The following is a 57671-nucleotide window of genomic DNA, read 5'->3' on the forward strand; positions in this document are numbered from 1 at the left end:
GTACTTTAAATTCCGGTTCTTATGTACTTAACTCTACAAAGAACAGGAAAGAGCGTGTTGGACGTATCCTTCAGATGCATGCTAACAAGAGAGAAGATCTGGAGAAAGTATATTCAGGAGATATCGCTGCTGCAGTTGGTTTAAAGGGCACCACAACCGGTGACACTATCTGTGACGAGAAATTCCCTGTTATCCTTGAATCCATGGAATTCCCTGAACCTGTTATCGAGGTTTCTATCGAGCCTAAGACAAAAGCAGGACAGGATAAGATGGGTGAGTCTTTAGCGAAATTAGCAGAAGAGGATCCTACTTTCAGAACTTACACCAATGAAGAAACCGGTCAGACAATTATCGCCGGTATGGGTGAGCTCCATCTTGAAATTATCGTAGACAGACTTCTTCGTGAATTTAAGGTAGAGGCTAATGTTGGTGCACCTCAGGTTGCTTACAAAGAAACCTTTACAAAATCTGTTGAAGTTGACTCTAAATATGCAAAGCAGTCCGGTGGACGTGGACAGTACGGTCACTGTAAGGTTCGTTTCGAGCCTATGGATGCTAATGCAGAAAAGACTTTCGAATTCGTATCTACCGTTGTTGGTGGTGCTATTCCTAAAGAATACATCCCTGCAGTTGGTGCTGGTATAGAAGAAGCTTCCAAAGCTGGTATCCTTGGAGGATATCCTGTGCTTGGTATTAAGGCTACCGTTTATGACGGTTCCTACCATGAAGTAGACTCCAACGAAATGGCATTTAAGATTGCCGGATCTATGGCGTTTAAAGATGCGATGCACAAAGCAGGCGCTGTTTTATTAGAGCCTATCATGAGAGTTGAAGTAACAGTTCCCGATGAATATATGGGTGATGTTATCGGTGATATCAGTTCACGTCGTGGACGTATCGAAGGTTCTGAAGATATCAACGGTACAAAGCTTATCAGAGGATTCGTTCCCCTCTCAGAAATGTTTGGTTATTCCACTTCCCTTCGTTCCAGAACTCAGGGCCGTGGTGCTTACTCCATGTTCTTCTCCAACTATGAGCCCGTTCCTAAGAATGTTCAGGAAAAGGTTCTTGCAGCAAAAGGAAAGAACTAATCCACAAATATACGTGGAATCATTAATTATGCTTGAAAATATTTCTAAACTGAAATATAATAAAGCTATGAGCTCAAAATCAAATGCCCGCAGATAATGACTTTGAGTCTTTTCTGCAGGCGATAAAAAAAGTATGTGCACAAAGATGCATTTATTTAAAGGAGGACGTTACAAAAATGGCTAAAGCTAAATTTGAAAGAAACAAACCCCATTGTAATATCGGTACCATCGGACACGTTGACCATGGTAAAACTACTTTAACAGCAGCTATCACTAAAACTCTTCATGAGAGATTAGGTACTGGTCAGGCTGTAGCTTTCGATCAGATCGATAAAGCTCCCGAAGAAAGAGAAAGAGGTATCACAATCTCTACAGCTCACGTTGAGTATGAGTCAAAAGCTAGACATTACGCTCACGTTGACTGCCCTGGACATGCCGATTATGTAAAGAACATGATCACTGGTGCTGCTCAGATGGACGGCGCTATCCTTGTTGTTGCTGCTACTGATGGTGTTATGGCTCAGACTAAAGAGCACATCCTGTTATCCCGTCAGGTAGGTGTTCCTTACATCGTAGTATTTATGAACAAGTGTGATATGGTTGATGATCCTGAATTACTTGAATTAGTAGAGATGGAAATCAGAGACCTGTTAACAGAGTATGAGTTCCCCGGCGATGATACACCTATCATCCAGGGTTCTGCTTTAAAGGCTCTTGAAGATCCTTCTTGCCCTTGGGGAGATAAGATCCTTGAGTTATTTGATGCTGTTGATAGCTGGATTCCCGATCCTCAGAGAGAGACAGATAAGCCTTTCTTAATGCCTATCGAGGACGTTTTCTCCATCACAGGACGTGGTACAGTTGCTACAGGCCGTGTTGAGCGTGGTGTTCTTCACGTATCTGAAGAAGTTGAAATCGTTGGTATCAAAGAAGAGACACGTAAAGTTGTTGTTACTGGTATCGAAATGTTCAGAAAGCTTCTTGATGAGGCTCAGGCTGGAGATAACATCGGAGCACTTCTTCGTGGTGTTCAGAGAACTGAAATCGAAAGAGGACAGGTTCTTTGCAAACCCGGCTCAATCAAATGCCACAAGAAATTCACAGCTCAGGTTTACGTTTTAACAAAAGATGAAGGTGGACGCCATACTCCTTTCTTCAACAACTACAGACCTCAGTTCTACTTCAGAACAACTGACGTAACTGGTGTTTGCAACCTTCCTGATGGTGTTGAAATGTGTATGCCTGGCGACAATATCGAAATGAGCATCGAGTTAATCCATCCTATCGCTATGGAGCAAGGTTTAGGCTTCGCTATCCGTGAAGGTGGACGTACTGTAGGTTCTGGTAAAGTTGCTACTATCGTTCAGTAATTAAAATAAATATTACCCCAAGTCTTTATTTATAAGGACTTGGGGTTTTTTTATTACCATTAAATATAAACTATGAGCTAAGTCAGATACGTTTATGTAAGTAGCAAAAGTAATTTCTTTGATATGGAACTACAGTCCAAATCCCCTTCGGAATGCACTGGGTGTAATTTCGTGGACTGCTTTGAATGCTGCTGTGAACTTCGCCGGATTTTCATAACCGCAGAGCGTTGCAATATTTTTAATACTCAGCTCGTCATAGGCTAGCAGCTGCATAGCCCGCTTCATAACGGCTTCACGAATATAGGCATAGAGAGGTTTGCCATACAGACCTTTGAAGGCGATTCTCAATTTGCTTTCGCCCATTTCGGCAAGCTGGCAAAGTGTCTCCGTACTTGGTGTATTCAGTGGGTCTTTATCAATCAGCTCCCGTACACGATGGAGCTTCTGCTCGTTTTCCCAGGTGACATAGTGGCGGCGAGGTTTTATACGGTTTTCCTGGGAGAGCGCGTGTGCGAACAGGCATAGGAGTTCACCTGCTTTCCATAAATAAGCAGGCTGCGGAAGCCTGTTTCCCCGCACTCCCCAGCGAAGCTGCTCCATCACAAGCATTACAATAGGCGTATCCACATGCTGAGGCAGCCAATAACGGGCGTCTGAAACCCGGATCGGGTAGGTTATATTATTTGCCTGAAGAAAGGTCTCAATCCAGGAATCAAAGATTAGCAAACTGGTAAAGCAGACAGGCTCACCCGGTGTAATGTTGAGTCGAAGCGGCTTGCCATTGCAGATAATCAGCTGCGTAGATGGGGAAAGTTGCCGGGAGGGTACTCCCTGCCGTGTGAAGCTGAGGCTGCCATTATCAACACAAAAGACCCACAAGCAGGGCTTTTCCGTATGCATGGTATACTCAATCTGATCTTTGGCGGTGAACCAGGCGCTGGCGACATGCAGCCCCTCTACGGGAGTCACCTGGGTAATCCACCCGTTATCCCAAATATCCGGGATATCATAATAGGAATATATTCCGTTTTGGCTCGTTTTAAACCCAAGGTGCTCTGCCATTGCACCCCAGCCCAAAGCATAATCATTAGTGTGCTGCATTTATTCCCTCCTTTTTTAACCTATCTGATGCAATAGTATACTTCAAAGCTTAGTATTTTACAATCCAAAACTAATCCAAAATGTGATGTGTATAATCCGAAATAAATATGACAAGAGAGTATTTTACACACTGAAAGTCATATAATTCGGCCTTCTCCAAATTATTGTCTAAAGGGTAAGTTAACACTTCCCGTCTATCTTGTTCTTGACAGTTAATACTCCACACCGTAAAATAGCAATTGAGTTAGAAGAGTCTAACTTAACGGCAGCGCGCGCCTGATCAATATAATATACCTGTCAAGGAGAATTAACATGAGGATAATTATGAAAAAGATAATGCCAATTATTTTGTCTCTTGCCATTGTACTTACGTTTTCAGCCTGCACAAGTAGTAAGTCCGAGACACCAGCTGATTCTGAATTAACAGCAGAGTCTGAAGTAATATCGGAGCCTGAAGTAACATCGGAGTCTGAGATATCGGCAGAGTCTTCCGAAGAAAGTGGTACCCGCGTAGTTAATACAGTAATGGGCGATATTGAAATTCCTGCCAATCCACAGCGGGTTGTTGTTAACTGGTATATCGGAGATACGCTGGCGACAGGCCTCAATATAGTGGGATACTATGGCTGGATGCAAAAAACAATGCCTTTCTATGATCAGATGATGGCGTCAACAAAGATTGAGAATTGGGAACAGGAAGAGGTCATGGCACTGGAGCCGGATCTGATCATTACATATAGTAAAGAGGATTATGAAACCTTTAGCCAAGTGGCCCCTGTGCTTGTTATTGAGGAGAGTATTAAATCTCCTGAACGCACGAGAATCATTGGCGAAGCCACCGGAACCCTTGAGAGAGCAGAAAAAACGATTACTGCATTTGAAACAAAGCTAAAGAATGCAAAAGAAATATTTAATACCGAGGCGTTTAAAGGTAAAACCTTCAGTATTCTGGAGGACTGGGGTTCTTCCGGCGAGTGGGCCGGGCTCTCTTATGAAACCGGGTCAAGAGGCGGGACACTCTTATACACATACCTTGAACAGCAGTATCCGGATAAACTGAGGGAATTAATCGAGACCTCCGGCAACGGAAGAGGAACCATCAGCTACGAGGTTGCCCATGAATATTTTGGTGATTATATTATCTGGTGCCGTCAGGAAGGTACTGAATCAGAATATGCACAATCTGATATCTGGAAGAGTATTCCTGCTGTGGCGGATGGACATGTCTTGGAAATCCCCGGTGAATACCAAGGTTTGTTCTACTTTGATGATGTACTGAGCCTTGAAGCTCAGCTCGACTATTTGGTGGAAGCCCTCAATACCCTGGTGGATTAACCGGATTTCGTTCTGAGAGCTCCCAAATTGGTATTCTATATAGCATATATAAACACAACAGTGCTTGCCTGTGCACCTCAAATTACTTTTGATTTCAAAATATACCAGAAATAACAGCCTGATACCGGAGTTTGGGATACACACCTTTTTACGGAATAATAATTGACTGGAGCAGTATACAATAGGATATGTATACTGCTCCTTATGTCGTTAACTGTGTTAAAGCTGATATTAATTTACTGCATCCTTTTATCTCCTACCCTGCACATAAATACATTCTTACACAATTACACTTCGAGTTGAAATCCTTAGACCCTGTATTGACAAAAGTATATCTATAGTTCATTATGAGGCATTACCATAATGGAATTTAGTTTTAATGGAATTTAATTACTATCAGGAATTCTTTATTTCCTGATATAGTAATATTAACTGGCTGGAACTATTTACTTTCAGCTTGGTATAAATACTTTCTTTATGGCGTTTAACTGTATTTAAGCTTATTTTTAATATATCCGCTATTTCTTTGACCTTATTGCCCTGGCATAGCAATCCCGCTACTTCGCACTCCCGCTTTGTAAGTTCTCTTTCTTTGAGATAGGCAGTCCAGGAGGTTCTGCTATTACCGGCAGATAGATTCAGAAAGATTGCATAGCGAGTTACAAAACTGTCAGTTATATGCTCCTTTGCAATAATATTTTCCAGAAATACCTCAACTCCCTCTGCCAGACGCAGGCAGAATCTGTGAGTGGCTCCTTCCTGGTAAACGGGAAGGATGTAATCATTTAAGAGTAAACCTGCTCCATCTTTATTGGCAGGCAGGTCAATCAGATCCAGGATATGGAGGGCCTCCTGGTTAATCTCCTGTATAGAAAAATTACCGTCACATAATATCATTCCAATAGGGTGACGAGCAAACATCCTGTTGAAGAAGTTCAGGTTATTTTGCATAGAGAGATAATTCAGATGTAATCGTGTAGCTTTCTCCAGGATAATCCCTATTTCTTCAAGAAGGAGCTGCTCCCGAGGTGTAAATCCGGAGGAATTTTTTCCATGATATACGGCAACAGCACCTAGGGGTTTACTCTTATCATCTCTTAGCAGAACCAGAGCTTCATAATAAAATCCATTAAAGTATAAACACTGACTGTACAAAGAGGATGTTTCATAATCAATATAGGAAGTAAAATCTTCAATGGTATAAACAGATTTCTGCTTTGCTTCCTTTAAATTAGCTGGGGCAAAGAAATCATTTTTATAACAGTCTCGTTCGTAGGATTCAATCGAAACAGGTGTAAAATTCACATAGATAAGATGTTTATAGTATCCTTTTCCATCTACCAGAGGAAAGGCAGCACCATCAAAAGGAAAGTAATGAAGCAGATCCTCCATAGCTGTCTTACGGAAATTCATATCGCAGGGATTTAAGCCTTCGGAAAATAAAAGCAGCCTTTTGTAATCTTCTTGTGTTAAAGAATTAATTTCAGTCATAATAACTCCAATTAGTTGTGCAGGTAAACTTTGCATTCCTGTTTAACGGATGTGATTTGGGAAGTATCTCTAAAGCATATAAAAATTCATTGTACCATTCTGGCAGTTCAACTTAGGAGCATACTTCGTTGCGATTTAAAATACAGCACCATTAAACCCTAAAATCGTGTATTACTTCTAAGAAATGGAATGTTAGCCCTGCACTGGCATTTATCGACTCAATACTAGGGTATTTACCCTAGAAGAATAGGTGTTGTGGGTAATTGTTACTTTATTATATAGGTGCTATTATTAGATTGTCAAGATAATAACAAAGTATCAAAAATATACCAGACTAAAATTAAGTATGTATAAACACAGGAAAAGGAAGGGACATCAATGGCTGTATTAAAATTATTAAGAGCACCTTTAAAATACTTACAGGGAAAAGGAGCGCTACTGCATTTTTATCAGGAAACAAAGGAGTTAGGGACCTCCTATTTATTTGTCTGCAGTAACAGCGGTTATAAGAACTGCTCTGATAAAATAAAGAAAAGTTTTGAAGGAAGTAATTGTGAACTTCATTTTGAAATATTCAAAGGTATAAGTTCTGTAGGTGAAATCAGCAGGATGAGAGAAATCGTTCAGGATAAACAGATTCAGGTAGTAGTTGGCATCGGCGGCGGATCGGCAATTGATACTGCCAAAGCTACTGCTCATTATGAAAAACTTCCGGTTGTAATCGTGCCCACAGTAGTGGCCACAGATGCACCATGTACTGGATTATCAGTTATCTATCAGGATGATGGAGCTTTTGACAGCTATCTTTTCTATCCTAAGAATCCGGAAGCTGTTATCGTGGATAGTGAGATTATAGCCAATGCACCGGTCAAATTCCTGATTGCTGGAATGGGAGATGCTTTAGGAACTTATTTTGAAGCCAGAGCATGTGTCAGAACGGATTCCCCCAGCCTTGAGAATGGAGGAATCGCCCTTTCGGCAATGGCTCTATGCGAATTGTGTTATAAAACTCTATTAAAAAACGGATACCAGGCAAAGCTTGCCTGTGAGAATCATTTGGTAACTCCTGCCCTGGAAGCAATTATTGAAGCAAATACCTACTTAAGTGGTGTAGGAGCTGATAACGGTGGATTAGCAACAGCTCATTCTGTGTACAACGGTTTTACAGCCCTTCCTGAATGTGAAGAAACAATGCATGGCTCTGTAGTGGCATTTGGAACCATAACTCAGCTTCTGTTAGAGAGTGCTCCCTCAGAGGAAATCAAGGAAGTAATGGATTTCTGTCATAAGGTGGGATTGCCGGTTACCCTGAAGGAGTTAGGAGTAACAGATGTGACCAGAGTAAGGATAGCAGCTGAAAAAGCCTGTATACCAGGTGAGACCATACATAATATGGCGGGAGATGTAACTGCCGATCAGCTCTACGATGCACTTCTTGCAGCGGATTTATTAGGACAGGAATATTTCAATTAAAGTAATTGATTATTAAAATTAGTATTATTTATATACCGATCTATAGTCAGGGGCTTTTGAAACCCATTGGGTTTTTCTGTAATGCACTGCATGAAAGACATGCTGCCGGTTTTGTGTGTTAAAAGCGAAGAATCTATATTCGATTATACACAGGAATTGGGAATGTGTTTAAAATCCGGTGTGTGTGAAAAACCAATGGGATTTTTTCAGCCCATTGGTTAAAAAGCAACCGATCCTTTTTAGTGTAACCCTATGCAGGCAGAATCCAATAGTTGGTTATTTTATTATGTACTTGTTATCTTCAAAGCTGCTTTTGCACTTCCATGGCCTTGTGCAGCTGCCTGTTGCCATAGGGCAATTGCTTTTTCAGTATTTTGCGGAATGCCTATTCCTTGGTCATACAGAAATCCCAAATCATACTGAGCGTACTTTTGACCCTGATCTGCTGATTCTGTAAACAGATGTATGGCGGTTTCTATATTTTTCTTAACACCATGACCATCTCGATAATAACAAGCTAGATCATATTGAGCATCGGCATTACCCTGCTGTGCGGCTTTTTCATACCATTCGATTGAAAGCCTTCTGCTGACAGGCACACCATAACCATTTCCATATCGAAACCCAATCTCATATTGCGCCTGTGAATGTCCTTGCAGAGCTGCTTTCATGTACCACTCAAACGCCTTTTTATAACAGCCTCGTTTACCTACAAGGGCTTCTCTGGAGTAATGATTACCAAGTTGAAATTGTGCATTGACATCGTTTTCTTCAGCTTTTGTCGTAAGTTGTTCAATATTATCCACTTTAATCCTCCGTTCTGTTATTACTAATTCTTGTTTACCCTGATTATCTTAAAAATATTATCATCATACCATAACACCGGAAGCAACTCAATTAATTAACTTACTGTTTAAGTGATTAAATAGCTGTTTCATTAAGGAATCTATGCAGGCAACTGTAGTAATGAGCTTTCAAATCAGGTAAAACAGCATATTTCTTTAAGAAAATATTAATATTCCAATATTTCTAAAATTTCCTTTGAAAAAAACTATAAATATGTATATAATAAAAAAGAGTGTGTTTAATTGACAGGTTTATGGAAAAAATCGAAATGTTAAGTGTGTATCAGTATTTTGATAGCTTCCTGAAAAGTCGGCAATAATAGAAGTAACAAAGAATAATTCAGCAGTTTTAATCGTGCTTATCATAAAATGAATACAAGCATTTTTCGTTTATAACAAAGTAAATTGACAGTATAGGATAGATGCAGAACCGGCGGCGGTCTGAGGTTTGGCAGCAGCCAAAGAATAACCTTGAGAATCTGAAAGGAGATTAGATATGTTAGGTAGTGACATAGGGATTGATTTAGGAACAGCAAGTGTATTGGTTTATTTAAAGGGAAAAGGGGTTGTGCTGAAAGAGCCCTCTGTAGTTGCCTTTGACAGAGATACAAATAAGATCAGAGCCATAGGTGAAGAAGCAAGATTAATGCTTGGAAGAACTCCTGGTAATATCGTAGCGGTACGTCCCTTAAGACAGGGCGTTATTTCTGATTATACAGTAACAGAGAAAATGTTAAAATATTTTATACAGAAAGCTGTCGGTAAACATCGTTTCCGTAAGCCCATTATCAGTGTATGCGTACCAAGTGGTGTAACAGAGGTTGAGAAGAAGGCAGTTGAAGATGCAACCTATCAGGCAGGCGCCAGAGATGTCAAGATAATTGAAGAACCCATTGCAGCAGCTATCGGAGCTGGAATTGAGATATACAGACCTTGCGGTAATATGATAGTAGATATCGGAGGCGGAACAACAGATATTGCAGTTATTTCATTAGGAGGTACAGTTGTAAGTACTTCTATTAAGATTGCCGGTGATGATTTTGACGAAGCTATTGTTAGATATATGCGTAAAAAACATAATCTTTTAATCGGTGAGAGAACTGCGGAAGAAATCAAGATAAAAATCGGTTCAGCTTTTAAGAGGCCAGAGGTTGTTACTATGGATGTCAGAGGACGTAACCTGGTTACAGGTCTTCCAAAGACAATAACAGTATCCTCTGATGAGACAGAAGAAGCTTTAAAGGAAACTACATCACAGATAGTTGAAGCAGTACACAGTGTGCTGGAGAAGACTCCCCCGGAACTTGCAGCAGATATTGCAGACAGAGGAATTGTACTTACCGGAGGCGGATGCCTTTTATACGGACTGGAAGAATTAATTGAGAATAAGACAGGTATTAATACCATGACTGCAGAAGACCCCATGACTGCTGTTGCTATTGGTACCGGAAAATATATTGAATATTTAAGTGGCTCCAGGGATTAAGTATTTGAAGTAAACGTCCGATAATATATACATCGGTATGCCGTGTATAGGAATAATGCCGGATTGAGGTATTACACGGATTACATTAAACTAGAAATTACTTGTAATATCCCAAGGTGACTTGCGGATTATACAAAATAGAACTTCAACTACTGATCAGTGCTTTATTCGCTTATATATATGCAGTGTGGATATGGCAGAAAGGGGTTAGAATGGTAAAGGGATTATTTACTTCCTGGACCGGTATGGTAAATGAACAGAAGCGTCTTGATGTTATAACAAACAACCTGGCTAATGCTTCTACTGTAGGCTATAAGAAGGATGGTGTCACAAACCAATCTTTTAAAAATCTTTTAACCTATAAAATAAAAGATGTTTCAGAAAATTATTCTAATAAAAAGGTCGGGTCAATGAGCCTGGGAGTTAGAATCGGTGAGGTCTATACAGATTATAACCAGGGATCCCTGCGAAGCACAGGCAACACTTATGACTTTGCTATCCAAGGCTCCGGTTTCTTTAATGTAACCACCACTGACAGTGCAGGAAATCAAACAGTTAAATATACAAGAGATGGTTCTTTTACAGTGAATCAGGATGGTAAGCTCATGGATGCGAGCGGAAATGCACTGATGGGAGAAGGCGGAGAAATTACGATACCTTCCGAGGCTGCAGAAGTAAGAGCTGATGAGAGCGGAAATATTTATGCAGATGGTGTATTTATTGATAAGATAAAGCTTACGGATTTTACAGATTATAATTATCTGAAGAAACAGGGAGACAGCTTTTATCTGGCACTTGACGGCGCAACACAGTTAGACAGTACTGCAACCATTCAGCAGGGATATACAGAGCAGTCTAATGTTAATGTTGTAAGAGAAATGACAAACATGATTGCCATAACAAGAGCCTATGAAGCTAATCAAAAAGTTATACAGACCATTGACGGTTCACTTGAGCAGGCTGTGAGCTCCGTAGGTAAGGTATAATACGAGAAAGGATAAACTTCTATGATGCGTTCACTGTGGACAGCAGCTTCCGGTATGATATCTCAGCAGACAAATGTTGATACGATTTCAAATAATCTGGCTAATATTAACACAACCGGATTTAAGAAGGAAACTGCTCAATTTAAATCATTGTTATATCAGACAATTCAGAATAAATCAACAGACAGTACAGGCGAAGCAAAGCCTGTGGGAGCACAGACAGGTCTGGGAGTTAAAAATTCCGCTATCGTCTCCCAGTATACCCAGGGATCTTTAAAGCAGACAGAAGGAGATTATGACTTTGCTATACAGGGTAATGGTTTCTTTATGGTACAGACAGCCGATGGTGGTATTGGATACACCAGAAGCGGTACATTTGGTTTGTCGGTAGGAACTGATGGTATAACCCTTGCAACCACAGAAGGGTATCCCGTACTTGATACAGCAGGACAACCCCTGGTATTTGACAGCACCATAGATGCTTCTTTACTTGAGGTTGATGAATATGGAAACTTCCTTTATCCAGATGCATCAGGTAATCTGGTAACAACAGGTAAGCAGATTGGACTTGCTCAATTTAATAATCCGGCCGGTCTTGAGAAGACTTCCAACAGTATAATGTTAGAAACAGCAGCTTCCGGAACAGCCAGAGTGGAAGGTCAGGACGCAACTGTAAAAAGAAGCACTGTAAAAAGAGGATACCTGGAGAACTCCAATGTACAGGCAGCTAATGAGATGGTAGATCTTATTGTAGCCCAAAGAGCTTATGAGATGAACTCCAAGGCCATCAATGCAGCAGATGAAATGCTTCAGCAAGCGAATAGTCTTCGCAGATAAGGAGGCTACAAATGAGTATAGGAATTGGAAATAATTACTCAGTAGAATCAGCCCTTGCTCAGACACAGGCAAAGCAAAGTACTACAAAATTGCAGGAAACGCTGAACCAGGATCTCAGCAAAGCTACTGACGATGAGTTAATGTCAGTATGTAAAGACTTCGAATCCTATCTGGTTGAACAGATGTTTAAGGAAATGAAGAAAAGCGTTGGGTCAGAAGAAGACCAAGGGGAATATGTTTCCTACTTTGGTGATATGTTATATGAAAAATACGCAGATGATGTTGTTGAGACCGGTGGCATGGGAATTGCCCAGATGCTGTACGAATCCATGAAACGTAATGTATAATAAGATAAATATGATTTTTTATGCGCCTAGAGAATTTCTGTATTGCATTTCTGTTATGAAATGGGGTATAGTTGTTTTCTAGGCGTAATTTATAAATTAAACATTTCACTTTTCATCCAATAACTTTGCAGGTATGGGGTATGCATGATTTGCAGCAGTACCACATATGAAAGCAGATGTGGTATATAGGAGTGTATGAATAAAATTAAGTATAAAATAGTCGCAGTCTAAAGGCAGGTGAAATATTATTGGCTGAAGAATTAGAAGGGTATGTAGATCGGATCGTATTCCGCAATGCTGAAAATGGCTATACAGTATTAACCCTTACAAAAGAAAAGGAAGAAATAACCTGTGTGGGGACTTTTACCTTTATCAATGAGGGTGAATTTATACATTGCACCGGTAAATACACTGCACATCAGCTATACGGAGAACAATTCCTGGTGGAGACCTATGAATTTAAGGAGCCGGAGGATCTGGACTCTATGGAGAAGTATCTGGGCTCAGGTGCTATAAAAGGAGTAGGAAGTGCTCTTGCGGCACGTATAGTAAGAAGGTTTAAGGCAGATACTTTTCGTATTATGGAAGAGGAGCCTGAGCGATTGGCAGAAGTAAAAGGCATCAGTGACCATATGGCAAGAGAGATTGCTTCTCAATTTAATGATAAAAGAGATATGAGAGGAGCTATGATATTCCTTCAGCAATATGGGATTACCACAGCTCTGGCGGTTAAGATATATAAAGAATATGGAATGCGAATGTATCAGGTGATTAAAGAGAATCCATACCGTCTGGCAGAAGACATTAATGGTGTTGGTTTTAAGCTGGCAGATGAAATAGCTGCAAGAGTAGGCATCGGTACAGAGTCAGATTACCGTATCAAGGCAGCCATATTATATGTACTGCTGCAGGGAAGCACAAATGGACATGTCTACCTGCCGGAGGATATATTATACCGGAAAGTATGTGAGCTTCTAGGTATCTCCCCCAAGGGCTTTGAAGATCAGATAAGTAATCTTTCTATGGAGAGAAAGGTTATTATCAAGACAGAAGGTGAGCAGAAACTTATATATAGCGCAAGCCTTTATTACCTGGAATTAAACACTGCCAAAATGCTAAGTGATCTTAATATAAAATATGACTTGCCTCTCCTTGAGATTGAGCGCCGCTTAAAATCAGTGGAAAAGCAATTTCAGATAGAGCTGGATGAACTGCAGCGGACAGCTGTAATGGAGGCAGCAAAAAACGGTATACTGATAGTAACAGGAGGACCAGGTACCGGTAAAACCACCACCATTAACGCCATTATTCGTTTCTTTGAAGCGGAAGGAATGGATTTGTTATTAGCTGCACCTACGGGAAGAGCGGCTAAACGTATGACAGAAACAACAGGTTATGAAGCCAAGACAATTCATCGGCTTTTAGAAATCTCCAAAATGTCCGGTGATATGGAGAACAAGCTGGTATTTGAACGAAATGAAGGCAATCCTTTGGAAACCGATGTAATAATTATTGACGAAATGTCCATGGTTGATATCAGCCTGATGCATTCCCTCCTGCGTGCCATTACAGTAGGAACCAGACTGATACTGGTGGGTGATGTTAACCAGCTGCCCTCTGTGGGACCCGGAAATGTCCTTAAGGATATCATTAATTCCCATGTATTCAACGTAGTTAAGCTGACTAAGATTTTCCGTCAGGCAAAAGAAAGTGATATTATCGTCAATGCCCATAAGATAAACGATGGAGAACAGATTGAGCTTAACAATAAGTCCAAGGACTTCTTTTTATTAAAAAGAGCAGAAGTAAATGATGTAGTTGGTGTTACCATTGCTTTAGTAAGAGATAAGATGCCAAAGTACGTTAATGCTTCTCCTTATGATATTCAGGTATTAACGCCTATGCGTAAGGGTGAGCTGGGAGTAGAGAAATTAAATGGTGTGCTTCAGCAGTATTTAAATCCCCCGTCAGCCGATAAGAAAGAAAAGGAGTTCCATAATATAATCTTTCGAGAAGGTGATAAGGTCATGCAGATCAAGAATAATTATCAGCTGACCTGGGAGAGTAAGAGTAAATACGGTATTACAAATGAAAGCGGCACCGGAATTTATAATGGAGATACAGGTATTATTCGGGAAATCAATCACTTTGCGGAACAGCTGACCGTAGAATTTGACGAAGGCAGGCAGGTAGAGTATCCTTTCAGTCAATTGGAAGAATTAGAACTGGCATATGCAATTACCATTCATAAATCCCAGGGAAGCGAGTATCCGGCTGTTGTCCTTCCACTGTTAACCGGACCCAGGATGTTATTAAACCGCAATATCCTTTATACGGCCGTAACAAGAGCGAAAAATTGTGTTACCATTGTAGGCAATTCGGATACTATCCAGTTTATGATTGATAATGAAAGTGAGCAGAGAAGGTACTCTGGTCTTGCAAAACGCATCAATGAGCTGGAAGAAAAATAAAGTCAACTGAAATAATCAAAAATAGGAAATATATAGTAATTATTAAAAAAATTAGTGCGTATTCATCCGGTATAAGGTATAATTTAAGTATAATAATATAAGTAAGGGGCTTAAATAAGTCTTTAATATATATATGGGTGAAGGCAGAAATGGAGGAGATAATGAAAAAAACAGCATTAGTTATTATGGCAGCAGGTCTTGGCAGCAGATTTGGCGGTATTAAGCAGTTAGAACCCGTGGGAGTAAGCGGCGAGATTATTATGGACTATTCCATCTATGATGCGATAAAAGCAGGTTTTAATAAGGTTATATTTATAATAAGAAAAGACCTCGAAAAAGATTTTAAAGAAGTAATAGGTAATCGTATAGCTGAAAAGGTAGAGGTGGAGTATGCTTTTCAGGAGCTGACAAATTTACCTGAGGGATTTTCTGTACCGGAAGGCAGAACAAAGCCATGGGGAACCGGACAGGCAGTATTAAGCTGTAAAGGACTTATAAAAGAACCCTTTGTAGTAATTAACGCAGATGATTATTATGGCAGCGAGGCCTTTGTTAAGGTCCATGATTACCTGGTGGCAAGCGAGAATGAGGGTGATTACTGTATGGCAGGCTTTATCCTCGGTAATACCTTAAGTGAAAATGGTACTGTTACAAGAGGCGTATGCCAGGTTAATGCAGAGGGTTATCTTATTGATATTAAAGAAACCAAAGCCATTGAGAAAAAGGGAACAAATGCAGTAGCCATTGAAGATGGTGTAGAGACAGAGCTTGAGATAAGTACCCCTGTATCTATGAATATGTGGGGATTTCAGCCAGGTTTGTTAGCTGATCTGGAGGAAGGTTTCGTGGAGTTTTTAAAAGAAAACGGTCAGGAACTAAAGTCAGAATACTTACTTCCCGAGGAAGTAGGAAACCTGATTAAGCAAGGCAAAGCGTCTGTAAAAGTCCTTTCAACCAATGACAAATGGTTCGGTGTTACTTACAAAGAAGATAAGCCTATTGTAATGGATTCAATTAAAGAACTTGTAAATAAAGGGTTATATCCAACAAAATTGTTCTAAGGAGCCGTTATGTTCAACTCATTGCTGGATATCCTTTACCCTCGCAGATGCCCCGTATGTTCTGAAATCGTAGATGTACGGGGAGAACTATCCTGCAAAGAATGCTGTAAGAAACTTATTCTTATAGAGGAACCGAAATGTAAGTGCTGCGGCAAACCAATGGAACAAGAGAATAAAGAATACTGTTATGACTGTGAAAAGAAAAGCCGGGATTTTACCAGAGGTATAGCGCTATGGCTATATAATAAAGAAATGAAGAAATCTATGGCTGAGTTTAAGAACCATGGAAGAAGAGAGTATGCCGCATTCTATATCGAAGAGCTGTTAAAAGCATATAGGGAGGAGATTGAAGAAATCTCACCGGAGGTCTTGATCCCGGTCCCTATTCATAAAAAGAAGTTAACGGAACGGGGATATAATCAGGCAGATGTATTAGCCAGGAGTTTAGGGGATAAACTGGATATACCAGTCTTATCTGACCTGCTTATAAGAAAAAAGGATACACTTCCCCAGAAACAACTCAATGATAAGGAGCGTATGCTTAATCTGGCGGAAGCATTTGACTTTTCCCCCACAGAAAGAAACAGTTTTCGTAATAAGCTAAACAAAGTACTTTTAGTAGACGATATCTATACTACAGGCAGTACTATTGAAGCTTGTGCCAGAATACTTAAAAATAATGGTATAAATGAGGTTTACTTTGTCACAGTATGTATTGGAAAAGGTTACTAAGGAGGATTGCAATGGATGTTAGAAATTGTAAAAGCTGCGGTAAGTTATATAACTATATAGGAGGTCCGCCTTTATGCCCCTCCTGTGCTAAAGCTCTTGATGACAAATTCGATCAGGTAAAACAATACATTTATGATAATCCAAGAGCAGGAGTTCAAGAAGTTTCGGAAGCGAATGATGTAACTACTATGCAGATTCATAAATGGATTAGAGATGAAAGGCTTGCTTTTACGGAGGACTCTATGGTAGCTCTGGAATGTGAGATGTGCGGTGCTTCCATTAGAACAGGACGTTTTTGCAAGAGCTGTAAAGATAAGCTGTCCAGCCATTTTGGCAGTCTCTATGAAGACATCTCTGAAGAGAAGAAGAAAGAATTTAAAGAGAAAGAGAAAAAAATGCATTTCCTTCAAAGAGGAGGAAAGTAATAAATTTGATTACGAGATTAAAATATAAAAGGTAAAATATAAAAGTTCCGATATCTCCTTTGCTGCCTGGGATAGCTATCCTATAGCAGTGAACTGGATAATCGGAACTTTTGTTATGAATATTTGGTCTGTTATATTTCCAGAGCTTCAATTCCCTCTGAGGTTATTCTGATTTTCTGCTCTTTCATAAGCCTTCCAATAGCGCGCTTAAAAGCATTTTTACTTAGGCCGAATTTTTCGGAGATAATAGCAGGATCGGTCTTGTCGTGATAGGGTAGAGAACCGCCGGCCTCTTTTAACAGTTTGTATATGATTTCTGCATCGGAATCAATCTGAACAGGAATAGCCTCCTGAAGGCTTAGATCAAGTTTACCGTCTTCTTTAACAGCGGTAACCCTTGCCTCTACGCTATCACCTGGTTTCAGAGAACGCTTTAATTCTTTTTGTGGAATCAATCCGCTGTAGAGATTGTCAACAGCTACAAAAGCGCCGAAGTTACTGCTTATCTCATAAACGGTTCCAAGAACCTTGTCTCCTTTCTTATAAGGAGAATCCAGTCTTAGATACTCATATATCTTCATTGTGGCACAGAGACGGCTGCTTTTGTCAATATATAAGGCAACCAGTACTTGTTCTCCTGTGTGAACTCTTTCAGTCTGTTCCTTAAAGGGAAGAAGCAGATCCTTTGCCAGTCCCCAGTCTAAAAAGGCACCGATGGTAGTGACTTCTTTTACCTGCAGAAGAGCAACCTTGCTCTGAGCAACCTTGCTCTGAGTAACTTCGTTCTGAGCAATGCTACTCTGATCAATATTGCTCTCAGTAAGCTCGCTATTCAGAGCATCACTCTCATCGATAGGATTAACTCCCGGCCGACTTACCTCAATTCCGCTTAAGGTCAGCTTGGGTGTAAGGGTTGTTGCTATTGGTCTGTCATCAGAATCCTTATAAATAAATACGGATATCTTGTCACCGGTTTTTAAAGTTTTTGGAACCTGAGCTTTGGGCAGCAGGATACGTTCATCAGTAGTGTTACCCGGTTCCTTCAGATAGACACCGAAATCAGTACTTTTTATCATTTCTAATTCTTGTATTTCACCTAATTTTATCATAAGACCTCCTCTTGGTTATACGGTGTATTCAATAATGGTATATGGTTTCCTGGCTGAATCGGCAAGTACAATGGTCAGAGTACTTTCGTTCTGATGTATCAGGGGGATGATTATATCACCCATTACAGCTGATTTTCTATATTCTGCCCGCATTCCGGCAGGTTTAAAATTCTCGGGAATAAATTCTTCTGACATTCGGATATATTCACCATTATTTACGTGATTATTTGTGTCCAGATTTCTTCTGAGAACTGGAAAGGGTGTACCTTCCACCAGGTTGTCAGGAAGAGAGATTTTGCGAGGGGCATAATCCATGGGATAGGGCTCCTCGGGCCTATAGGCTCTGGCAATGTCTTCGTCAATCTTAACAGGACGGTTGTTTTCCGTGTCCATATATATCCAGATAGAATTTGCATAAGCACAAACTTTACCCTGATTATCTTCTATGAGAAAATTTCGGTAACCATACATAGCATTGAAATCATATGCCCAGGTGGATACTTTTATATCTTCACCGAATACGGGAAAACGAGAGACCTGAATCTGCCAGGCATTCATTAACCAGATACGGTGTCTTTGTTCCAGGTCATCAAAACCCTGTCCCACTGCTTCTGAATGAAAGAGACTGCAGTCTTGAAAATAATTAATGATTGAGAAAAAATCCAGTTCTTTGTTGCTGCAGACTTCGCTGTAGCGTATTCTGCTGTTAAAACTGTACATATATAACCTCTTTTCTGAATATCCTATCCAATCAGACAAACTAATATTTGTCTTCTTAAACTTATCTGGCAATGTTTTGCCCATATGCCTAATTGTACCATAAGTAATGGAATTTTGATAGAAGTTCTTTCATGTTTCCCTGTTTGTCCGCATAAAAATGAATTAATGATGCATTTTTTATAAAAAATAGTGAAAAACCTTTCGGTATAGTATATAATGGTTCTTAATATGAATAAACGGAGGTTATATAAATGAAGAAAATAGTAAGCACAACAAATGCACCTGCAGCAATCGGCCCTTATTCACAGGCTGTTATCATTAACAACATGGTTTATACCTCTGGTGTAATTCCCATTAATCCTGAAGACGGAACCATTGTGGAAGGAGATATAAAGAAGCAGGCAGAAAGAGTTCTAAAGAGTCTTTCCGCATTGCTAAAGGACAGCGGTTCAGATCTTACGAAAGTAGTAAAAACAACAGTATTTATAAAGAACATGGAAGATTTTCCTCTGATAAACGAAGTATACGCCTCCTTTTTTACCGAGAATTATCCTGCGCGTTCCTGCGTTGAAGTTGCAAGACTTCCTAAGGATGTCCTCATAGAAGTGGAAGCAGTGGCGTATCTATAATAAGAAAACAATATCGCAGGATAGTCTGCGAAGGGGTTATATTTGAAAGGAAGGACTTTTTTGGACTCGATAGATTATTATAATAAGAATGCAAGTCTTTATTTTGAGAACACAGTAGATATCAATACAGAAGAAAACAGAGAAAAATTCATGTCAGCCATTCCGGAAGGTGCTGCAGTATTAGATCTTGGCTGCGGTTCAGGAAGGGACAGCCTGGAGTTTATCGAAAGAGGATATGATGTCACAGCCATTGACGGAGCAGAAGAGCTCTGTGAGCTTGCTTCTATCCATATTGGACAGGATGTACTCTGCATGCAGTTTGACGAACTGGATTTTGATGAAGTATTTGATGGGATATGGGCCAGCGCAGCACTGATACATATCTCCCCGGAGGAGTTAAAAGGGGTCTTTGAGAAAGTCATCAAGGCGTTAAAGCCCGGCGGAATATTATATATGTCTTTTGGGCACGGTGATTTTACAGGATATCTTAACGGGAGATACTTTCAGAATTTTAAGACAAAAGCTATGAAGGATTTCCTGGTAGGTTACTCGGGACTTGAGCTTCTTGAAATATGGAAGAGTACAGAGAACCTTGGAGAAGCAAATCTTGATGAGTGGCTGCATATCATATTAAAAAAGCAGGAAGAGAAGCAGGAGTAAATATATGAACCAAGTAAAATCGGTTAACAGAGTGTTCCTTGCAACAGTACTGATTACTTTTGCCGGAATAATAATTAATCCCTGGGTATATGACAGAACCAATAATATTATTTCTGCTCTGATAGTATCACAGCTGCTATTGATTATACCTTCTGTGATTTATCTAATAAAGAGTAAGGAGGGGCTTTCTCAGGCAATTGGATTTCATAAGATAAGCGTCGGAAATGTGGTATTATTGGTTATTCTGACCTTCTTAATCATGCCTCTTATGGGATTGATAAATTCTATTTCCATGCTTTTTGTCAGAAATGATACAACGGCTGTTATCGATAATCTTATAGGTAAAAATGGATTTTTAATAAGTCTGATAATGGTTGCTGTTGTACCGTGTTTATTTGAAGAAAGCGTTTACCGGGGAGTATTGTTTCAGAACTACCGTAAAGTCAACCCTCTGAAAGGTATTTTTATCAGTGGGCTGCTCTTCGGACTGATTCACCAGAATTTTAACCAATTCTCCTATGCATTTGTCTTGGGTATGATATTTGCGCTTATTATAGAAGCAACGGGCTCCATCCTGTCAACAATGATAGTTCATTTTATTATAAATGGAACCTCCGTGGTCAGCCTTACCTTATACCCCAAGCTTTTAGAGCTGTCCGAAGGAATAACCGGCAATGGTGTAAGCCAGGATGAGGTAATGCAGGCGGCTGCTGAGATAACCCCTATGTATATAGTTTCCGTGTTATTGCCCCTTGCAGTTGTGTCCACTGTGATTGCTTTCTTTGTATTCCGGGTACTTGCTGATAATTCAGGAAGATGGGAGCATATTAAAAGCATTTTTAGAAGAAAGGAACATGCTGCAGAGAACGGGGATGAAGCAGTAAAGGTAAGGTTTGTAACACCCAGCCTGGTAATTGGAATTATTGTCTGTATTCTTATTATGATAGCTACTGAACTGGCAGGAAGCGGGTCAGATGGAGCAGCCTCCCATGAAGGATTCACAACAGTTATATTGGGATTTATAAACAATGTTAAGAATTATCTGATGTAAAGCAGTTCGGTCAGGTATCTTCCTAAATTATAAAGAATAAAATGTGCAGATGGCTTTCAAAAAGTTCCTCATAAGAAACAAATCAGCCGGACTGCAGTTAAATAAAGAAAGAGAAGCTGCCTGACTTTCCTGTTACCAACAGGTAAAAGGATGCAGCTTCTCTCTTTTAATAATTTGGGGCTTTTCTTTTTTGTAAAATGTGATACAATATAAATGCAATTAAATTGTAAGCAATTAATAAAATGTGTATATCTGTTATTACATCAGGGTATTATAAGTTGAAATGAATGGAGGATTTATCATGGATAAGATATATGAGTTGGCTGTTATCGGATCAGGACCGGCGGGATTAACTGCGGCACTTTATGCCGGAAGAGCAGAACTGGATACAGTTGTAGTAGAGAAGGCACCTATAAGCGGAGGCCAGATAATTAATACCTATGAAGTTGATAATTATCCTGGAATACCTGGAATCAGCGGTTTTGAACTGGCAACCAGATTCAGGGAGCATTGCGATAAGATGAATCTGCCTTTTGTAACCGGTGAAGTGAAAGACTTCCATATAGAAGAGGATATTAAAGTTATTACCTTGGATGATGGAACTGTTATACGTTCAAAAACAGCCATAATTGCTACAGGTGCTAATCCCAGAAAGCTGATGGTAGAAGGTGAGGAAAGACTTGCAGGTATGGGAGTATCCTATTGTGCTACCTGCGACGGAGCTTTTTTCCGTAATAAAGTTACAGCTGTAGTCGGCGGAGGTGATGTAGCTGTGGAGGATGCAATCTTCTTAGCAAGACTATGTAAGAAAGTATATGTAATTCACAGAAGAGATGAATTCAGGGCAGCCAAGACCTATATCAGTAAGCTGCTATCCATGGAGAATGTTGAAATAATCTGGGATAGTGTAGTAGAAGAAATAAACGGCGGAGAAGTCGTTGAGAAAATACAGGTTAAGAACCTTAAGAGCGGAGAAAATAAAGAACTGGCTGTGGACGGTATATTTATTGCAGTAGGTTATAATCCCAGTTCAGAGGTTTATAAGGAGGTGCTTGAACTGGCACCGGGCGGATATATCAAAGCTGATGAATCAGGAATAACAAATGTTCCGGGAGTATTTGCAGCAGGAGATATCCGAACCAAAGAGTTAAGACAGATAATAACAGCAGCTTCAGATGGAGCTAATGCGGTTACCGGGGTTGAAAAATACCTTAATAGTCTATAAAATTAAATATATATAGACAATTTGTAACTTTTGAGACGGTTTTACGAATATGAACAAATAAAGCTTAAAATATGTTAAATTATGCGTTGACAGCAGTAGTATGCTTTGATATAATTACCTCAGGATATTTAATAAATTTGTAACATTTCATATTGATTCTAATACGCGATAACATATATTTAATTTCTATTTAATTATTTGTCACATTCGAGAAAACCGTAAGGAGGTTACATATAAAATGCTTAGAAGTACTGCTGTTAAGGCATCCTTGTGTACTGCTGCGCTGCTCTTTTCGTTGGGAATGGGAGTGAAGGCTCAGGCAGCAGAGGGTGCATCAGATGTTGGTTTGGCAGGTATTATGCCTGCGCTGGATAATTATTATGTAGCTACAGCCACTGAGGAGAAAGGCGAAGCAGAACAATTACTTGAAACATTGGTAAAACAAAAGGACGAGCCAAGCAGCAGTGAAGTGGAAAAAGTGAAATCACCTTACGAAAACTTAGGAATATCCATAGCCAATGACTATGTTAATATTCGAAAGGAACCCAATACCGACAGTGAAATAGTCGGTAAGCTCTACAGGGGATGTGCCACAGACATCCTGGCAACAAAAGGCGAATGGGTAAAGATAAAATCCGGTAAGGTCAAAGGATATATCAAATCAGAATTTCTTGCAATTGGTGAAGAAGCTGAGAAGCAGGTAGATGAATTTGCAGATAAGTATGCTACTGTTGATACAGAAACATTATTTGTAAGGGAAAAGCCCGGAACAGATAACGCCATAACAACTATGATACCATACGGAGAATCCTATTACGTACTCAAAGAATATAATGATTGGGTTAAAGTTGAAATTGATGAAGGCGAAACCGGTTATGTATCAAAAGATTTCATTAAGTTGGATGTAAAATTCAAATATGCTATTTCTATAGAAGAAGAGATGGCCAAGATTGCTGCAGAAGAGGCAGCCAAGAAGGCAGAAGCTGAAAGACTTGAACAATTAGCAAGAGATAAAGAAGCTGAGAGACAGAGACAAGCGGCAGCTAATGCAGCAGCCAACTCCAACAAGAGTAATAGTTCCAAGGATTCAAGCTCCTCGAATTCTGGCTCTTCTAACTCAAGCTCATCAAACTCAAGTTCTTCAAATAATTCCGCATCAGGTTCAGGAAGCGGAAGCACAATAGCAAATTACGCATTAAACTTTGTAGGTAATCCCTATGTTTGGGGTGGGACAAGCTTAACCAATGGTGCAGACTGTTCCGGATTCGTACAATCTGTATATGCTCATTTTGGCTATAGTATCCCAAGAACCTCCAGAGATCAGGCCTCAAGTGCAGGGTATGAAGTAAGTATCAACAATGTACAGCCTGGAGACTTGATTTTCTATACAAATTCCAGCGGTACGATTAATCACGTTGCAATGTACATAGGAAACGGTAAGGTTGTTAATGCCAGCACAGCCAGAACGGGAATTAAAGTATCCAGCTACAATTACCGTTCACCTTATAAGGTAAAAAGAATCGTAAAATAATATACAGTATATAAGTACCGCAGATAGGTTACACTATCTGCGGTACTTTTTTGTAATCGGAGTTTTTGCCTTATTGCATAAAAGCTCCAAGTCAGACTATTTGCTTCCGCTCCTGAACTCATTTCTATCCCGTATTATGGTATGTGAGTTATATTCTTTGAAATTGCAGGAAAAATTCAAACCTGAGTTGTCCCCAAAAAGATGGTATGCCACGTCAGGTACGAACAGTTTTATGAATCTGATTGAGATAAAAAGATAAAGTATATTGGCTTCTAGCTTTTTTGTACATGGACACAAACGTATGACTGGCAAAATCTTTGTTATTAAACTAATTTTCTAAAAAAGAGCGTCAAAATACTCTTTTAATAGAATTTTTTGATAATTGTTTAAAATCAGCTTATTTGCGGAATAAAGAAAACTGCAGTGAAATTTATTGACAAAAGTTGAAATATACAAAATGCACAAAATCCATTCTTGCGGTCTAGTTAATTAATGGAAGCAGAAAAATTGGACAAGTTTATCCAAAAGTTATCCACAATAAAAAAGGCCTATTTTTACTCATAAAAAAAGTTATACACGGAGTTATCCACATTATCCACAATTTTTAACCACTATTGTGGAATCTGGAGGAGATGTCAAGGTAGAAAATTTGTTTTGTAAGTTATGATAATATAAAAATTATGTAAATTACCTTTTGCAAAATGGTATAATATGTAACTGTCAAAAAATTATCACATATGACGTACAATGAATGAGAATTAGCTAACAATTTAAGATATAGTAGCTACAAGTTGCTAAGTAGGAAGAATTCTTAACGGGAAATAACTTGTCACAAATTCTGGGGTGTGTTATAATAATGTTAAGCCTAAGTAATATTAAGCTTAAGCATTAAATAAGTTAAAAGGAGTTGATTCGAATGCGTTACATTATAAGTGGCAAAAACATCGAAGTGACAGAGGGTCTTAAGACAGCTGTATATGAGAAAATCGGTAAACTAGAAAGATATTTCACTCCTGATACTGAAATCCATGTAACGATGAGTGTGGAAAAAGAAAGGCAGAAAATTGAGGTCACTATCCCAATGAAGGGTAGTATGGTAAGAGCAGAGCAGACAAGCACTGATATGTATGTATCCATTGACCTGGTTGAAGAGATTATTGAACGTCAGTTAAGAAAATATAAGAATAAATTAATCGAACAGAAGCAGGCAACCATTAATCTTAATCAGGAATTTATTGATGATTCCTATGAAGAAGAGAACAATATTAAGATATTCCGTACAAAGAAATTCGCCATTAAACCCATGGATCCGGAAGAAGCTTGCGTACAGATGGAACTCTTAGGACATAATTTCTTTGTATACAGGAATGCTGAAACAGATGAAGTAAATGTTGTGTATAAACGTAAAGGTAATACTTATGGTTTAATTGAACCAGAATTCTAATACTCTGAATAGGAATTAACTGACCATTAGGCAGGTTAATAATTATTCTCATGGTGCTGGATTTTGAATGAACAAATTGAAAATGATTACAGGGGGCTGTTTTTGCAGCCCCTTTTTTTGCCTGTTATCGTCTTTTCTTACAAAAAGGTTGATTACTAACTGGGGAAATGATACAATGTATTTTATGAAAAAATTATTTTTACCGGAATTGACTTAGTATCCATTGAAATAAATACAGGAGTGAATAGTATGAGTCTCGTAACGAAAATATTTGGTACACACAGTCAAAGGGAAATAAAGCTTATTACGCCCATAGTTGACAAGATTGAAGCATTGGAACCCTCTATAAAGGTATTGTCCGATGCGGAACTAAAAAACAAGACCGCAGAGTTTAAAAACAGACTGAAGAACGGTGAAACACTGGATGATATCCTTCCTGAAGCCTATGCAGTAGTGAGGGAAGCGGCTGTAAGAACCCTTGGGTTAAGACATTTCCGTGTACAGCTCTATGGTGGTGTTATTCTGCATCAGGGAAGAATTTCAGAACAGAAGACCGGTGAAGGAAAGACACTTACCTCTACGCTTCCTGTTTACTTAAATGCTCTTGAAGGTAAAGGTGTTCATATTGTAACCGTAAATGATTACCTTGCAAAGCGTGACTCCGAGTGGATGGGTCAGATACATGAGTATCTGGGCTTAAAAGTCGGCGTTATCTTAAACAGCATGGACAATGACCAGAGAAGAGAAGCATATGCCTGTGATATCACATATGCAACCAACAATGAATTAGGTTTTGATTACCTGAGAGACAACATGGTTATCTATAAGGAACAGCTGGTTCAAAGAGGACTTAACTTTGCAGTAATCGATGAAGTTGACTCCGTTTTAATCGATGAAGCCAGAACTCCTCTTATCATTTCCGGACAGAGCGGCAAATCTACAAAATTATATGAAGCCTGTGATATTCTTGCCAGACAGCTTACAAAAGGTAAAGTCAGCGGTGAACTTACAAAGATGGCTGCCCTTATGAATGAGGATGTGGAAGAAGAAGGCGACTTTATCGTAAATGAAAAAGACAAGTTAGTAAACCTTACAGCAGAAGGTGTTGAAAAGGTTGAGAACTTTTTTAAGATTGAGAACCTTGCAGATCCTGAAAATCTTGAGATTCAGCACAACATTATACTTGCCCTCAGAGCCCATAACCTTATGGCAAGGGACAAAGATTATGTGGTAAAAGATGATGAAGTACTTATTGTAGATGAATTCACAGGGCGTATTATGCCCGGAAGAAGATATTCTGACGGTCTTCATCAGGCTATTGAGGCCAAGGAAAAAGTTAAGGTTAAGAGAGAGAGTAAGACACTGGCCACTATTACTTTCCAGAACTTTTTCAATAAGTACAATAAGAAATGCGGTATGACCGGTACAGCTCTTACAGAAGAGAAGGAATTCCGTAATATCTATGGAATGGACGTTATTGAGGTTCCTACCAATGTACCTGTTGCCCGTGTTGACAGACAGGATGCAGTTTATAAGACGAAAAGAGAGAAACTGAATGCAGTAGTCGATGAAATTGTAGAAGCTCACAAGAAAGGTCAGCCTGTACTTGTTGGTACCATAACCATTGAAGCCTCGGAAGAATTAAGCGATATGCTTAAGAAAAAAAATATACCACACAAAGTCCTCAATGCGAAGTTCCATGAGCTGGAAGCGGAAATTGTTGCTGATGCAGGACAGGCAGGTGTTGTAACCATTGCAACCAATATGGCTGGCCGTGGTACCGATATCAAGCTTGGAGAAGGAGTCGTAGAAGTAGGCGGACTTAAGATAATTGGTACAGAACGTCATGAATCCAGACGTATTGATAACCAGTTAAGAGGACGTGCAGGACGTCAGGGTGACCCTGGTGAGTCCCGCTTCTATATTTCCCTGGAAGATGATTTAATGAGACTCTTCGGTTCCGAACGTCTCATGACAATGTTTAATTCCCTGGGGCTTCCCGATGGAGAACAGATTGAGCATAAAATGCTAAGCTCTGCCATTGAAAGAGCACAGACTAAGATAGAAAACAATAACTACGGTATTCGTAAGAATCTGTTGGAATATGATCAGGTTAACAATGAGCAGAGAGAAATCATCTATAAAGAAAGAAGAAAGGTGCTTGATGGCGAAAGCATGAGAGACACTATCTTTAAGATGATTACTGATACAGTCGAAGACTGTGTAAATACCTGCATCAGTGATGATCAGCTGCCGGAAAACTGGGATTTAGAAGAGCTTAACAACATGCTTCTGCCTATCATACCTTTAGAGCCTATTGTATTTGATGCCCAGGAGCTTGATCGTCTAAAGAAAGCCTCCTTAATTCAGAAACTGAAGGAAGATGCAGTAAAATTATACGAGGATAAAGAAGCTGAATTCCCTGAAAAAGAACAGCTTCGTGAAGTTGAGCGTGTTATTTTATTAAGAGTTATCGACCGTAAATGGATGGATCATATCGATGACATGGATCAGCTGCGTCAGGGGATTGGCCTCCAGGCTTATGGACAGAGAGATCCTCTGGTAGAATTTAAATTCATGGGCTTTGAGATGTTTGATGAAATGACCAATGCAATCAGAGAAGATACAGTTAAAGCCCTTATGCATGTCAGAATTGAGCAGAACGTTGAAAGAGAGCAGGTTGCCAAGGTTACCGGTACTAACAAAGACGAATCTGTTGCTCAGGGCCCTGTAAGACGTGCAACAAAGAAGGTTCAGCCAAACGATCCCTGCCCTTGCGGAAGTGGTAAGAAATACAAGTTCTGCTGTGGAAGAAGCTAGTATTACATTTCATTAATTTTCCATAAATCAGCACGTGCTTTGTATTGAGCCAAATTAGCACTGCTATTTATGCCGGACCAGACAGAATAGAAGCTTACTGTCTGCCTTTAATAAACGGACTAATTAAATAAGTTTATAGACCTGCCAAAGTATTTAATAGTATATAGTAAGCTATATGTACTTTGGCAGGAAGACTTAAATTCAGTTTACAACGATAAAGGTCTGAGGATACGCTTAGACATAATAAGAATAAAAAAAAGAAAGAGGTGATACAATGGTTGAATTAGATCAGATTAAATATACGCTGAACACTTACAGACAGCCATTGATTGAAGTGGGGGATTCACTTTGACCTGGCTAACAAGCTGGAGCGAATAGATATGATTGAGCATATCATGGAGGAGTCCGGATTTTGGGACTCTGCTGATAAAGCCCAGGGATATGTAAAAGAGCTTAAGAATCTTAAGGATGTTGTAGAAGAGTACAATAGTCTGAAAAGAGAATTTGAAGATATCGAAACCTTGTTAGAAATGGCCTATGAAGAAGATGACGCTTCTTTAGCAGGTGAGATACAAGAGGCACTTACCAAATTTACAGATGATTTGGACGAGATGAGGCTAAATACTCTGCTCTCAGGAGAATATGATAAGTACAATGCTATTTTGACCCTCCATGCAGGTGCGGGAGGAACAGAAAGCTGTGATTGGGCTAGCATGCTTTTTCGTATGTATCAGAAATGGGCTGATAAAAAGGGTTATTCTACCCAGGTTCTTGATTACCTGGATGGTGAAGAAGCTGGTATTAAATCTGTTACTCTTCAGATAAACGGACTTAATGCCTATGGCCATCTGAAATCAGAAAGAGGAGTGCACAGGCTTGTGCGGATATCACCTTTTAATGCTGCAGGAAAGCGCCAGACTTCCTTTGTTTCCTGTGATGTAATGCCGGATATCGAAGAAGATACAGGAATTGAAATCGATGAAGGGGATTTAAGAATTGATACTTACCGCTCCAGTGGTGCGGGAGGACAGCATGTTAATAAAACCTCTTCCGCTATACGTATTACACACTTGCCGACAGGCATAGTAGTACAATGTCAGAATGAAAGATCACAATTCCAGAATAAAGACAAGGCTATGCAGATGTTAAAGGCTAAGCTTTATATTCTGAAGCAGCAGGAAAACCAAGAGAAGGAATCCGGAATTCGTGGTGAGATGAAAGAAATCGGATGGGGAAGCCAGATAAGATCTTATGTTATGCAACCCTACACACTGGTAAAAGATCATCGCACCAATATGGAAATCGGAAATGCCGCAACAGTTCTAGATGGCAATCTGGATCCTTTCATAAATGCATATTTAAAATGGAACAGTATAGGTCAGACGAACGAATAACAATAAGTATATCGTCCATACAGATGAAAAGGGGGTACCTTATATGATACTTAAGCAGTCCATACAGACAAAGCAGGTTATTTTTACGTTGGATAATGAAGAATTCGGTCTGGATATTATGGTAGTAAATGCAATAGAGAAATTTACCGATTTAATACCCGTTCCCAATGCTCCAAGTTTTATCCATGGCATCATGAATTTAAGGGGAGATGTTATCCCTGTCTTTTCACTGAGAAGAAAATTCGGCTTGTCCGACAAACCGGTCAGTGAAGATACAAGATTGATAATTACTAAATCAAATGGAATTCTCATGGCTTTCGAAGTGGATGGTGTGAAAGAAATCATAGAAATAGCCCCTGAGAACATCAGTGAGACTCCGTCTATTGTTAGAGGTATTAATACCACCTATATTCAAAATGTAGCTAACATTGGTGGAAGGATGATTATTCTTCTGAATCATGATGGAATATTATCCTCAAAGGAGCAGGAGAAGATTGAGAGTATATTAGAAGAACAGTAAAATGACAGCCTGGTACAGGTGTTCTATATTGTAAGAAGAGCTGATGGATTTTTATAAATCCTTCAGCTCTTCTTTTTGGTTTTGTTGTCATACGGACGTAAAAATGCACAAAACAGAAAGACTCATGCTTCATTCCAAGGGATAAGAAGCCCTAATTCTCTGAATATTTTGTGCTGGACATAATCTAAAACAGATAACTCGCTAACGCTCAAACAATCTGTTTTAGATTATAGCACAAAATATTCAGAGAAAAGGACTTCTAATCCCTTTCCATAGGCGCATTCGTTCTTTCTGTTTTGTGCATTTTTTCTGAAATCGTATAAAAATTATCTTTAACACGTTTAAATCAACTAAAACTTTAGATACTCTCGTAATGAATCTTAAGAAGGTAAATGAAGAACAGAACAAGAAAAGAATAAAAATGAAAAAGTATGGAAATGAAGAAGTATAAAAAAGAGAAGCATAAAAAAAGAGAAGAATAAGAATATTGTTAAAAAATACACAAACTTCTTGACTCTATAGTTGCTACAGGGTATAGACTGTCCTCATAAAGAAAAGGAGGAGTCATTATAATGAAAAAAGTTTTAGCAGTGCTGCTTTCTCTTATTCTGGTATTTTCGCTGACAGGCTGCCAGGATAAAAAGAGTCAGGAAGAAAAGAAAACAGATCCCAAAGCAACAGAAGAAGCAAGTGAGGAAGAGGAAGAGGAAGGAAAGGGAGCGGTAAATACCGAGTCTTTAAGCTTTAAGGCCGGCACTTATACCGGTGAAGCGAAAGGTAAAAACGGAATTATCAAAGTTGAAGTTACTGTTACTGAAAACAGTATTGAAAGCATAAAGACTGTAGAATCATCCGAAACAGAAGGACTTGGAGATAAAGCAATTGAGAGCCTTACTGGTGAGGTTGTAAATAACCAATCCCTTGGAGTGGATGGCGTAAGTGGAGCTACTGTAACTTCCGATGCTTTTCTGGAAGCGGTAGAAGCGGCGCTCAGCCAAGCCGGAGGCAATATGGAGGCTCTTAAGTCCGATGTTGTGAAGGAGAATGAAGGTAAAACCGTAGAATTGGCAGCAGATGTAGTAGTAATCGGTGCTGGTGGTGCAGGAGTAGCCGCAGCAGTAACCTCTGCGGAAAATGGGGCAAAGGTAATTGTACTTGAGAAAACAGCCATAGCTGGAGGTACAACTGCAAATGGTGGAGGTTTTTTTGCCGCTGACAGCAGAAAGGCAAGAGCATTAGGGGATGAACCCATAGATACCAACCTCATCTTTCAAAAGTGGATGGAGGAGATGGACTGGCTGGCAGATGCAACGTTAGTGAAGCAATTCCTGGATTTATCTTTAACAACTGCTGATTGGCTGGAAGACCACGGCGTGGTATTTCATAAAACGGAAACTGCCGTACAGCAAAGCCATGAGGAAGGCACCAACGGATATCATAAATATGATGATTATACCAAAACCTCAGAACAGCTTGGAGCAATGCTTCAAAAGATCGTTGAGGCTAATAAAGCAGAAGTCTATTACGAAACCCCTGCGGAAAGCCTGATTGTAGAGGATGGAAAAGTTACAGGTGTAACCGCTGCTGCGAAAGACGGATCCGTATTACGTATAACCGCCAAATCAGTAATAATAGCATCCGGCGGTTTTGTAGGAAACAGTGAAATGGTGAAGGAAGCATTAAATGGTGTCAGTGTAAATGCCGCTGGTTATAACTCCAATGTAGGTGACGGTATCAATATGGCGATGGATGCAGGTGCTGCTGCCAGAGGTCTTTCTGCTATGGTTGCTCATACCTTTAAAGTAGAGGGAAATGGAAATATTGAGGGCGACTATGAGTTTATGGAATTGTACCAGGCCACAAGCTCCGTAGCATATGTTCCCATAATTCCCTGGGTGAATGCACAGGGAGTACGTTTTGCGAATGAAGATATCGTATATGACAGAGCACTGTCCAGCAATTCTGTTATCTCTCAGGGAGATCATGCTTATTTTCTGTACAATGAGAAGCTGCTAAAGACACTGGAGGAAAAGGGAGCCAGAGCAGCAGGTATGAGAGACAAGATAGCCATGGGTCCTATGCCGGAAATTACTCCCATGGACCATGGCTGGAGTAAACTGACAGAGATAGTAGGCAAGATGGTAGACGGCGGATATGTGGTAAAAGCCGATACAATTGAAGAACTTGCGGGGAAACTCGGTATGGATCCTACAAACCTGACAAAAACCATGGAGCGTTATAATAAAGATGCCCAGGCAGGGGTGGATACCCTTTACGGTAAAGACGGAAAACATATGTACCAGATGAGCGAAGGTCCCTACTATGCATTTAAAGTAAGTGTTAATAATCTTTGTACAGTAGGTGGAATCCGCATCAACTCCGGTTTCGAAGTGGTAAAAAATGATCCGGAAAACGGCTATACCTCCATTCCCAATCTTTATGCAGCGGGAGCGGACACCGGTGGTCTTTATTCCGATCACTATGCTCATACCATTGAAGGCGCCGCACAGGGCTGGGCTTATAACTCCGGAAGACTTGCCGGTGCAGCCGCAACCGGAAATGCCCTGGGTAAATCAATTGATCTGCTCAATCAATAGGCAGATAGAGCTCGAATAGACGAGAATTAAGCCCGTTTTCCTTCATTTCATGAAGAATACTGCCATAGAGGATACCCTTGAGTTTGTGATTATTTTGACAACAGTAGGTATCTGCTTGTTCTAATATATCAGGTATAGAGGGCAGCAGGTTATCTTCCAGGGAAATCATAGTATAAAGACATTTAACGGGAGGCAGGTGTATCAGGCCGTTAATAGGCGGGGTATGGTTTGTATAAAGACCATACCCAAAGCTGAATTCCGGAGAAGCTGCAGAATAGTTATAGTAAAAACATGGCCAGATAGAAGGAAGATAATCAAGGCACAGGTAAGTATTCTCAAATACATCCGCCTCCTGTATAAAACAGGTATCCGTTTGATTAGGATGATAATAACATTCCTCGGATTCGGTGATTTCAAAGCCGCCTGTGAAAGAGTTCCACTTTTTCAGCTTTTCAGACAAAATTGAAATATGAAGTTTGACCTGATTAAGATATTTCTGTTCTTTCTCAATAACCTCTATCTGCTCGCTGAGTTTTCTCTCCAGGAGAGGAAGAGGCTTGCCGGATACCAGTTCATTGGAATCATTTAAAGAAAATAAGAGGGAACGGTACATTTTGTAAGCAAATATCTTATTAATATCTTCCGCTTTAAAATACCGGTAATTATTCTTTTGATCCCGGGTGGTTTTTATAATATTTTTCTTGTCAAAGTAACGCAGGGTTTCTTCTTTAATATTTAAAATACGTTTGACGTCATTAATTTTATATCTCATAAATTACCTCGTGCATTTCGCAGGTCTGCTGCGAAGCTGCTTCATTGAAAGTGAATAAATACACTTTATTTTCTGATTCACACCCTTTATATTAATCCAATATACAAAATGAGACAAGATATGTCAAGGTGCGGAAACGCCGTTGTTATATAGTAATCTGTTTTAGTCAGTAAATGTCAAATAAAAGAGATACAGGAATTTAGTACCAGTAAAAATCCAGATGAGGATGAGTACAATAGATAACCGAATTTTCCAATAAAATCATTTGGAAAAACAAGATACAGGGGGAAAAAATCTTGAAAAGAAACCGTATATTGAAGAATCTAAAAATATCTCAAAAGTTGCTGGCATCCATTGTAATGATGTTAGTTATTACAATATTGTCCCAGGCGTTTAATCTGCTCCACTTAAAAGAAGCACAGGAGACAGCAGAATCCATTGCCGATGAAAATGTAGAGAATATGATATACTTTACTGATGCCTATACGTTTATATTGTCCATGGACGGCTTGGCAGCCAAGTATTATCTGACTGGCAGTGCAGAGACAAGAGAGCAGTACCGTACCATAATCGACTCCTGCCAGAGTAAGGCCAGGGAAGCTATTGTGCAAATGCAGGAAGGTATGAAGGGTACGGAACAGGAAGCTGCTATAGACAGTATGTTGGAAGAATACGATGCATACTATGGCAAGCTGGCAGAGGGAATTAAGCTAACCGATGGGGGGCAGGGGCAGCAAGCATATGCCATGTTCCTATCGGAGATGGAACCGATAACCATAAACATATATGAGAAGCTCCGGGGAATCAATGATTATAATAAAGCCCAGACACAGGTACTGAAGGAAAGACTGGATACAAACGAAACGGCGGCGTTATATACGGCAGCAGCCTGCTTTGCCGTTACACTGGTCATTATTTTGCTGATCTGGCTGTTTATGCAAAGAGGAGTGGTTAAGCCTGTTCTTCGAACCAAAAAGGAGCTGGAAGCAATAACCAGGGGAATAGAAGAAGACAGAGGAGATCTTACCAGCCGGATACAAATAAACACCAGAGATGAAATTGGAGAGCTGGCACAGGGAATAAATGGATTCTTGGCAGTTTTACAAGAGATAATCGGGAATATACAGGTGGTATCAGGCAGCCTTAATAATAACTTTACGGTCTTTGAAGATGGTATCAAAAAGGTAATCGACAGTGCGGCGGATAATTCAGCGGCAATGGAGGAGATGTCTGCCGGAATGGAGGAAACCGCCGCTAATATTGAAGAGGTCAATGTTACGGCTGCGGATGTCAATGGCTTGCTAAAAGATATGACCGGAAAAGCCGGGGAAGGTGTAGAGCTTGCGGATGAAATCAGTGCAAGAGCGGAGAAGCTCCAGGTTACTTCCGGAGAAGCAAGGGAAACCACCAGAAATGTACTGGAGGAAATCGGGGAAAAAGTAAAGGCTACCATTGAAAGATCCAGAGAAGTAGAGCAGATAAACCTGCTTACCAATACTATTCTGGATATAACCTCCCAGACAAACCTCCTGGCTCTGAATGCCTCCATTGAAGCTGCCAGGGCAGGAGAACAGGGGAAAGGTTTTGCCGTAGTTGCCGGAGAGATCGGTCATCTGGCTGCCCGGTCAAGTGAAACGGCCAATCAGATTCAGAAGATCAGCGGGTATGTTATAGAAGCCGTAAGAGAGCTGGCGGCGGACTCAGACCGTATGCTGGAATTTGTAGAATCAGATGTTATGAAGGATTATACCCAAATGGTCAAAACAGGGGAAGAATATAACCGGGATGCCAAATCCATAGACCGGATTATGAAGGAATTCCAAAATACAGCAAACCAATTGGAAACCAGTATGATAAATATTGTGAATTCCATAGAAGGTGTGTCCCAAATTATCAGTGAAAGTTCCAATAATGTTCAGACGGTGGCAGAGAACAGTACGGAGTTATCCAGAGACATTGATGTATTCCAATCAACATTAATAGAAAGTACCCGTTCGGTTGACAATTTAAGCAATGCAGTAGTAAAGTTCCAGAAGATTTAATATTACATAAACTCAACATATTTCTTTAAAGGAAGAAGCCCCCGGCTTTCCTACGCACCGATTAAAGGCATCTTGCGGTTATGCTTGCAAAGGGTGTACAAATTTGTACGCTTACTGTATATGTAGTGATAATCCTTTTAACGGTGTGTTACAGGAAAGCCAGAGGGCTTTTTCCGTCCCCTCCCTCCTTTTGTATCGACCTTTTTTCTCAGTTCTCCGGCGTCTTATGCAAATTGATTAAAAAAGTAGGCTTGAATCAGCAGAAAACGCATATTTTGTCTTAAGAATGATTATTTATTCAAAAGCTGTTGCAAACAGCACCGAAACATGGTAAAATATCTTTCTGTGAAAGACAGTTGTATTTGCTATACATACAGGTTGTGGTGCAGATACATTTCCTTAAAGATGTATTAAAGTTTAACAGTCTTTGAAATACTTTCTAAATACGTGGAAAGTAAAAAATAAATTCAGTACAGGGGGAGCATCCATATGGATGAAGGAAAATACTTCATCGTTAAAAAAAAGGCAGTTCCGGAGGTTCTTCTGAAAGTAGTAGAAGCAAAAAGGCTTCTGGATTCGGAGAAGGTCTTTACAGTACAGGAAGCAGCGGATATTGTTGGCATCAGCAGAAGTTCCTTTTATAAATATAAAGATGATATCTTTCCCTTTCATGAAAATGCAAGAGGAAAAACTATTACATTTATGCTACAGATAGATGATAAGCCGGGCATTTTGTCCAGCGTTCTGAACTGCGTATCAAAAAATGGGGTAAATATACTTACGATACACCAGAGTATTCCGGTTAACGGAATTGCATCCCTGACTTTAAGCATTGAAATTCCCGGACAATTTGAAGATACAACCGTTATATTTGAAGCCATAGAGGCTTTGGAGGGAATACATTATACAAAGATTCTGGCCAGAGAATAAAATGCCTGGTGTGTTTGGAAATTCATTGCACCAAGTGCCAGCAGATTTTAGGCACATTCCGGGTGCATGGATGATAGGGAGCAATGACATACTATATAAATTCTGACGGATTAAAAGGGAAGGAATGACAGAAAGGAGTTATACATGGTAAATATAGCAGTTTTGGGCTACGGCACAGTTGGTTCTGGTGTGCTTGAGGTGTTGAATCTGAACGGAGAGAGCATCAGCAAGCGCTCCGGGCATGATATCAATGTCAAATATATATTGGATTTAAAGGATTTCAAAGGTGAACCCATTGAGAAACTGATCGTACATGACTACAATGTTATTTTAAATGATCCTGAAGTTAAAATAATAGTGGAAGTAATGGGCGGCGTGGAACCGGCTTATACTTTTGTGAGAAATGCCATACTTAAGGGTAAGAGTGTATGTACCTCTAATAAAGAACTGGTGGCTAAACATGGTGCAGAGCTTTTGGCATTGTCTAAGGAGCAACAGGTAAACTTCCTCTTTGAGGCAAGTGTCGGCGGCGGTATCCCCATTATAAGACCTTTAAATCAATCCCTTACCGCAGATGAAATTGAAGAAATAACTGGTATCTTAAACGGTACTACCAACTATATTCTTTCTAAAATGAGCACAGAGAATGCAGATTTTAAGACTGCTTTAAAAGAAGCGCAGGATATGGGTTATGCAGAACGCAATCCTCAGGCAGATGTAGAGGGTTATGATGCCTGCCGTAAGATTGCTATATTATCTTCACTGGCTTTTGGTATGCAGGTGGATTTCGAAGATATTTATACGGAAGGTATCTCAGGGATTTCAGATATCGATGTACTATATGCCAATGAGATGGGGGCTAGTATCAAGCTTTTGGCTACCAGCAAAAAAGTGGATGACCAGGTTTATGCAATGGTAGCACCTATGCTTATAAAACCTTCCCATCCTTTATTCAGTGTAAATGGAGTATTTAACGGGATATTCGTAAGAGGAAATGTAATCGGAGATGTAATGTTTTATGGCAGCGGTGCCGGTAAACTTCCCACTGCAAGTGCAGTAGTGGCTGACGTGGTAGATGCTGCAAAACATATCGGAACTAATATTATGACCTTCTGGAGCAGCAAGAAGCTTCGGTTAACTGATGTAAAAGATGTAGAGCATCGATTTTTTGTTAGGGTAACGGATATTGACGATGAGACCAAAGTTAAAATAGAAGAAGAGTTCGGAGCAGTAGAAGTGATTAAGCTTGCTGGCAGGGAGAAGGAATATGCATTCCTTACACCAGCTTTAAGTGAAGCTGCTTATGAACAGAAGGCAGAAAGACTGGGTAAACCGGCAAGCCGTATCAGAGTAATGTTTTAAAGGAAATTATTGACTATTTTTCAAGGTGCTAATTGATAAGTTGTTAAATTATACAGGATAATAAGGTAAATAAATCAAATTTTTTCAGTATCTTGATTTTATAGGTGTGCGCAGGAACACAGACGGGAGCTAAGTTGAAAAGAGTCCATATTTTTCAACAGTCTGATTTAAAGGTGTGCTAAAGCACACAGACGGGAGCTTATATGAAATATATAATTGTGCTTGGAGACGGAATGGCTGATGAGCCTTTGCAGGAACTTGGTGGTAAGACACCTCTTGCTTATGCTCATACCCCGGTTATGGATGAACTGGCTAAAATTTCAGAGATTGGCGTATCCCAGACAGTTCCACAGGGAATGAGTCCCGGCAGTGATACTGCTAATCTTTCTGTTCTTGGTTATAATCCAAGAGAATATTACACAGGACGTTCACCCCTGGAAGCATTAAGTATCGGTGTAGATATGAATCTGACAGATGTGGCTCTTCGCTGCAACATAGTAACGGTCTCAGAAGAAGCGGTTGCCTATGAAGACAGAACCATAATAGATCATAGTTCCAGTGAAATTTCTACAGAAGATGCAGCTGTTTTAATAGCGGCAGTGAAAGAAGCCCTGGAAACAGATACCTACAAGTATTATGTGGGAACCAGTTACAGACATCTGACCATCTGGGATAAAGGCGAGGTGGTAGACTTAACCCCTCCCCATGATATTCTGGGAAAGGTAATAGGTGATTACCTGCCCAAAGAAGAAGCTTTAAAGGAAATGATGAAAAAAAGCTTTGATATCTTAAATAACCATCCCCTAAATGTTGCGAGAGCGAAGCAGGGCTTGCACAAAGCAAACTCTATCTGGTTCTGGGGAGCGGGTACCAGGCCAAGATTAGATTCTTTTGAGAAGAAGTTCGGAAAAAAAGGTTCTATGATATCAGCAGTAGACTTATTAAAGGGTATTGCCGTAGGTGCTGAAATGAAAGTAGTAGAGGTGGAAGGTGCTGATGGTACTCTTCATACCAATTATGAAGGGAAAGCAATGGCTGCTGTGAAGGAGCTGACAGAAAATAATCAGGATTTTGTATATATTCATGTAGAAGCACCCGATGAGATGGGTCATCAGGGCAGTACTGTGAATAAAATAAAAGCGATAGAGTATTTAGATAAGAGGGTAATAGGGATTGTAAAAGAACAGTTGGAGCAATTAGGGGTAGCTTACAGAATGTTAATTATGCCTGATCATCCAACACCAATCCGTTTACGCACTCATACCGGAAACCCTGTTCCCTATATGCTCTATGACAGTACCAAAAAGCTTGAAAGCTCCTGGGAATACACCGAAGAAGCTGCTTTTGCCAGCGGCAACAAGGTGGAAAATGGATATGAGACAATTTTAAAGTTATTTCAGGAGCAATAACAGCCTTTTGTGAATATATAAGGAGGCATATTATGCTTATTGTTAAAAAGTTCGGAGGGACATCGGTAGCCGATAAAGAGCGGATGCTGCATGTGGCCGGAATATGTGCCGAAGAATACAAGAAAGGCAATGACGTAGTGGTAGTACTCTCCGCAATGGGGAAACAAACCGACGTACTTTTAACACAAGCAGAAGAGATAAATCCCAATGCACCAAAAAGAGAAATCGATATGCTGCTCACCACAGGAGAACAGATATCAGTAGCATTAATGGCCATGGCTCTCGAATCAATGGGAGTTCCGGCCATTTCTTTTCATGCCTTTCAGGCAGGAATCTATACTTCCAAAGTCTATGGAAATGCACGAATCCAACGAATTGATACGGCCAGAATGGAGGAAGCCATTTCTGAAAGAAAGGCTGTAATCGTTGCCGGCTTTCAGGGTATTAATGAGGCAGGAGACTATACCACCTTGGGACGCGGTGGTTCTGATACCACGGCAGTTGCTCTGGCAGCTGTACTAAAAGCTGATGTATGTGAAATCTATACAGATGTAGATGGTGTATACACAGCTGATCCCAGAATGGTTCCATCTGCAGTTAAATTAAAAGAGATATCTTATGAAGAGATGTTAGAACTTGCATCCTTAGGTGCAGGAGTTCTCCATAACCGTTCTGTGGAGATGGCTAAACGGTTTGGGGTTGAGCTGGTGGTAAAATCTAGCTTTGAAAATTTAGAAGGTACCAGGGTGTGTGACAATACCGGAAAGAAAACTGCTTTGTTTCAGTTAGAGGATGGGGCTATCAGGGCAACCCAGAGCCTGGAGGCTACCACCATGGAGGAAATGCTTGTAAGTGGGGTAACCGCAGACAAGAATACAGCCCGGATTCAACTGACAGGCATTAAGGAGACCACAAAAGAAATATACCATATCTTTCAGAAATTATCAGAACAGCATATTGGTGCCGATTCTGTTCTTATGTCTCCCAGCCGTGACAGCACAACGGATATCAGTTTTACCGTACCAAGAGACCGCTTAAGCGAAACCGTTGAAGTTCTTAACCGCTACAGCAAAGAAAGCTTCTCACCCATTGAAATTATCGCGGAAGATAATATAGCCAAGGTATCAGCAGTAGGTGCAGGAATGATGTCAAATACCTCAATAGCTGTTAATATGTTTGAAGCATTGCATGAAGCCGGTATAGATACTCATATGATCTATGCCTCTGAACTTCGAATAACAGTACTGGTTGATGAAAAGGATACGCTGAAGGCAGTAAGAGCTGTACACGAGCGGCTTATTGAGAAACGGATGAAACAGCTTTAAAAAGCTGACCATAAGTAGTACTACGAATGTTGATTAACTGGTTATTGACTGGCCTGAATTTCCTATCACAGTCCCCAAGCTCTGACTCGGCACCATACCGCTATGTCTGCGTTTGTGAACAGGACACTTAAAGAGGTATCTACAGCCTAATAACCAGTTGTTAATTATTCGTAATACTAATACTGCCTTGTAGAGATTTCACTTTATTCAATATCTCTTATTTACGCTGATACTTCGTTGGCGCCAATCGGCGTAACATACCTGCTGCTTGGACCGATCTGCCTCATTCCGCTGCCTTAACTCAGCTTAATATCAGACACTGTTTAAGTGAAATCTAATCAGGGCAGTACTGGAATTACTCTCATTGAGTATAGGGGGTTATTATATTGCGATTACTTATGCTTAGAGGATTGTTATATAGCTCGAAATAATTATTTTGTTTGCTTTACTTGCTGCAAAGATAAAATATTGAATTCGTTAAGCTTTTGGTATCAGTTGAAGTATCAATTGAAGTATCAGTTGAAGCATCAGTTGAAGTATCGCTTGGAGTATCAGTATAAAGTTACATTAAAAATCGACCTAAATAGCAAATTAAAACATGTTTTTATGAATAAAATTTATTAATTATTAGGTATATTTTTTACAGCTGAGTTGTGCTATAATATTGTGTCTGTCTAATAAACGGTAATTTACAGGATTTAGCCAGGCAGAATAAATTCAGAATGTTTATACAGGAAAGAGGCAGAAATGAAAACCTTTATACGCGCAGTCATGGCTGGTGTTGCAATCAGTGTTGGCGGAATGATATATTTAAGGGCGGAAAATCATGTGGTAGGAGCATTTTTATTCTCCTTAGGTTTATTTACTATTTACACCTTCGGATTGGATCTGTACACCGGTAAGGTCTGTATGATCCTTAACAAACCCCTAAAGTTTCTTGGTACAGTACTTATCGTTTACCTTGGTAATGCAGTAGGTACAGTAGGAACCGGATACATATTAAGAGCAACAAAACAGTCACAGTACTTAGAGCATGCAAGCGAAGTAGTCGCTGGAAAACTTGCGGACAACCTGTTCAGTACCTTTATTATGGCAATCATGTGCGGTTTACTTATGTGCATAGCTGTACTGGGCTTTCTAAATATAAAAGACGGAGTTGGTAAATACCTGGCTTTAATACTGCCGATTATGGTGTTTATACTTTCAGGTTATGAACATAGTATTGCAGATATGTTTTACTTTTCCTTTGCAAATGTTTGGGGAGGTAAGGCCTTGTTATACATAAATGTGATAGCCCTTGGTAATCTGGTCGGCGGATGTATTCTTCCGTTAGTGACAAAGGTTACAAGCGGCGAGGAACATCATTAAGGAAGAGGGAGGCTTATGCCTCCCTCTTCCTTTCTTTTAACTCGTTCTCAAATTCTTCTATTTTAGATAATAATATCTTTTGCGTTTCTTCTTCTGAATAAATAAAATCACTTTCCTTTAACAACGTCAGAATTTGAAAGAATAAATTGGAAATAAAGAGTTCGTTGAGAGCTGGATGACATAATTAAAGAAAAGAAAGTTATGAGACAGAAAATCTGTTCAATTCTAGCTATTGTTATTTATGTATAGATGAATAGGGAATATATGGGTTCCAATGTATGGAATGGAGAAGTTAAAGACATTTGTTAATATACTATTGACAATATTTGTAAATTAAAAGTATAATGATTTTACCATATAACCAGTGGTAAAAAATGTATTTAACAGCAATGATGCAGGACAACCTTCTAACAGCAGCGTTTAATATTCCTTTGTTACTTATGTTAATACTTATACTTATAATGGTGCCTTAATAACGTGTCAGAGGCTGTTTAAGAGTTATTATTTGTATGAGAATAGGAAAGAACATGAAATTTTATAACATACGTAAGCATAGGGAATGTCTAAGGAACATCATCAGAAAAGGCAGCTGAACGATATGAAAGAGGCTGAATCAAACTGGATATATGTAGTTAATGCAAGTCTGCATTATACTGCTATATCCTTATTTTTTACCTCGAATTATATGCTTGGAAATTAAAAGACCGGATAAGGTTCTTGGCAGTTCTGGTTAGGTTCATATATGTTATAAACCAAGGGAGCAGCTACTTCAAATTATTTGCAGGAATATTCTTTATATTAAATTAGTTTGAGCAGTGTGAGGCAAGGGCATAGAGGAGATTGAGCTTAAGACTGAAACTGTCAGCGTTATGTGTTAATTAAGTTGTATTGATTGGAGATATAAGAATGAAAAACATTTTTATTGTTGGCTCGAAGGGAATTCCAGGTACCTATGGCGGTTATGAAACCTTTGTAGATAAATTAACAGAACATCACCAAAATAATCCTGATATTAAATATCATGTAGCTTGTAAAGGTACTAAGGGAGGTGAGTTTACATATCATAATGCTCGTTGTTTCAATGTAAGGGTTCCGAGTATTGGGCCTGCTCAGGCTATTTATTATGATGTTGCTGCATTAAGGCAATGTTGTTCTTATATAAAAGCAAACAATATCTCCAATGCTATAGTATATATATTGGCTTGCAGAATCGGGCCGTTTATCAAATATTTTCAGAAGGAGATTCATGGGTTAGGAGGAAAAGTCTTTGTGAATCCGGACGGTCATGAATGGATGAGAGCTAAATGGAGTGCTCCTGTCCGCAAGTATTGGAAGCTGTCGGAGCAACTGATGGTTCGGTATGCAGATCTGCTGATTTGTGACAGTAAGAACATTGAGAAATACATACAGGAAACCTATAAGAAGTTTCATCCTAATACAGTGTTTATAGCATATGGTGCAGAAACCAGAAAAAGTCTATTGGGGAATAACGATATAGAACTGGAGGAATGGTATAAATCCAAAGGCTTGTCAGCAAAGTCTTATTATTTGGTTGTAGGGAGATTTGTACCTGAAAATAACTATGAAATAATGATTCGGGAGTTTATGAGCAGTAAATCCAAATTAGATTTTGCGTTAATAACAAATGTTAGCGGTAAGCTTCTGAAAGATTTAAAAAAGAAGACGGAATTTAACAAAGATCCTCGTATCAAGTTTGTGGGTACAGTGTATAATCAAGAGTTATTAATGAAGATACGGGAAAATGCTTTTGGGTATTTGCATGGACATGAAGTCGGAGGAACAAATCCAAGTTTGTTGGAAGCTTTAAGCAGTACTGATTTAAACCTGCTTTTAGATGTGGGATTTAATCGGGAGGTTGGAAAAAATGGGGCACTGTATTGGAATAAAAAACAAGGAAGCTTAGGGAAATTAATTGAAAAAGCAGAGGAAATGACACCAATGGAAGTTGCTGTCCTTGGAGAGCGGGCTCATCAGAGAATCCAGGATTGGTATAGCTGGGAATATATATGTTCTGAATACAGAAAACAATTCACCGTATAAGAAAGAAGGAGATGTGTGGTGAAGAAGGTATTGATAACAACTGCATTAGCTGGTTTTGTAAGAAGTTTTTTGGATAATGATATAAAAATACTGCAAGAGAAAGGATTTGAAGTACATTGTGCTGCAAATAGAAAACATCCGGGAGCAGATGGAATCGAAGAGTATTTTAAAGATAATAATGTAATATTCCATCAAATTGATTTTTCATCAAACAAACCATTTTCCAGACAGTCCTGCCAGTCCTACCAGCAGATACATAAACTAGTAAAAGAACATAGCTATACGCTTGTTCATTGTCACACACCGATTGCTGGTGCTATAGTCAGAATTGCGGTAAGAAAAAACAGGAAAAGAGGAACGAAAGTTATTTACACCACACATGGTTTTTATTTTCATAAAGAATCAGGCAAAAAATCATGGTTGATTTTCCATAGTGTTGAAAATATCATGTCCTATTTTACGGATATGATAATTACCATTAACCAGGAGGACTACGGCAATGCAAAAAAGATGCACTGCAAAAATGTAAAGTATATTAATGGCGTAGGCGTTAATACAGAGCGTTTTATAAATTGTAATGTTAATAAAGAAGCCTATCGCAAAAAAATAGGTGTAGGTATCAACGACTTAATGATATTGTCTATAGGTGAACTTTCTAACAGAAAAAATCATCAGGTGGTGATTAAAGCACTAGGTAAGCTCAAATTACCTAATGCGGTTTTTGTAATATGCGGGAATGCAATGACTGACGAGGCGACGACAGAGCAGTTAAAAGAAATTGCAGACGAACAGAAGGTTAAATTACTATTATTAGGTTTACGAAAAGATATACCGGAAATTTGTCAATGTGCTGATATTGGAGTTATATCATCAACACGTGAAGGCCTTGGTTTAGCAGGAATTGAGATGCTGGCGAGTGGTTTACCATTAGTCGCATCATCGGTGCATGGTATTATTGATTATGCCAAAGATGGAATAACAGGATTTTTAGCAAATCCATATTCGGTAAATGAGTTTGCAAAAGGTATAGATAGACTTACCAATAAAGAAGTCAGGGAGAGCTTTATTCCTGATTGTATTGAAATGGCACGTAAATTCGATTGTACCGTTTCAAATATGCAAATGAAAAACATCTATGAAGGATTGATGGGATAAAAAGTAAATCTTAGGTTACCTGGTTGTATAAGGAGGCTTTGTTTATGAATATATTACATTATGCTTTAGGATTCCCGCCTTTTCGAACCGGCGGAATGATAAAGTACTGTATGGATTTAATGGCTGAAGAAGCAAAGCTTAAGAATTGGGTAGGTTTGTTATGGCCTGGCAGGATAACGGATTACTCGGATAAAGTCAAAATAATCAATAAACCCCAGTACCCTCTAGACGATAAAATAAGAATAGAAAGTTTTGAAATTGTTAATCCTCTACCTGTACCACTTTTAAATGGAATAAATGAATTTGAAGCATTTATGCAGCCTAAGGTGATTGATAACTTTGAAAGATTTTTTATTGCAAATAAAGTAGATATCCTTCATGTGCATACATTAATGGGACTTCCGAAGGAAGTGTTAGATGTGTGTGTTCGACTGAATATTAAAACGGTTTTTACTACACATGACTATTTTGGGATATGTCCCAGATGGAGCCTTGAAAAGCAAGGGAGCCCATGTTTAGATGATAACGGCTGTGAATCCTGCATTGCATGCAATAAAACGGCTTTATCACTAAGGAAGATAAAATTCATGCAATCTACAGCATACCGGTATTTAAAGGACACACCAATCATGAAAAACATGAGAAGGATGCATAATAAGAAATTGTACAAAGAGGATTATGGATCAGAAGCAGAGGATTTCTATCCTGATGATATAAAAAAGAGCCTTAGTAAAGCCTACCGGGAACTTCGCAGGTATTATACCGATATGATAGAAAGCTTTAATATCATTCACTGTAATAGCAGTAATACCAGTAAGATATATAATAGATATTGCAATATTAGGAATTCGGCGAAGGTCTTAAACATATCACACGCTGCAATAAAGGACTTTAGAAAACTCAGGAATTGTCAGATGCCGGTCAGATTCGGATATTTGGGTCCTATTACCCAACATAAGGGGTATTATTTTATAAAGCAAGTATTCGATGAGCTTTCGGCTAATAGAAATAACAGCTTTCAATTACATATTTTTGCAGAATGTATGGACGAAGCCACTTATTTAATAAAGCATCCTGTTTATGACTATTCTGAACTCGAAAATGTAATGGAAAAATTTGATGTATTACTTGTACCGAGTTTATGGAATGAAACCTTCGGATTTACTGCTTTAGAAGCATTAAGTTATGGTATACCTGTAATTGTAACAGAGAATGTTGGTGCGAAGGATTTGATTGTACCAAAGATGAACGGGGACATAGTCTCACCGGATATTGAGTCTATGAAAAGTGCTGTATTGGAAATTATAGACAAGCCGGAAATTATAAACCAAATGAGCAAGTATACATTACAGAATATAGAAATACAGGACATGAGCAAGCATACATTAAGAATGATAGAGTTGTATAAACAGGAAGGTAATATATGAATAATCTTGTGAAAAAAATTTATTGGAGACTTCCTATTCCACAAAGACTCAAGACTAAGATTAGTCAAAAAAGATATGAGCGAATTATTCGAAAAGAAGAAATTCAAGATGCAAATGACAGTGTAGACATTACATATAACAGAGATTTGAATCATGACTATTCAAAATATGTATTAGAACAGCATGGTATAAAATCAAAGGATTATAGAGCCTTCATTAATCATAATGAGAATAACACAGATATACATTTGGCTGCCTATTATCTCACACAGTACCATCCTAATGACCAGAATGATCAATGGTGGGGGAAAGGTACAACTGAATGGAACAATGTCAACCAGGCAATGCCTCAGTTTATAGGTCATTATCAGCCGAGAAAGCCGGGAGAATTAGGTTATTATGACCTGAGATTAAAAGAAGTCTTCAGGCGGCAGATTGATTTGGCAAAAAATTATGGTATTACTATGTTTTGTTTTTATTACTATTGGTTTGATGGCGAGCGACTGCTTGAAAGACCCCTTAATATGTTTTTGGAGAACAGGGATTTAAATATACAGTTCTGTTATTGCTGGGCAAATGAGAACTGGACAAAGAGATTTAATGGTACAGATGAGGGGGTTCTGGTAAAAATCACAGAAACAAAAGAAAACTATGAATTATTTATAGATTCTGTTTTAAAGGATTTCAAGGATAACAGGTACTACAGGATAAATGGAAAACCTGTGATTTCAGTGTACAGGCCATCTTTAATCCCTGAACCTCAAAAAGTAATGGAAGTCTGGAGAGAGAAGGCAAAAACATTCCTGGGAACAGACCTTTACATAATTGCTGTGCAGGAGCGCGATGTAACTATTAATTGGATAGCAGCAGGGTTTGATGCGGAAACGGAATTTCAACCGAAACAGATCCAGCACTCCTGTAAAGAAATAACAAGAGAGATGCAGCCTATACGAAGAGATTTTGGAGGCCATATTTTTGATTACAAGCATTTGGTGGAGAACAAAATATATGAATTAAAAGAAAATAAAGTGAAAAAGGTATATCCCGCTGTCATGCCTATGTGGGATAACAGTGCGAGAAGAAATTATCGGGGGTTGATTTTTCATGGCTCTACTCCCGAATTGTACAAGCGCTGGCTAGAGGATGTAGTTGATAAAGTCTGCAGCAATACATTATTGGATGAGAAACTCGTTTTTATCAATGCATGGAACGAATGGGGAGAGGGGTCTTATCTGGAGCCGGATGATTATTTTGGGTACGCATATCTTCAAGCCACTTATGAAGCAATTGAGAATAGAAGAAACCAGAGGTAAGAGAACATGAAAGAAACTGGCACTATAGGTGATAAATTATTATATTTCTTGATATTTCTGTTTCCATTTCTTCCAACTAATTTTTATATAGGGCCTCTAAATTATTCAAATGTGTGTGTAGTGCTGATTGTGATGGTATATCTATTGACCAGAAGAAAGTGTTTAATTATTAACCCTTTTATTTATATTGGAGCATTTTGGGTAAACCTTATTGTATATGCTGTATTTGCATTAGTAACGGACAGTATCCTTACCGGTGTAGCATATTTTATAGCACAGTTTGCAATTAGCTGTATAGTGATTTCTATCATTAAAAACGAAAAAGACTTTTATAAGATAATCGATAATTTCTTATTAAGTGCTATTATTTTGGGTGTGATTGGGATTATAGAAGCTTTAACAAAAACCTATTTTTGGCAGGGGGGGATATTTAACGGGACGGATTCCATTCGCTATGGAGTCTTGCGCAGCGTAGTTACCTTCGGACATCCTATTAATTTTGGTATCTACCAGGGGATTGCAGCAATTCTTGCTTTTTACCGGTTAAAGACTATTATCTCAAGGAAACAAAAACGTCTGTGTATGAGTGCATATCTACTGTCAATCATAAGTATGTTTTTGTCAGTATCGCGATTGGCAATCTGTATGTTTATTGCAATACAGCTTATTATACTTCTTCAGATGGGAATCAGGAATTTCATGAAATACATCTGTATGGCAGGCTTGTTTATCGTTATTATCATATCAATACTGGATCTAACCGGACTTGGAATAACAGAATTGTTTCTTGATCTGGTTGACACGGTAAGGGGGGATGTGCTCGGCTTACAGTCAAGCTCAAGTAATTCTGCCATAGGTATGGGTAATAGATATGATTTATATAAATGGGTAATAGATACTGTTGGTGAGAAGATGCTCCTGGGAAAGGGCGTCGGAGCAACCTTTTCATTTCAAATGAATCCATGGTTTACAAAGACATCCGTAGAAGTCCATTATCTTTACATCTATTTTCAGTGTGGACTTGTGGGGTTACTTTCCCTGGTAATTTCATATATTAGTTCTTTGAAGTTTTTCTGGAAGAATTCTGGAATGTTAAACAATAAGGAGAAGGTATTTTCATTTTCCAAAGTTCTGTTTGTTACTTTAATTGTTTATTATATATGTCTGTTTGGAGTACAAGAAACTGACTTGACAAGAATGTATTGCCTGTTAATTAGCCTGGGTATTGCATATGTAAGAATCAGAAAAAAGAATTATGAATGTAATAAGGAAAGGATCAGTAATGAAAATAGGGTTAATATCTCATTTGATCAGGGACTATAATCTTGGCTGTTCTGCTTTGGCTATTTCCAATATTGCCTTGATGGACAAAATGTTTGAATATAACAAAGTAAAAGTGGAGTATGTAGTTATACTGGCAGAAGCAAAAGAAACAATTGATCTAAAAGAATTTACTAATTTAGACGGGTATACGAAGAATTCGTATTCTTACAGAACCTATCCCCGGCTTAAGCCAGTACTAAAAAATCCGTTTCTAATACGAAAAATCACTGTGTTTGATGATCTGGACTATGTAATTGATTTATGCGGAGGTGATGGTTATACGGATAATTATGGATTGATCCGTTTACTTGCCGAATCATTACCTGTTTATATCTGCAAGCGAAAACATACGGCAACGGTATTTGCACCGCAAACAATTGGACCCTTTCATACCTTTCCGGGAAAAATAATAGCGAAATTTATCTTGAACATGTTAGATACGATATTTGTAAGAGATATTGCTTCAATGGAATGCTGTAAGAGCCTGGGGCTTGAAAAGAAATCAAAGAGAGTTATTGATGTTGCATTTGCCTTGCCCTACAAAGAAAATATCTTAAACAATGGAAAGTTTAACATAGGAATTAATGTCTCAGGTTTACTTTATAATGGCGGATACAATTATGACAATTATTTTAAGCTGTCTTTTTCCTATCGGGATTTTATTCATAAGCTTATTGAAATGCTTCTTTCGGATAGCAAAATCCAGATACACCTGATACCCCATGTAATTGAAAAAGGAGAAGGTGTAGATGATGATTATTTGATATGCAAAAAAATAAAAACACAATATCCAAACTGTATTTTACCGGACGATTTCAAGACAGCATCAGAAGCCAAAAGTTATATTTCTGGTATGGATTTATTTACGGGAGCGAGAATGCATTCAACAATAGGGGCTATATCCAGTGGAGTAGCGGTAATTCCAATTGCGTATAGCCGTAAGTTTAACGGCTTGTATGATACCTTAGAGTATCCATATTACATTGATGCGAAAGCTGAAATAACAGTTGATGATGCCTTAAAACAGTTCAGCAATTATTTAAATCGTATTGATGAGTTAAAGAGCGGCGTAATGAAAGCAGGAATAATATACGCAAGAGACTTGGAACAATACACGAAATTATTAGCGAAGGTATTAAAGATCGATTCAAAATAAAAATCATAGCCGTAGAAAAGCAGGAGGTAGAAATGTATTCTGTACATAAAAATGCTCAAATATTAATAGCGCTGCTTAAAAAATATAATATTAGAGATTTCGTAATATCGGCAGGAACAAGACATATTCCGGTAGTGTTTTCCATTGAAGAAGATGATTTTTTTAACTGCTATTCTGTCGTTGATGAAAGAAGCGCGGGCTTTTTTGCTCTGGGTCTTATTGAAAAACTGAAAAGACCTGTATGTATTATATGTACCTCCGGGACAGCTGCCGCTAATTATGTATCAGCGGCCAATGAGGCATTTTATCAACAGCTGCCTCTTGTTATCTTAACATCGGACAGGCACCCATATTATTTAAATCAACAGGAAGAACAATGCATACCGCAATTAAATTTGTATAAAGATGTATGCAAAAAAATAGTAAATCTACCCATTGTTCGTGATGAGAAAGATTTTTGGTACTGTTCCAGGTTAGTAAATGAAGCCTTGCTGGAATTAGAGCATCGAAACAGGGGGCCGGTGCATATAAATTTTCCCATTGATGATAATTATCCCATAGAACAGGGAACCTTCAGATTTGAAGAAGAAAACCTTCCGGAGGTTATTAAAATAAACCGGCTGACTTTGGAAGAACCGTTGAGTATGTGGAAAGAGAAAGCACGGTTTTTAAAAGAAAAAAAAGTGTTAATCATTTATGGTCAAAATGGTGTAATCAGTGAAGAAGAAATAAAAACAATAGAGAGTTTTTGTGAAAAATTCAATTGTTTAATTGCAACAGATCATATATCTAATTTGCATTGTGCAGGCAGCCTAAACACATTTGTTCTGAATATTCTTCAAACGCAGGCAGATTTCAAGGAAGTATGCCCGGACATTGTTATTACCATGCATGGTAATTCACTATCTTCAATCAAAAAAAAGTGTTTAGCTATGAGCAAAAGTTTTCAGCATTGGCATGTTTCCAGGGACGGAGAAATATCTGACCCCTTTAGATGTATGACAGATATTATTGAATGTTCTCCTAAGAAATTTTTTGAAATATTTGATGAATTGGTGGACGATAAATTAACTGAAAGGCAATATTTTAATTGCTGGATGACACAATATTTAAATAAAATCAGTATTACAGATGAGACGGAGCTTAAATATTCAAGCGTTTATGCGGTAAAAGGACTTCTTTCTAATCTGCCCAAAGACAGTTTGCTGCATATATCCAACAGCAGCAATGTTCGTATTGCAAGCTGCTTCCCAATAGATAACAGCATAGAAGTATTTTGCAACAGAGGGACATGCGGGATTGATGGTTCAATGTCGTCTTTTGTGGCCCAGGCGTATATTTCAGAATGTTTATGCTTTTTGACTATTGGTGATTTGAGTTTTTTCTATGATATGAATGCATTATGGAACAGATATATAGGAAAAAATATCCGCATCCTGGTAACAAACAATGCAGGCGGCGCTTTATTCCATACTGAATATTATAAACAGATAAAAACATTCCCAAATATAGACAGACATGTTGCAGCCGAACATAATACCAGTGTAAGAGGGTGGGCAGAAGCGAGAGGCTTTAAATATTTGGCAGCGATAAACAAGGAAGAGTATGATAAAGCACTCAAAATATTCCTATCTGTATCGGAGCAGCCAATTATATTAGAGGTATTTTCAGACAAGGAAATGGATGTAAAGCAATTAAGCACAGCTGTTAATAGTTACAGAAACGGTACTACAAGGGGGGTTAATGAATTAGCGGCTTCTCTTCCGGAACCAATAAAACGTAGAATAAAGAAAATATTGAAGCGGTGATAATAAATTATAGTAAAGGGGTAGTGATAAATGGAGACAAAAGAAAAAATACATAAACTCCTTCGCAGAAAATTTGGCAGGCTAATAGGATTAGATAAAAAAATATACACAGCGGAAAAGAATTATACAATCAACTATACACAAAATAAAAAACTATCAAATAAGGTTGCAGTTGTAACAGGAGGCTCCGGTGCAATTGGCAGGGCTTGTTGTATTCTTTTCGCTTCTCATGGAGCCCATGTTTATGTTGGCGGACGTAATATCTCTAATATGCAGAAGGTTGTTGATGAAATTAGGACTCTGGGAGGGCAAGCCGATGTTCTACTAATAGATGTATCCGATAATGAATCTGTTGAAAGTGCCTTTAATGGAGTAAAGGGTATAGATATTCTGGTAAATTGTGCAGGTGGTGGGGCACGTGAGAAAGCGAAATATCTTCATTTGCAGGAACCGTCTGTAGTAGAGTCTGTTATACAGTCAAATCTTATAGGAAGCATCCTTTGCTGTAGAAGTGCAGCTAATCAGATGGTCAAACAGCATAGTGGAAAAATAATCAATATATCATCTACAATAGGTGTGGGTGGAGCGAAATCATGCGTTGATTACAGTGCCGCGAAAGCGGGAATTATAGGATTTACAAAATCCCTGGCTATGGAGTTGGGCGAATATGATATTAATGTCAACTGCGTATCACCAGGTTATATTCAACGCGGTGATTATAACGAGATAACACTCGATTGGTTAAAAGACAGTAATTATATGAAAAAAGTAGGTACAATTGAGGATATTGCAAATGCAGTATTATTCCTGGCATCGGATGAATCAATATTTATCACGGGACAGAATTTGATCGTGGATGGTGGACGGTCACTTGGACTAAAGGGAGCGGAGTAAAAACTGCTATAAAAGGCAATAGAGAAAGGTGCAGATCAACAAATGGGTACTGTGAATTACAAGAAAGCAAGCACATACTATTTGATTGGAAATATTTTTAACAAAGGTGTCGCTTTTTTAACGGTACCTGTATTTACAAGGATACTATCAACTTATGATTACGGTATTGTGACTACTTATAATTCCTGGATTGCAATTTTGTCAATGATAATGGGGTTCGCATTACATACAAGTATCCGAATGGCTTACGTGGATTACAAGGAAGAAATCGATGATTTCATGTCTGTAACTACGTTTTTTACTATTATAACATCATCTGTCATAACTGCTATTGTAGTTTTGGCTGCATTAATGTTTGGTATGTCCGGACAGCTACTAATGTTCATTCTCTGTATGGTTCAAGGTTTTGCCACGGCTATTATTCAGGACTATATTTATTTTCTGATGATGAAGTATGATTACAGGCTAAAAACCGCATTGATGATACTACCGAATCTGGTTTCAATTATTCTGTCCGTATTGGCAATAACTATGATTTTTGAGACTGACAAATATATGGGACGTATTATTCCAACAGCGATAGTTACATCACTATTTGCCGTGTGGGTAATTTTTTTGGTGTTTCATAAGAGCAGAATGCTTTGGAATAAAGAATACCTGAAATACGGTCTAATCATATCCGCCCCCCTGATAATTCATGGAATTGCCCTGAACTTGCTGTCACAATTAGACAGAATAATGATTACACTTCTGGCAGATGCTTCCCAGACGGGTATATATAGTCTGATTTATAATTTTAGTATGATAGCTACAGTTATTACAACATCCCTGGAAGGTGTCTGGGTTCCCTGGTTTCTACAGAAAATGAAAGAAAAAGGGCAGGAGAAAATAATAAATATCATAGCGAAGGATTACATAAATCTCATGACCTATGCGATGGTGAGCCTGCTTCTTACCGCTCCTGAAATCGTTAAGCTGATGGCGGATAAGTCTTACTGGGAAGGTATTATAATAATTCCTCCGGTAGTACTTGCAAACTTTGTTATATTTATATATACACTATATGTAAATATTGAGCATTACTATAAAAGAACTGTGTATATCACCTGCAATACATTGATAGCAGCAGCAGTTAATCTTATTCTGAATTTTATCTTTATCCCTGAATACGGTTATATTGCCGCAGCATACACGACGCTGGCTTCTTATATGGTTTCATTTGTTCTTCATTCTATCTATGCTAAAAAGCTGGCAAAGAATCTGTATCCAATCAGTTATTTTTATCGGCCCTTAATACACCTTATATTTTCATGTGTTATTTTCTATCTGTTAATGGACAGAAGCTGGTTTCGTTGGGGAATCATGTTGATATATATAACAGCTATGCTGTTCAGAGAACGAGATCGGATATTTCAGTTTTTTCCTTCCGTTAAAATGAAACGAAGGAAGTAGAAGATAATAACAGTATAACAAACAAATAATGGCAGCCATACCAGATAATCTAATAAGCTGCCATTTCTTTTAATACCCTAACAAACTACATCACCTTAACTTCATAATACCTCATCACGGATACTTCCCTAAAACCATTCCCAGTATAAATATACAACGCCCGATCATTGGCAGCAGCTACATCCAGTGCAGCCTTTTCTAGCCCTCTGGAGAAGATTTCCTTCAAGGCTTCCCCAATCGCCGCCTTCCCATAACCTAAACCTCTGTAATCCGGAAGAACACCAAACCCATATATAAAGCCTGCATTCTCAGAAAAATCAATTTTAATCTTGCCTATCGTTATATCCTCTTTCTTAATCAGATAACTATTATCAATGGAAGAAATATATTCAGCTTCCTCCTCATTTTCTTCATCCCCAAACAAGAGCTTATCACACTCATGCAATAAGCTGATATCACCTGGCTGGGCTTCCACCAGCACCACCTGACTTAGACCATTATCCAAATCATTATTCCTTGCAGCATATTCACCAGCTAAAAGCTCCATTCGATATTCTGAAAATGAAAGTACCCCGCCCACTGATTTAATAAAAGAATTCCCGGAAGGAGAATTACCGTCTGTAAGAAGGAGAAGGCTCTTTTTATTTGCCAGCCTGCATTCTGTAAATGCATGTTCATATAAACGCCGAAAGATACCTTTATTTCGGAAGTCAGGATGTGTCATCCCATTTAACTCATAAACATTTCCGCCAAAATTACAGATACCAAGATAAGAAACCGGTCTGCCCTGTGAATAATATATATACTCCTTCATACAGGAAGAGCGAAAATCCTTCTCCGTTAAAGCTTGTGCCTCAGCCTCATGGGACACCTGTGAAAGCTTATATTCCAGTTCCAGCTTCAGATTAATATCTTCCTTTGTGCATACAGCCTCTAATTCCTTCAGATTATTGTAATCCTCTTTTGTTATAGCAACCTTCATCTCTATATAATCGTCTTTATTAATAGAAAACAATTGTATACCTCCTCCTTTGGGCAGCAGCTTCCTGCCAGCTGCTCTGCATTAATATGTAAATAAATGAGAAATCCATATAATTCCTATGATTGTAGCATCCATGTGTTATATTGTCCATTAATGATGTAGATACTGCATTTTATTCTCATAAGTTCATGATAAAATAGAGTCATACTATTTACTAGGTAAAATTTAAATATAAAAGATATTTCTTATATAACATTATTATGGAGGTAACAATGAACTATATTGATTTAAGCGGTCAATGGGAGTTGCAGCTTTCAGGTCACAAAGCAGACCGAGTACTTTTACCGGGAACCCTGGATGAAAACGGTGTAGGTTTTACTGATGCAGGGGCAAATCAATGGCATCCCGATGCCGGACTTGGAAATGAAAAGGATATGTTAGGCAATACCAGAATCTTAACCAGGCTGACAAGGAGGAATACCTACGAAGGACCAGCTTACTTTACAAAGACCTTTCAGCTTCCGAAAACGGTAGAAAGAGTATTCCTGGAAGTGGAGAGAAGCCGTCAGCTATCCCTTACTATGAAGGGCAGGGAAGTGCCTGCCTTTACTTCTGGAACCATCTCCACACCACATATATTTGAAATAACAGATTATATAGCAGAAGGAGAGAATACCTGTACCTTCTGCTGTGATAATTCTTATCCTGACTGGCCCCACGATGCCATTGTATATTCCTCTGCCGCAACAGATGAGACCCAGACCAACTGGAATGGTCTGCTGGGTTATCTGCGTCTGCGCCTTGAGAATAAGAATTTTATAGCAAATATAAGAATATATCCAAGCCTTACAACGGCCAGTGTTGTTGTGGAGCTTGATTTATCAGAAAGCTATGAAGGCTATCTGACACTTAATTCAGAAGCATTTGCAGAAACAATAACACATCCGATAACCAAACCTGCAGGAAGGCATACGGTAGAAATAAAAGACATAGCGATCAGTGAAAATGCCATATCCTGGGATGAGTTCGATCCACATCTGTATAACTTATCCGTATCCGGTGAAAGACTTGCGGAGAAGTCCGTCTCCTTTGGAATCCGGACCTTTCATAATCTCAATGGAAGACTGGCGCTAAACGGCAGAGTAATCTTTTTGCGCAGTGAATCAAACTGCTGTGTATTTCCTGAAAACGGACATATGCCAATGACCAAAGAGGAATGGACAAAGGTTCTGTCGGTCTATGAATCCTATGGAATAAACTGCATGCGCTTTCACTCCCATTGTCCCCCGGAGGCAGCCTTTGCCGCAGCTGATGAGCTGGGAATGCTGATGCAGCCGGAGCTCTCCCATTGGAATCCGGCAACTGCCTTCGAAGACGATAAGAGCTGGTCCTATTACAAAGAGGAATTACAGCAGATATTAATAAGCTATGCCAACCACCCCTCCTTTGTCATGCTGACCCTGGGAAATGAACTTCAGGCCGGAGCGCTGGGACATAAGAGAATGTATTTACTGCTCTGTTTGGCAAAAGAACTGGACAATACCAGGATGTATGCAAATGCCTCCAATCCACATTACGGAAGCCTCGGGCCGGATATGCACAGCGATTTCTATACCTCCTCCAACTATTACAAGGAGCATATCCGGGGCACCTCTGCCAATATGACGGGATATATAAATGAGCAATATCCAAATACCAGAACAAATTTTGATAAGGAAATGCAAAAGGTAAGAGAAGAATATGATAAACCGGTCTTTAACTTTGAAGTAGGACAATACGAGGTACTGCCGGACTTTGACGAATGCAATGATTTCAAAGGAATCACAAGCCCTGAGAATCTTCTGTATATTAAAGAAAGAGTGGAAGCCCAGGGATTATTAAGCCAATGGAAAACCTATGTAGAAGCCACCGGAGAGCTGTCTCTGCTGGCATACAGAGAAGAAGTAGAAGCGGTGCTTCGAACCAAAGAAATGTCCGGTATCTCCCTCTTAGGACTGCAGGATTTTCCCGGACAAGGCACTGCCCTGGTAGGAATGCTGAACTCCCATCTGAAACCCAAACCCTACTCCTTTGCCCAGCCGGAGCGCTTCAGGCAGTTTATGAACGATGTAGTACCTCTGGGACTCATGGAAAAGTACACC

The 57671-nt window shown here is 39.0% G+C and carries 45 protein-coding genes (2 of these 45 only partly in view); 38 read left to right on the forward strand and 7 right to left on the reverse strand.

Annotation, left to right across the window (positions count from 1 at the left end; genetic code table 11):
* Both fusA and tuf read left to right on the forward strand, forming a co-directional pair.
* On the forward strand, positions 1-1091 hold the 3' portion of the coding sequence (gene fusA, locus BR73_RS0103880; protein WP_033164483.1) for an elongation factor G. The gene continues 1030 nt to the left of window position 1, outside the view; the window shows 1091 of its 2121 coding nt (coding positions 1031-2121); its start codon lies off the left edge, out of view; it ends in the stop codon at positions 1089-1091.
* Positions 1092-1267: 176 nt separating this feature from the next.
* Complete coding sequence (gene tuf, locus BR73_RS0103885) at positions 1268-2461, forward strand: elongation factor Tu (protein ID WP_033164484.1); 1194 nt, start codon at positions 1268-1270, stop codon at positions 2459-2461.
* Positions 2462-2590: 129 nt separating this feature from the next.
* Here the strand turns inward: tuf and BR73_RS0103890 are convergent, their stop codons facing one another.
* Positions 2591-3562, reverse strand: a complete 972-nt coding sequence (locus BR73_RS0103890) for an AraC family transcriptional regulator (protein WP_051684942.1) — start codon at positions 3560-3562, stop codon at positions 2591-2593.
* A 324-nt stretch (positions 3563-3886) separates the two neighbouring features.
* Here BR73_RS0103890 and BR73_RS0103895 point away from each other — a divergent pair, with 324 nt between their 5' ends.
* Entirely contained in the window at positions 3887-4897 is a 1011-nt protein-coding gene (locus tag BR73_RS0103895) for an ABC transporter substrate-binding protein (protein ID WP_033167053.1), read from the forward strand.
* Between the two features lie 396 nt (positions 4898-5293).
* Here BR73_RS0103895 and BR73_RS29295 read toward each other — a convergent pair whose 3' ends face one another.
* The gene (locus BR73_RS29295) at positions 5294-6388 is read right to left on the reverse strand and encodes a helix-turn-helix transcriptional regulator (protein WP_242860619.1); all 1095 of its coding nucleotides are present in this window, start codon (positions 6386-6388) and stop codon (positions 5294-5296) included.
* 378 nt (positions 6389-6766) lie between these two features.
* On the opposite strand from BR73_RS29295, the gene BR73_RS0103905 reads away from it, so the two are divergent.
* Positions 6767-7861 carry a glycerol dehydrogenase gene (locus BR73_RS0103905; protein WP_033164485.1) on the forward strand — a complete coding sequence of 365 codons (1095 nt, stop codon included), beginning with the start codon at positions 6767-6769 and terminating at the stop codon, positions 7859-7861.
* Positions 7862-8145: 284 nt separating this feature from the next.
* Here the strand turns inward: BR73_RS0103905 and BR73_RS0103910 are convergent, their stop codons facing one another.
* Entirely contained in the window at positions 8146-8667 is a 522-nt protein-coding gene (locus BR73_RS0103910) for a tetratricopeptide repeat protein (RefSeq protein WP_051684943.1), read from the reverse strand.
* Between the two features lie 535 nt (positions 8668-9202).
* On the opposite strand from BR73_RS0103910, the gene mreB reads away from it, so the two are divergent.
* The 8 genes from mreB (at position 9203) to BR73_RS0103950 (ending at position 17051) form a co-directional block, all read left to right on the forward strand.
* A complete protein-coding gene (gene mreB / locus BR73_RS0103915) occupies positions 9203-10192 on the forward strand; it encodes a rod shape-determining protein MreB (protein ID WP_033164486.1) in 990 nt (329 codons plus the stop codon).
* A 212-nt stretch (positions 10193-10404) separates the two neighbouring features.
* Entirely contained in the window at positions 10405-11178 is a 774-nt protein-coding gene (locus BR73_RS0103920; RefSeq protein ID WP_033164487.1) for a flagellar hook-basal body protein, read from the forward strand.
* A 21-nt stretch (positions 11179-11199) separates the two neighbouring features.
* Complete coding sequence (locus BR73_RS0103925) at positions 11200-12015, forward strand: flagellar hook-basal body protein (protein ID WP_033164488.1); 816 nt, start codon at positions 11200-11202, stop codon at positions 12013-12015.
* A gap of 11 nt (positions 12016-12026) precedes the next feature.
* On the forward strand, positions 12027-12362 hold the full coding sequence (locus BR73_RS0103930; RefSeq protein ID WP_051684944.1) for a rod-binding protein: 336 nt from the start codon (positions 12027-12029) through the stop codon (positions 12360-12362).
* A 248-nt stretch (positions 12363-12610) separates the two neighbouring features.
* Positions 12611-14833 carry an ATP-dependent RecD-like DNA helicase gene (locus BR73_RS0103935; RefSeq protein WP_033164490.1) on the forward strand — a complete coding sequence of 741 codons (2223 nt, stop codon included), beginning with the start codon at positions 12611-12613 and terminating at the stop codon, positions 14831-14833.
* Positions 14834-14994: 161 nt separating this feature from the next.
* Positions 14995-15894, forward strand: coding sequence for a sugar phosphate nucleotidyltransferase (locus BR73_RS0103940; RefSeq protein ID WP_033167056.1), 900 nt, complete (start codon positions 14995-14997; stop codon positions 15892-15894).
* A 9-nt stretch (positions 15895-15903) separates the two neighbouring features.
* Positions 15904-16626 (forward strand): ComF family protein, encoded by a 723-nt coding sequence (locus BR73_RS0103945; RefSeq protein ID WP_033164491.1) that lies wholly within the window; start codon positions 15904-15906, stop codon positions 16624-16626.
* Positions 16627-16637: 11 nt separating this feature from the next.
* Positions 16638-17051 (forward strand): flagellar protein, encoded by a 414-nt coding sequence (locus BR73_RS0103950; RefSeq protein WP_033164492.1) that lies wholly within the window; start codon positions 16638-16640, stop codon positions 17049-17051.
* A 131-nt stretch (positions 17052-17182) separates the two neighbouring features.
* On the opposite strand, the gene BR73_RS26660 is transcribed toward BR73_RS0103950, so the two are convergent.
* Both BR73_RS26660 and BR73_RS0103960 read right to left on the reverse strand, forming a co-directional pair.
* Positions 17183-18160, reverse strand: coding sequence for a S1-like domain-containing RNA-binding protein (locus BR73_RS26660; RefSeq protein WP_035297461.1), 978 nt, complete (start codon positions 18158-18160; stop codon positions 17183-17185).
* A gap of 15 nt (positions 18161-18175) precedes the next feature.
* The gene (locus BR73_RS0103960; RefSeq protein ID WP_033164493.1) at positions 18176-18880 is read right to left on the reverse strand and encodes an acyl-ACP thioesterase domain-containing protein; all 705 of its coding nucleotides are present in this window, start codon (positions 18878-18880) and stop codon (positions 18176-18178) included.
* Between the two features lie 251 nt (positions 18881-19131).
* Here BR73_RS0103960 and BR73_RS0103965 point away from each other — a divergent pair, with 251 nt between their 5' ends.
* The 10 genes from BR73_RS0103965 (at position 19132) to BR73_RS0104010 (ending at position 32751) form a co-directional block, all read left to right on the forward strand.
* Positions 19132-19509 (forward strand): RidA family protein, encoded by a 378-nt coding sequence (locus tag BR73_RS0103965; protein ID WP_033164494.1) that lies wholly within the window; start codon positions 19132-19134, stop codon positions 19507-19509.
* A 60-nt stretch (positions 19510-19569) separates the two neighbouring features.
* Complete coding sequence (locus BR73_RS0103970; RefSeq protein WP_033164495.1) at positions 19570-20169, forward strand: class I SAM-dependent methyltransferase; 600 nt, start codon at positions 19570-19572, stop codon at positions 20167-20169.
* Positions 20170-20173: 4 nt separating this feature from the next.
* Positions 20174-21220: a type II CAAX endopeptidase family protein gene (locus BR73_RS0103975; RefSeq protein WP_033164496.1), complete on the forward strand. Its 1047-nt coding sequence runs from the start codon at positions 20174-20176 to the stop codon at positions 21218-21220.
* Between the two features lie 301 nt (positions 21221-21521).
* Positions 21522-22445, forward strand: a complete 924-nt coding sequence (trxB, locus tag BR73_RS0103980; protein ID WP_033164497.1) for a thioredoxin-disulfide reductase — start codon at positions 21522-21524, stop codon at positions 22443-22445.
* Positions 22446-22683: 238 nt separating this feature from the next.
* Positions 22684-23976 (forward strand): C40 family peptidase, encoded by a 1293-nt coding sequence (locus BR73_RS0103985; protein ID WP_051684945.1) that lies wholly within the window; start codon positions 22684-22686, stop codon positions 23974-23976.
* A 916-nt stretch (positions 23977-24892) separates the two neighbouring features.
* Complete coding sequence (gene raiA / locus BR73_RS0103990; RefSeq protein WP_033164498.1) at positions 24893-25420, forward strand: ribosome-associated translation inhibitor RaiA; 528 nt, start codon at positions 24893-24895, stop codon at positions 25418-25420.
* A gap of 249 nt (positions 25421-25669) precedes the next feature.
* Positions 25670-28240 carry a preprotein translocase subunit SecA gene (gene secA, locus BR73_RS0103995; protein ID WP_033164499.1) on the forward strand — a complete coding sequence of 857 codons (2571 nt, stop codon included), beginning with the start codon at positions 25670-25672 and terminating at the stop codon, positions 28238-28240.
* 274 nt (positions 28241-28514) lie between these two features.
* A protein-coding gene (prfB, locus tag BR73_RS0104000) for a peptide chain release factor 2 (protein WP_156034582.1) occupies positions 28515-29634 on the forward strand; the annotation gives its coding sequence in 2 pieces (ribosomal slippage) (positions 28515-28589 and positions 28591-29634; 1119 coding nt in all).
* A 43-nt stretch (positions 29635-29677) separates the two neighbouring features.
* Positions 29678-30154 (forward strand): chemotaxis protein CheW, encoded by a 477-nt coding sequence (locus BR73_RS0104005; RefSeq protein WP_033164500.1) that lies wholly within the window; start codon positions 29678-29680, stop codon positions 30152-30154.
* Positions 30155-30726: 572 nt separating this feature from the next.
* The gene (locus tag BR73_RS0104010; protein ID WP_033164501.1) at positions 30727-32751 is read left to right on the forward strand and encodes an FAD-dependent oxidoreductase; all 2025 of its coding nucleotides are present in this window, start codon (positions 30727-30729) and stop codon (positions 32749-32751) included.
* Here the strand turns inward: BR73_RS0104010 and BR73_RS0104015 are convergent.
* The gene (locus tag BR73_RS0104015) at positions 32741-33523 is read right to left on the reverse strand and encodes a MerR family transcriptional regulator (RefSeq protein WP_033164502.1); all 783 of its coding nucleotides are present in this window, start codon (positions 33521-33523) and stop codon (positions 32741-32743) included. The two genes, BR73_RS0104010 and BR73_RS0104015, sit on opposite strands and share 11 nt — an antisense overlap.
* Before the next feature lie 296 nt (positions 33524-33819).
* Between BR73_RS0104015 and BR73_RS0104020 the strand changes: the two genes are divergently transcribed.
* From BR73_RS0104020 to BR73_RS0104090, 15 genes are all read left to right on the forward strand, one after another.
* A complete protein-coding gene (locus BR73_RS0104020; protein WP_033164503.1) occupies positions 33820-35565 on the forward strand; it encodes a methyl-accepting chemotaxis protein in 1746 nt (581 codons plus the stop codon).
* Between the two features lie 489 nt (positions 35566-36054).
* The gene (locus BR73_RS0104025; RefSeq protein ID WP_033164504.1) at positions 36055-36495 is read left to right on the forward strand and encodes an ACT domain-containing protein; all 441 of its coding nucleotides are present in this window, start codon (positions 36055-36057) and stop codon (positions 36493-36495) included.
* A gap of 144 nt (positions 36496-36639) precedes the next feature.
* Positions 36640-37857 (forward strand): homoserine dehydrogenase, encoded by a 1218-nt coding sequence (locus tag BR73_RS0104030; RefSeq protein ID WP_033164505.1) that lies wholly within the window; start codon positions 36640-36642, stop codon positions 37855-37857.
* A gap of 203 nt (positions 37858-38060) precedes the next feature.
* Positions 38061-39266, forward strand: coding sequence for a cofactor-independent phosphoglycerate mutase (locus tag BR73_RS0104035; protein ID WP_033164506.1), 1206 nt, complete (start codon positions 38061-38063; stop codon positions 39264-39266).
* A 32-nt stretch (positions 39267-39298) separates the two neighbouring features.
* A complete protein-coding gene (locus BR73_RS0104040) occupies positions 39299-40591 on the forward strand; it encodes an aspartate kinase (RefSeq protein WP_033164507.1) in 1293 nt (430 codons plus the stop codon).
* A 747-nt stretch (positions 40592-41338) separates the two neighbouring features.
* On the forward strand, positions 41339-41959 hold the full coding sequence (locus BR73_RS0104045) for a formate/nitrite transporter family protein (protein WP_033164508.1): 621 nt from the start codon (positions 41339-41341) through the stop codon (positions 41957-41959).
* A 906-nt stretch (positions 41960-42865) separates the two neighbouring features.
* Positions 42866-44020 (forward strand): DUF1972 domain-containing protein, encoded by a 1155-nt coding sequence (locus tag BR73_RS0104050; protein ID WP_051684946.1) that lies wholly within the window; start codon positions 42866-42868, stop codon positions 44018-44020.
* A gap of 18 nt (positions 44021-44038) precedes the next feature.
* Positions 44039-45175, forward strand: coding sequence for a glycosyltransferase (locus BR73_RS0104055; RefSeq protein WP_197032615.1), 1137 nt, complete (start codon positions 44039-44041; stop codon positions 45173-45175).
* Between the two features lie 44 nt (positions 45176-45219).
* Positions 45220-46602 (forward strand): glycosyltransferase, encoded by a 1383-nt coding sequence (locus BR73_RS0104060; protein WP_033164510.1) that lies wholly within the window; start codon positions 45220-45222, stop codon positions 46600-46602.
* Entirely contained in the window at positions 46599-47915 is a 1317-nt protein-coding gene (locus tag BR73_RS0104065) for a glycoside hydrolase family 99-like domain-containing protein (protein WP_051684948.1), read from the forward strand. The genes BR73_RS0104060 and BR73_RS0104065 overlap by 4 nt, the downstream gene beginning before the upstream one ends.
* A 144-nt stretch (positions 47916-48059) precedes the next feature.
* Complete coding sequence (locus BR73_RS0104070; protein ID WP_156034583.1) at positions 48060-49238, forward strand: O-antigen ligase family protein; 1179 nt, start codon at positions 48060-48062, stop codon at positions 49236-49238.
* A complete protein-coding gene (locus BR73_RS0104075; RefSeq protein WP_033164512.1) occupies positions 49198-50394 on the forward strand; it encodes a polysaccharide pyruvyl transferase family protein in 1197 nt (398 codons plus the stop codon). The genes BR73_RS0104070 and BR73_RS0104075 overlap by 41 nt, the downstream gene beginning before the upstream one ends.
* 32 nt (positions 50395-50426) lie before the next feature.
* Positions 50427-52202, forward strand: coding sequence for a 2-succinyl-5-enolpyruvyl-6-hydroxy-3-cyclohexene-1-carboxylic-acid synthase (gene menD, locus BR73_RS0104080; protein ID WP_033164513.1), 1776 nt, complete (start codon positions 50427-50429; stop codon positions 52200-52202).
* Between the two features lie 30 nt (positions 52203-52232).
* Positions 52233-53096 carry an SDR family NAD(P)-dependent oxidoreductase gene (locus BR73_RS0104085; RefSeq protein WP_051684949.1) on the forward strand — a complete coding sequence of 288 codons (864 nt, stop codon included), beginning with the start codon at positions 52233-52235 and terminating at the stop codon, positions 53094-53096.
* A gap of 42 nt (positions 53097-53138) precedes the next feature.
* Positions 53139-54548, forward strand: coding sequence for an oligosaccharide flippase family protein (locus BR73_RS0104090; RefSeq protein WP_081848534.1), 1410 nt, complete (start codon positions 53139-53141; stop codon positions 54546-54548).
* Between the two features lie 85 nt (positions 54549-54633).
* Here the strand turns inward: BR73_RS0104090 and BR73_RS0104095 are convergent, their stop codons facing one another.
* Positions 54634-55563, reverse strand: a complete 930-nt coding sequence (locus BR73_RS0104095) for a GNAT family N-acetyltransferase (RefSeq protein ID WP_051684950.1) — start codon at positions 55561-55563, stop codon at positions 54634-54636.
* A 239-nt stretch (positions 55564-55802) separates the two neighbouring features.
* Here BR73_RS0104095 and BR73_RS0104100 point away from each other — a divergent pair, with 239 nt between their 5' ends.
* Positions 55803-57671, forward strand: the 5' portion of a protein-coding gene (locus BR73_RS0104100; RefSeq protein WP_033164514.1) for a glycoside hydrolase family 2 TIM barrel-domain containing protein. It continues 813 nt past the right edge of the window; 1869 of the gene's 2682 nt are visible here — the first part of the coding sequence; it begins with the start codon at positions 55803-55805; the stop codon falls past the right edge of the window.

The organism is Clostridium sp. KNHs205 (assembly GCF_000702945.1).
Taxonomy (GTDB): domain Bacteria; phylum Bacillota; class Clostridia; order Lachnospirales; family Lachnospiraceae; genus Anaerocolumna.

What these genes read in the sequence shown, in the direction of transcription:
- tuf (WP_033164484.1), top strand. Translation starts at nt 1,268, where the DNA reads ATGGCTAAAGCTAAATTTGAAAGAAACAAACCCCATTGTAATATCGGT.
- BR73_RS0103890 (WP_051684942.1), bottom strand. Translation starts at nt 3,562, where the DNA reads ATGCAGCACACTAATGATTATGCTTTGGGCTGGGGTGCAATGGCAGAG.
- BR73_RS0103895 (WP_033167053.1), top strand. Translation starts at nt 3,887, where the DNA reads ATGAAAAAGATAATGCCAATTATTTTGTCTCTTGCCATTGTACTTACG.
- BR73_RS29295 (WP_242860619.1), bottom strand. Translation starts at nt 6,388, where the DNA reads ATGACTGAAATTAATTCTTTAACACAAGAAGATTACAAAAGGCTGCTT.
- BR73_RS0103905 (WP_033164485.1), top strand. Translation starts at nt 6,767, where the DNA reads ATGGCTGTATTAAAATTATTAAGAGCACCTTTAAAATACTTACAGGGA.
- mreB (WP_033164486.1), top strand. Translation starts at nt 9,203, where the DNA reads ATGTTAGGTAGTGACATAGGGATTGATTTAGGAACAGCAAGTGTATTG.
- BR73_RS0103920 (WP_033164487.1), top strand. Translation starts at nt 10,405, where the DNA reads ATGGTAAAGGGATTATTTACTTCCTGGACCGGTATGGTAAATGAACAG.
- BR73_RS0103925 (WP_033164488.1), top strand. Translation starts at nt 11,200, where the DNA reads ATGATGCGTTCACTGTGGACAGCAGCTTCCGGTATGATATCTCAGCAG.
- BR73_RS0103930 (WP_051684944.1), top strand. Translation starts at nt 12,027, where the DNA reads ATGAGTATAGGAATTGGAAATAATTACTCAGTAGAATCAGCCCTTGCT.
- BR73_RS0103940 (WP_033167056.1), top strand. Translation starts at nt 14,995, where the DNA reads ATGAAAAAAACAGCATTAGTTATTATGGCAGCAGGTCTTGGCAGCAGA.
- BR73_RS0103945 (WP_033164491.1), top strand. Translation starts at nt 15,904, where the DNA reads ATGTTCAACTCATTGCTGGATATCCTTTACCCTCGCAGATGCCCCGTA.
- BR73_RS0103950 (WP_033164492.1), top strand. Translation starts at nt 16,638, where the DNA reads ATGGATGTTAGAAATTGTAAAAGCTGCGGTAAGTTATATAACTATATA.
- BR73_RS26660 (WP_035297461.1), bottom strand. Translation starts at nt 18,160, where the DNA reads ATGATAAAATTAGGTGAAATACAAGAATTAGAAATGATAAAAAGTACT.
- BR73_RS0103960 (WP_033164493.1), bottom strand. Translation starts at nt 18,880, where the DNA reads ATGTACAGTTTTAACAGCAGAATACGCTACAGCGAAGTCTGCAGCAAC.
- BR73_RS0103965 (WP_033164494.1), top strand. Translation starts at nt 19,132, where the DNA reads ATGAAGAAAATAGTAAGCACAACAAATGCACCTGCAGCAATCGGCCCT.
- BR73_RS0103975 (WP_033164496.1), top strand. Translation starts at nt 20,174, where the DNA reads ATGAACCAAGTAAAATCGGTTAACAGAGTGTTCCTTGCAACAGTACTG.
- trxB (WP_033164497.1), top strand. Translation starts at nt 21,522, where the DNA reads ATGGATAAGATATATGAGTTGGCTGTTATCGGATCAGGACCGGCGGGA.
- BR73_RS0103985 (WP_051684945.1), top strand. Translation starts at nt 22,684, where the DNA reads ATGCTTAGAAGTACTGCTGTTAAGGCATCCTTGTGTACTGCTGCGCTG.
- raiA (WP_033164498.1), top strand. Translation starts at nt 24,893, where the DNA reads ATGCGTTACATTATAAGTGGCAAAAACATCGAAGTGACAGAGGGTCTT.
- secA (WP_033164499.1), top strand. Translation starts at nt 25,670, where the DNA reads ATGAGTCTCGTAACGAAAATATTTGGTACACACAGTCAAAGGGAAATA.
- BR73_RS0104005 (WP_033164500.1), top strand. Translation starts at nt 29,678, where the DNA reads ATGATACTTAAGCAGTCCATACAGACAAAGCAGGTTATTTTTACGTTG.
- BR73_RS0104010 (WP_033164501.1), top strand. Translation starts at nt 30,727, where the DNA reads ATGAAAAAAGTTTTAGCAGTGCTGCTTTCTCTTATTCTGGTATTTTCG.
- BR73_RS0104015 (WP_033164502.1), bottom strand. Translation starts at nt 33,523, where the DNA reads ATGAGATATAAAATTAATGACGTCAAACGTATTTTAAATATTAAAGAA.
- BR73_RS0104025 (WP_033164504.1), top strand. Translation starts at nt 36,055, where the DNA reads ATGGATGAAGGAAAATACTTCATCGTTAAAAAAAAGGCAGTTCCGGAG.
- BR73_RS0104030 (WP_033164505.1), top strand. Translation starts at nt 36,640, where the DNA reads ATGGTAAATATAGCAGTTTTGGGCTACGGCACAGTTGGTTCTGGTGTG.
- BR73_RS0104035 (WP_033164506.1), top strand. Translation starts at nt 38,061, where the DNA reads ATGAAATATATAATTGTGCTTGGAGACGGAATGGCTGATGAGCCTTTG.
- BR73_RS0104040 (WP_033164507.1), top strand. Translation starts at nt 39,299, where the DNA reads ATGCTTATTGTTAAAAAGTTCGGAGGGACATCGGTAGCCGATAAAGAG.
- BR73_RS0104045 (WP_033164508.1), top strand. Translation starts at nt 41,339, where the DNA reads ATGAAAACCTTTATACGCGCAGTCATGGCTGGTGTTGCAATCAGTGTT.
- BR73_RS0104050 (WP_051684946.1), top strand. Translation starts at nt 42,866, where the DNA reads ATGAAAAACATTTTTATTGTTGGCTCGAAGGGAATTCCAGGTACCTAT.
- BR73_RS0104060 (WP_033164510.1), top strand. Translation starts at nt 45,220, where the DNA reads ATGAATATATTACATTATGCTTTAGGATTCCCGCCTTTTCGAACCGGC.
- BR73_RS0104065 (WP_051684948.1), top strand. Translation starts at nt 46,599, where the DNA reads ATGAATAATCTTGTGAAAAAAATTTATTGGAGACTTCCTATTCCACAA.
- BR73_RS0104075 (WP_033164512.1), top strand. Translation starts at nt 49,198, where the DNA reads ATGAAAATAGGGTTAATATCTCATTTGATCAGGGACTATAATCTTGGC.
- menD (WP_033164513.1), top strand. Translation starts at nt 50,427, where the DNA reads ATGTATTCTGTACATAAAAATGCTCAAATATTAATAGCGCTGCTTAAA.
- BR73_RS0104085 (WP_051684949.1), top strand. Translation starts at nt 52,233, where the DNA reads ATGGAGACAAAAGAAAAAATACATAAACTCCTTCGCAGAAAATTTGGC.
- BR73_RS0104090 (WP_081848534.1), top strand. Translation starts at nt 53,139, where the DNA reads ATGGGTACTGTGAATTACAAGAAAGCAAGCACATACTATTTGATTGGA.